Origin of the sequence: Methylobacterium iners (assembly GCF_022179305.1) — a bacterium.
In the GTDB taxonomy this organism is placed as follows: domain Bacteria; phylum Pseudomonadota; class Alphaproteobacteria; order Rhizobiales; family Beijerinckiaceae; genus Methylobacterium; species Methylobacterium iners.
Window position 1 is genome coordinate 1 of the sequence record NZ_BPQP01000006.1, and the last position, 57245, is coordinate 57245.

At 65.3% G+C, this 57245-nt stretch carries 50 protein-coding genes, 1 tRNA gene and 3 pseudogenes; 15 read left to right on the forward strand and 39 right to left on the reverse strand.

What is annotated here, in order from left to right; genetic code table 11:
• Positions 1-620 precede the first annotated feature (620 nt).
• The 3 genes from MFF55_RS01825 to MFF55_RS01835 all read left to right on the forward strand — a co-directional run bounded on the left by MFF55_RS01825 (position 621) and on the right by MFF55_RS01835 (position 3890).
• Complete coding sequence (locus MFF55_RS01825; protein WP_238242375.1) at positions 621-1088, forward strand: hypothetical protein; 468 nt, start codon at positions 621-623, stop codon at positions 1086-1088.
• 3 nt (positions 1089-1091) lie between these two features.
• Positions 1092-2327 carry an HlyD family secretion protein gene (locus tag MFF55_RS01830; protein WP_238242376.1) on the forward strand — a complete coding sequence of 412 codons (1236 nt, stop codon included), beginning with the start codon at positions 1092-1094 and terminating at the stop codon, positions 2325-2327.
• Between the two features lie 234 nt (positions 2328-2561).
• Positions 2562-3890 carry a TAXI family TRAP transporter solute-binding subunit gene (locus MFF55_RS01835; RefSeq protein ID WP_238242377.1) on the forward strand — a complete coding sequence of 443 codons (1329 nt, stop codon included), beginning with the start codon at positions 2562-2564 and terminating at the stop codon, positions 3888-3890.
• A gap of 423 nt (positions 3891-4313) precedes the next feature.
• On the opposite strand, the gene MFF55_RS01840 is transcribed toward MFF55_RS01835, so the two are convergent.
• Together MFF55_RS01840 and MFF55_RS01845 are read right to left on the reverse strand one after the other, a co-directional pair.
• Complete coding sequence (locus MFF55_RS01840; protein WP_238242378.1) at positions 4314-5228, reverse strand: dihydrodipicolinate synthase family protein; 915 nt, start codon at positions 5226-5228, stop codon at positions 4314-4316.
• A gap of 43 nt (positions 5229-5271) precedes the next feature.
• Complete coding sequence (locus MFF55_RS01845) at positions 5272-5718, reverse strand: DMT family transporter (RefSeq protein WP_238242379.1); 447 nt, start codon at positions 5716-5718, stop codon at positions 5272-5274.
• A gap of 114 nt (positions 5719-5832) precedes the next feature.
• Here MFF55_RS01845 and MFF55_RS01850 point away from each other — a divergent pair, with 114 nt between their 5' ends.
• From MFF55_RS01850 to MFF55_RS01870, 5 genes are all read left to right on the forward strand, one after another.
• Positions 5833-6759 (forward strand): LysR family transcriptional regulator, encoded by a 927-nt coding sequence (locus tag MFF55_RS01850; protein WP_238242380.1) that lies wholly within the window; start codon positions 5833-5835, stop codon positions 6757-6759.
• 1374 nt (positions 6760-8133) lie between these two features.
• Positions 8134-8379, forward strand: coding sequence for a DUF6894 family protein (locus MFF55_RS01855; protein WP_238242381.1), 246 nt, complete (start codon positions 8134-8136; stop codon positions 8377-8379).
• A gap of 726 nt (positions 8380-9105) precedes the next feature.
• The gene (locus MFF55_RS01860; protein ID WP_238242382.1) at positions 9106-9330 is read left to right on the forward strand and encodes a hypothetical protein; all 225 of its coding nucleotides are present in this window, start codon (positions 9106-9108) and stop codon (positions 9328-9330) included.
• Between the two features lie 128 nt (positions 9331-9458).
• On the forward strand, positions 9459-9812 hold the full coding sequence (locus MFF55_RS01865) for a hypothetical protein (RefSeq protein ID WP_238242383.1): 354 nt from the start codon (positions 9459-9461) through the stop codon (positions 9810-9812).
• A gap of 246 nt (positions 9813-10058) precedes the next feature.
• The gene (locus MFF55_RS01870) at positions 10059-10907 is read left to right on the forward strand and encodes a transglutaminase-like domain-containing protein (protein ID WP_238242384.1); all 849 of its coding nucleotides are present in this window, start codon (positions 10059-10061) and stop codon (positions 10905-10907) included.
• A 128-nt stretch (positions 10908-11035) separates the two neighbouring features.
• Here MFF55_RS01870 and MFF55_RS01875 read toward each other — a convergent pair whose 3' ends face one another.
• From MFF55_RS01875 to MFF55_RS01930, 11 genes and pseudogenes are all read right to left on the reverse strand, one after another.
• On the reverse strand, positions 11036-11398 hold the full coding sequence (locus MFF55_RS01875; protein ID WP_238242535.1) for a hypothetical protein: 363 nt from the start codon (positions 11396-11398) through the stop codon (positions 11036-11038).
• Positions 11399-11917: 519 nt separating this feature from the next.
• Positions 11918-12076, reverse strand: a pseudogene (locus MFF55_RS01885) (oxidoreductase); the annotation flags it as partial.
• Positions 12077-12096: 20 nt separating this feature from the next.
• Positions 12097-12204: pseudogene (locus MFF55_RS01890) on the reverse strand (SDR family oxidoreductase); the annotation flags it as partial.
• Between the two features lie 262 nt (positions 12205-12466).
• A pseudogene (locus MFF55_RS01895) lies at positions 12467-13014 on the reverse strand (IS5 family transposase); the annotation flags it as partial.
• A complete protein-coding gene (locus MFF55_RS01900) occupies positions 12936-13256 on the reverse strand; it encodes a DUF695 domain-containing protein (RefSeq protein ID WP_238242386.1) in 321 nt (106 codons plus the stop codon). The gene MFF55_RS01900 and the pseudogene MFF55_RS01895, both read right to left, overlap by 79 nt.
• A gap of 786 nt (positions 13257-14042) precedes the next feature.
• Positions 14043-15086, reverse strand: coding sequence for an SLAC1 anion channel family protein (locus MFF55_RS01905; protein WP_238242387.1), 1044 nt, complete (start codon positions 15084-15086; stop codon positions 14043-14045).
• A 42-nt stretch (positions 15087-15128) separates the two neighbouring features.
• Positions 15129-15923, reverse strand: a complete 795-nt coding sequence (locus MFF55_RS01910) for an SDR family NAD(P)-dependent oxidoreductase (protein WP_238242388.1) — start codon at positions 15921-15923, stop codon at positions 15129-15131.
• Positions 15924-15936: 13 nt separating this feature from the next.
• Positions 15937-18159 (reverse strand): xanthine dehydrogenase family protein molybdopterin-binding subunit, encoded by a 2223-nt coding sequence (locus MFF55_RS01915; RefSeq protein ID WP_238242389.1) that lies wholly within the window; start codon positions 18157-18159, stop codon positions 15937-15939.
• A gap of 10 nt (positions 18160-18169) precedes the next feature.
• Positions 18170-18616: a (2Fe-2S)-binding protein gene (locus MFF55_RS01920; RefSeq protein ID WP_238242390.1), complete on the reverse strand. Its 447-nt coding sequence runs from the start codon at positions 18614-18616 to the stop codon at positions 18170-18172.
• Between the two features lie 103 nt (positions 18617-18719).
• The gene (locus MFF55_RS01925; RefSeq protein WP_238242391.1) at positions 18720-19676 is read right to left on the reverse strand and encodes a GlxA family transcriptional regulator; all 957 of its coding nucleotides are present in this window, start codon (positions 19674-19676) and stop codon (positions 18720-18722) included.
• Between the two features lie 377 nt (positions 19677-20053).
• On the reverse strand, positions 20054-20764 hold the full coding sequence (locus MFF55_RS01930) for a MauE/DoxX family redox-associated membrane protein (RefSeq protein WP_238242521.1): 711 nt from the start codon (positions 20762-20764) through the stop codon (positions 20054-20056).
• A gap of 196 nt (positions 20765-20960) precedes the next feature.
• Between MFF55_RS01930 and cueR the strand changes: the two genes are divergently transcribed.
• Positions 20961-21434, forward strand: coding sequence for a Cu(I)-responsive transcriptional regulator (gene cueR, locus MFF55_RS01935; RefSeq protein ID WP_238242392.1), 474 nt, complete (start codon positions 20961-20963; stop codon positions 21432-21434).
• Positions 21435-21506: 72 nt separating this feature from the next.
• On the opposite strand, the gene copM is transcribed toward cueR, so the two are convergent.
• From copM to MFF55_RS01970, 7 genes are all read right to left on the reverse strand, one after another.
• Positions 21507-21938 carry a CopM family metallochaperone gene (copM, locus tag MFF55_RS01940; RefSeq protein ID WP_373874693.1) on the reverse strand — a complete coding sequence of 144 codons (432 nt, stop codon included), beginning with the start codon at positions 21936-21938 and terminating at the stop codon, positions 21507-21509.
• A gap of 32 nt (positions 21939-21970) precedes the next feature.
• The gene (locus tag MFF55_RS01945; protein WP_238242393.1) at positions 21971-22336 is read right to left on the reverse strand and encodes a hypothetical protein; all 366 of its coding nucleotides are present in this window, start codon (positions 22334-22336) and stop codon (positions 21971-21973) included.
• A gap of 29 nt (positions 22337-22365) precedes the next feature.
• The gene (locus tag MFF55_RS01950; RefSeq protein WP_238242394.1) at positions 22366-25503 is read right to left on the reverse strand and encodes an efflux RND transporter permease subunit; all 3138 of its coding nucleotides are present in this window, start codon (positions 25501-25503) and stop codon (positions 22366-22368) included.
• Between the two features lie 12 nt (positions 25504-25515).
• Entirely contained in the window at positions 25516-27267 is a 1752-nt protein-coding gene (locus MFF55_RS01955; protein ID WP_238242395.1) for an efflux RND transporter periplasmic adaptor subunit, read from the reverse strand.
• An 89-nt stretch (positions 27268-27356) separates the two neighbouring features.
• Positions 27357-27857, reverse strand: a complete 501-nt coding sequence (locus tag MFF55_RS01960) for a hypothetical protein (protein ID WP_238242396.1) — start codon at positions 27855-27857, stop codon at positions 27357-27359.
• Between the two features lie 174 nt (positions 27858-28031).
• Positions 28032-28505: a DUF411 domain-containing protein gene (locus MFF55_RS01965; protein ID WP_238242397.1), complete on the reverse strand. Its 474-nt coding sequence runs from the start codon at positions 28503-28505 to the stop codon at positions 28032-28034.
• Positions 28506-29113: 608 nt separating this feature from the next.
• Positions 29114-29190 (reverse strand) — tRNA-Arg (locus MFF55_RS01970).
• 392 nt (positions 29191-29582) lie between these two features.
• Here MFF55_RS01970 and MFF55_RS01975 point away from each other — a divergent pair.
• The 3 genes from MFF55_RS01975 (at position 29583) to MFF55_RS01985 (ending at position 35116) form a co-directional block, all read left to right on the forward strand.
• Positions 29583-32906 (forward strand): DEAD/DEAH box helicase, encoded by a 3324-nt coding sequence (locus MFF55_RS01975; protein ID WP_238242398.1) that lies wholly within the window; start codon positions 29583-29585, stop codon positions 32904-32906.
• A gap of 201 nt (positions 32907-33107) precedes the next feature.
• Complete coding sequence (locus MFF55_RS01980; protein WP_238242399.1) at positions 33108-33533, forward strand: RNA polymerase sigma factor region1.1 domain-containing protein; 426 nt, start codon at positions 33108-33110, stop codon at positions 33531-33533.
• Between the two features lie 134 nt (positions 33534-33667).
• Positions 33668-35116, forward strand: a complete 1449-nt coding sequence (locus MFF55_RS01985) for a phospholipase D-like domain-containing protein (protein ID WP_373874694.1) — start codon at positions 33668-33670, stop codon at positions 35114-35116.
• On the opposite strand, the gene MFF55_RS01990 is transcribed toward MFF55_RS01985, so the two are convergent.
• The 5 genes from MFF55_RS01990 to MFF55_RS02010 form a co-directional block, all read right to left on the reverse strand.
• Positions 35034-35825 carry an endonuclease/exonuclease/phosphatase family protein gene (locus MFF55_RS01990; RefSeq protein WP_238242523.1) on the reverse strand — a complete coding sequence of 264 codons (792 nt, stop codon included), beginning with the start codon at positions 35823-35825 and terminating at the stop codon, positions 35034-35036. The two genes, MFF55_RS01985 and MFF55_RS01990, sit on opposite strands and share 83 nt — an antisense overlap.
• Before the next feature lie 193 nt (positions 35826-36018).
• A complete protein-coding gene (locus tag MFF55_RS01995; protein WP_238242401.1) occupies positions 36019-37650 on the reverse strand; it encodes an alpha-D-glucose phosphate-specific phosphoglucomutase in 1632 nt (543 codons plus the stop codon).
• A 30-nt stretch (positions 37651-37680) separates the two neighbouring features.
• The gene (gene nagA, locus MFF55_RS02000) at positions 37681-38910 is read right to left on the reverse strand and encodes an N-acetylglucosamine-6-phosphate deacetylase (protein ID WP_238242402.1); all 1230 of its coding nucleotides are present in this window, start codon (positions 38908-38910) and stop codon (positions 37681-37683) included.
• A complete protein-coding gene (locus tag MFF55_RS02005) occupies positions 38907-39902 on the reverse strand; it encodes an SIS domain-containing protein (protein WP_238242403.1) in 996 nt (331 codons plus the stop codon). Before MFF55_RS02005 ends, nagA begins: the two co-directional genes overlap by 4 nt.
• Before the next feature lie 38 nt (positions 39903-39940).
• The gene (locus tag MFF55_RS02010; RefSeq protein WP_238242404.1) at positions 39941-40876 is read right to left on the reverse strand and encodes an N-acetylmuramic acid 6-phosphate etherase; all 936 of its coding nucleotides are present in this window, start codon (positions 40874-40876) and stop codon (positions 39941-39943) included.
• A gap of 261 nt (positions 40877-41137) precedes the next feature.
• Between MFF55_RS02010 and MFF55_RS02015 the strand changes: the two genes are divergently transcribed.
• Positions 41138-41338, forward strand: a complete 201-nt coding sequence (locus MFF55_RS02015) for a hypothetical protein (RefSeq protein ID WP_238242405.1) — start codon at positions 41138-41140, stop codon at positions 41336-41338.
• A gap of 17 nt (positions 41339-41355) precedes the next feature.
• Positions 41356-42684, forward strand: a complete 1329-nt coding sequence (locus tag MFF55_RS02020; protein WP_238242406.1) for an alpha-amylase family glycosyl hydrolase — start codon at positions 41356-41358, stop codon at positions 42682-42684.
• Positions 42685-43214: 530 nt separating this feature from the next.
• Here the strand turns inward: MFF55_RS02020 and MFF55_RS02025 are convergent.
• The 6 genes from MFF55_RS02025 to MFF55_RS02050 form a co-directional block, all read right to left on the reverse strand.
• Entirely contained in the window at positions 43215-44060 is an 846-nt protein-coding gene (locus tag MFF55_RS02025; protein ID WP_238242407.1) for a DUF429 domain-containing protein, read from the reverse strand.
• 14 nt (positions 44061-44074) lie between these two features.
• Positions 44075-44620, reverse strand: a complete 546-nt coding sequence (locus MFF55_RS02030) for a thioesterase family protein (RefSeq protein ID WP_238242408.1) — start codon at positions 44618-44620, stop codon at positions 44075-44077.
• 122 nt (positions 44621-44742) lie between these two features.
• Complete coding sequence (locus MFF55_RS02035; RefSeq protein WP_238242409.1) at positions 44743-45603, reverse strand: universal stress protein; 861 nt, start codon at positions 45601-45603, stop codon at positions 44743-44745.
• A 93-nt stretch (positions 45604-45696) separates the two neighbouring features.
• A complete protein-coding gene (locus MFF55_RS02040; RefSeq protein ID WP_238242410.1) occupies positions 45697-46860 on the reverse strand; it encodes an acyltransferase family protein in 1164 nt (387 codons plus the stop codon).
• 60 nt (positions 46861-46920) lie between these two features.
• The gene (locus MFF55_RS02045; protein ID WP_238242411.1) at positions 46921-47586 is read right to left on the reverse strand and encodes a carbonic anhydrase; all 666 of its coding nucleotides are present in this window, start codon (positions 47584-47586) and stop codon (positions 46921-46923) included.
• A gap of 40 nt (positions 47587-47626) precedes the next feature.
• Complete coding sequence (locus MFF55_RS02050) at positions 47627-48139, reverse strand: NUDIX hydrolase (protein ID WP_238242412.1); 513 nt, start codon at positions 48137-48139, stop codon at positions 47627-47629.
• A 114-nt stretch (positions 48140-48253) separates the two neighbouring features.
• Between MFF55_RS02050 and MFF55_RS02055 the strand changes: the two genes are divergently transcribed.
• Complete coding sequence (locus MFF55_RS02055; RefSeq protein ID WP_238242413.1) at positions 48254-48652, forward strand: DUF3775 domain-containing protein; 399 nt, start codon at positions 48254-48256, stop codon at positions 48650-48652.
• Positions 48653-48661: 9 nt separating this feature from the next.
• Here MFF55_RS02055 and MFF55_RS02060 read toward each other — a convergent pair whose 3' ends face one another.
• From MFF55_RS02060 to MFF55_RS02095, 8 genes are all read right to left on the reverse strand, one after another.
• A complete protein-coding gene (locus tag MFF55_RS02060) occupies positions 48662-49030 on the reverse strand; it encodes a phospholipase A2 family protein (protein WP_238242414.1) in 369 nt (122 codons plus the stop codon).
• Between the two features lie 96 nt (positions 49031-49126).
• The gene (truB, locus tag MFF55_RS02065) at positions 49127-50137 is read right to left on the reverse strand and encodes a tRNA pseudouridine(55) synthase TruB (RefSeq protein WP_238242415.1); all 1011 of its coding nucleotides are present in this window, start codon (positions 50135-50137) and stop codon (positions 49127-49129) included.
• Complete coding sequence (gene rbfA / locus MFF55_RS02070; RefSeq protein ID WP_238242416.1) at positions 50134-50568, reverse strand: 30S ribosome-binding factor RbfA; 435 nt, start codon at positions 50566-50568, stop codon at positions 50134-50136. The genes truB and rbfA overlap by 4 nt, the downstream gene beginning before the upstream one ends.
• A gap of 77 nt (positions 50569-50645) precedes the next feature.
• Positions 50646-53486, reverse strand: a complete 2841-nt coding sequence (gene infB, locus MFF55_RS02075) for a translation initiation factor IF-2 (protein ID WP_238242417.1) — start codon at positions 53484-53486, stop codon at positions 50646-50648.
• Entirely contained in the window at positions 53487-54293 is an 807-nt protein-coding gene (locus MFF55_RS02080) for an RNA-binding protein (RefSeq protein WP_238242418.1), read from the reverse strand.
• Between the two features lie 171 nt (positions 54294-54464).
• A complete protein-coding gene (gene nusA / locus MFF55_RS02085) occupies positions 54465-56060 on the reverse strand; it encodes a transcription termination factor NusA (protein ID WP_238242419.1) in 1596 nt (531 codons plus the stop codon).
• A 67-nt stretch (positions 56061-56127) separates the two neighbouring features.
• Positions 56128-56889 (reverse strand): ribosome maturation factor RimP, encoded by a 762-nt coding sequence (rimP, locus tag MFF55_RS02090; RefSeq protein ID WP_238242420.1) that lies wholly within the window; start codon positions 56887-56889, stop codon positions 56128-56130.
• Positions 56890-57092: 203 nt separating this feature from the next.
• Positions 57093-57239: a hypothetical protein gene (locus tag MFF55_RS02095; protein WP_238242421.1), complete on the reverse strand. Its 147-nt coding sequence runs from the start codon at positions 57237-57239 to the stop codon at positions 57093-57095.
• Positions 57240-57245 lie beyond the last annotated feature (6 nt).

Genomic DNA, 57245 nt, shown 5'->3' on the forward strand with positions numbered 1-57245 from the left:
GCGCCGAGTGTGGCCGCCTCATTCACGTCGGGCAATTGCCACGCCCCTACGGAGGTAGATCACGACGCGATCTCGACGTTGCGATTAGTTCGCCTGAGTGTCTGTGGGCCTGAAGGTCTATGACGTCCAGCTTGCGAGTGCCTGCTTCCAGGGATGCCAGAGGTTGGCTTCCAGGACCGCACTGGGTCGGAGGCGGAACGTCCGATTTGGGGCGTAAGGTCGGGGTCCGCTCACGACCCTTCTCGGACTTCAGCGCGTCCGCTTCTGGACAGCCTGATAGAGAGGACGCGTATGACAGGGCTGAGCCGGGAGCGGCCAATTAGCTAGGCGTCTAGAAATGGGCTGCTTGGCAATGGGATGCGGACGTTCGATGGCTCGAAGTTATGGAATGTCCCAATCTAGCCCAGTGTGCTGACCGGACCACTGGTTCGCGGGTGACGCCTAACCCCGAGAGCATGAAATTGGGCTCAAGTCAGCAATAATCCGATGAAAACATCGGTAGGACGAACGCACGAAATTAGTGTAGCCTGAACCTTCCAGGGGGAGGCTACGGCGATTCACTCTGCCAAGCGGTGCGCACCCGCGTCCTAATGGCGTCGCCACTTCTGTCGGGGGCTGACATGACCGACGCGATCAATCCTGCTGCGCCGCATCATTTGCCGATGTTCATTGCCGCCGCGGACGGGTCCGACATGTTCATGTCGATCATGGCCGTAGTCCTCACGGTCGTCGTGCTGGTCGTAGGGCTCCTGTTCCTGCGCCTGCACACCCTGCCGGAACGAATCGCCCACAAGAGCCACAAGCTCCAATTCGAGATCGTCGCTGTGCTGGGGCTCCTGGCCCTCTTCACGCACATCCACCTCTTCTGGGTGCTCGGCCTCCTGCTCGCCCTGATCGACATTCCGAACTTCGGAGGGGTGTTCGGACGAATGGCGAGAGCGCTCGAACGGATCGCGGGTCTCCCTCCGGAACCGCGAGCGGCCGGGGCGTCGGAGGAGACCGAGTCGGTCAGCGTCTCCCACGAAGATGTCCCGCCTCCATCACGGCCCATCCCAAGGATCGTTCCGGCTAGCACGACGAGGACCTGATCCATGCTTGAGATCCTACTGTGCTCGGTGCTGACGATCCTGCCGGATTACCTCTTCCGCCGTTTCGGCCAGGGCAAGCGGTTCGGCAAGGAGATCACGCTCTACTCAGTTTGGTTCGAGCTGAGGTGGGGCATCGTTACCTGCCTAATGCTTTCCGTGGGGCTGATCACGGTCATTTTCTATTATCACCCATCCACGAAGACGGCGACATTGTACTATAGGACCGTCCCTATCGTCTCGGAGGCAAGTGGACGTGTAGCCGAGATCTACGTCAATAACATTAGCGGCGAGGTCGAGCAGGGCGCGCCGATCTTCAGACTAGACAGTTCAACACAGGAGGCCGCAGCGGAGTCGGCGCGGCGCAAGATCGCCGAGGTCGAGGCGGCGATGGTGGCGGCACGGTCCGATATCGCGGCGTCCGAAGGAAAGGTCCAGGAAGCCCGCAGCAGCCTGCAGCAGGCGATGGACGAACTGGAAACGAAGCAGGAGCTGAACAGGCGCGGCGCCGGCATCGTTGCCGTTCGCGAGATCGAACGCCTCCAGAACGTCGTGAACGGCCGGCAGGGCTCCGTCGCGGCGGCGACTGCCGCCAAGCAGACGGCCGAGGCGCAGGTGAGCACGCTCCTTCCGGCCCAGAAAGCCAGCGCCCAGGCGGCGCTCGCCCAGGCCGAGGTGGAGATCGCCAAGACCACCATCCGCGCCGGCGTGAAGGGGCGGGTGGAGCAATTCACCCTGCGGGTCGGTGACATCGTCAATCCGATCATGCGCTCGGCCGGCGTGCTGATCCCCGAGGGCGCCGGACGCAAGGCGATCACGGCGGGCTTCGGACAGATTGAGGCCCAGGTGATGAAGGTGGGCATGCTGGCCGAGGTCACCTGCATCTCGAAGCCCTGGACCGTCATCCCGATGGTGGTGACGAGCGTGCAGGACTTCATCGCCGCCGGGCAATTCCGAGGCGGCGAGCAGCTCATTGATGCGCAGCAGGTTGTTCGACCGGGAACGATCACGGTCTTTCTTGAGCCTCTCTACGCGGGCGGCCTGGAAGGCGTTACGCCCGGCAGCAGCTGCATCGCCAATGCCTATACCAGCAACCACGATCTGATCGCGTCGGGCAAGCTTAGCACCACCAAGAGCGTGGTCCTCCATGCAGTCGATGCCACCGGCATCGTCCACGCCATGATCCTGCGGATTCAGGCCCTGATGTTACCGATCCAAACCCTCGTGCTTAGCGGACATTGAGGTAGCCGTCGCCGTAAGCCTTCTTACCATCAGCGGAATATGCATCGCTCCCGAAACCATCGTCCTCCTGCTGGGGCTCCGGATGACACCCTTGGCAGGCTGTAACGGCGAGGTCTTAGTCGCGCGGCTTGCCAACGTCCTGTTGGCCTCTGCCTATGCCGTCGGTTCGGTCTTTGTCCTTAAGCGCCGGCACATCCGACACCTTATGGACACGTCCACTGGGCCCAGCATGCAATGAGGCCCTTCCCCAAGATCGTTGCGGTTGTCAGCACCCTGTTCGTGGGTGTGGCGGCTGGTGCCTACACCCTGACGCATTATCCCTCGCTGATCTCGGCGAGGTACACTCTGACACTGGCAACTGGCCCAGTCGGAAGCGACGGGCAGAAGGTGCTCGCCGCCTTCATTCGCGATCTCTCCACCGAGCACCCTCTCATTCGACTGGTCCCAGTGCCAGCAGCCAACCTGTCTGAGAGCGGAAAGGCTCTCACGGAAGGCCGGGTCGATCTTGCTGTCGTGAGAAGCGACGACGAGGCGGCTGCGAACGGACGAACGATCTTTGTGCTTCGGCAAGATGGGGTCGCGCTTCTTCTGCCACCGGACTCCAAGATCGAGAAGGTCAGCGAACTCGCGGGCAAGAAACTTGCCGTGGCAACAGGGTTCGACCCCGGACTGTTGAAGGCCTTCACGGAATTCTATGACCTGCGTGACGTCGATCTCAACGTGATGCCCGCGGCGGACTTTGGACCAGCGCTCAAGGCGAGGCGAGTCGTTGCTGCCCTTGCTTCGGGACCACTAGGTCCGGGGCCTATCCCGGACGCCTTCGCGGGCATCCGGAAAAGCTTCAAGGCAAGGCCGTCCTACCTCGACATCGCGGAAGCAGGCGCCATCGTCGCCCGCTCGCCCGCCTACCAGCTGGTCGAGATCAAGCAGGGGACTTACGGGGGAACGCCGACCGAACCCGAGGAAACCATTCAGACCTTCGCGGTTCGTACCCTGCTCGTCTCGCGCGCCTCGCTGCCGGACCGGGTAGCCGGCGAGATCACGCGACTCCTGTTAACGACGAAGGCGAAGCTTGTGGCCATTCTGCCGGCGGCGGGACAGATGCAGGCGCCTGAGACCGAGCGGTCTTCGCTGCTCCCCGTGCATCCTGGAACGCTCGCCTACCTGAACGGCGAACAGGAGAGCCTGCTCGACCAGACAGTCAACCTCTATTGGCTGGCCGTCATGGTCTTCGCCATAATAGCACCCTTCGTCGGCTGGATTGCTGCCAGACGTCGCCTTCGCCGCAGCCGCGCAGAGAGGGTGAAGCTGCATCGCATGGTCGAGCTCGTCAGGCTGGCCAAGGTGGGTTCAGCAGCACAGCTCGCCGCCGCTGACGCGGAACTTGAAGAAATAACGAACTGGCTGTTCGAGCGGCTTGCAGCGGGCGAGATCGAGCGTGACCAGTTCCAGTTCTTCGAGCGAATGATTGCAGGATTGCGCGAGACCATCGAGAACCGGCTGGGCGAGCTTGCTGCCCTAGAAGTTTCTCCGAGGCCTATGCTGAAACAGGGCCTCGCGTGAACCAAGAATGGATCATGGGCGAGATCCTGATTCGAAGGGTAGAGAACCAGTACTGGAAGTCAGAAGCGTCGCACATGGACCACCTCGCGGCCCGTAGTCTCTGAGCCGAACGAAACCCACCGCGGGTGGTCTGTCATATCCGCGCCGGAATGTCCGCTTCTGGGCGCGATGCCCAGTTCCGCTCCCCACCCTTGTCGGACCTTCAGAGCGTCTGCTTCTAGGCAGCCTGATAGAACGGACGCGTATGACCAGGGTGGGTGGAAAGCAGGTGCTACTCGCCTTCCGCCCCTAAGGCCGTTCCAATGAATTATGAGACGTTCAGGGTAGCTCTTTTTTTGCTCCGATGGCGCCCGCGTCGAAGTAGTCCATCGGCGAAGCGTGGAGCGTTCCATAAGGGCAAGCCCTATTGGAGCAGCTGCACTTTCAAACGTGGCGGTGCTCTTTCATGTCTAGCGCCTTGAGCGCTTCGGTCACCCGCTGCTGGGCTGGTTCGGATAGCGGCAGGATCGGGCGCGGTGGCGCGGCATGACAGATGCCGAGGAGGGCAGCGCATGCGTAGATCACCCTTAGGCTGGAAAACTCTCTGAATAGGTCCCAGAGCGGTTGCAGACGGGCGTTCAGCCGCCGTGCCTCTGCGGCATCGCCGGCCTGGACTGCGCGAACGATGTCCATGGTGGTCTGCGGGAATAGGCCCGCGATGACGCTGTACCAAGCGTCGCCGCCCGCGAGCAGTGCCTCGACTGAGTTCCAGTCACCGCTGTAGCCGAGTGAAAACCTGTCCGGCACCACATCGCGCAACTCTCGCAAGTGTCCGGTTACGTCCTGCGGCTCAGGGGCGGGGCTCTTCACGGCGACGATGCCAGAGACCCGGCTGAGGCGGCCGACAAGGGCAGGCGTGAAGCGGAAGTGCGTAGTGCTCGGATTGTCGTAGATGCAGAGCGGCAAACGGCTTTCCCGCGCCACCGTAGCGAAGTGCTCGAACACTTCGTCCTCGTTCAGCGGAGTGTAGGACACGGCTGCGAGAAGACCGGCCGCGGCACCTGCCGCCTGTGCATCCTGTGCGAGCCGTACAGCCTCATCGGTTCGCAGCGCACCTACGCCGATGAGGATCGGCACGCGACCTGCCCCTTCCTCCAAGGCGGCATCCAGGGCCCGGCTCCGCTCGGCGCGGGAGAGATAGGGGTAAGAGCCCGTGCTGCCGAGCAGGCCGATGGAGTTCACGCCTGCCGCACAAAGTGGGGCGATAAGGCTGCGCAGGGCGGCAACATCGACCCGACCGCTCGCATCGGCCGGCGTAATGGGGAAGGCCGACAGCCCTTTCAGGAGCATGGGGATCATCCTTCTGGCAGCCGGCTCGGGCCGGCACGCGCTACGACCGCGTTCAACGCCGGATCAGGACCACGCCACCGATCAAGAGAGCGACGCCGACCGCACGGGGCCAATCGAGTGCGCGTTGGGTAAGCCCCATCCACCCGAAATGATCGAAGGCCACCGAAGCCAGCATCTGACCGGCGACGAGGAGCGCTATGAACGTGGCAGCCCCAAGTTGCGGCACGAGAAAGATGGCGAGGCCGATGAAGATCGCGCCGAAGAGCCCGCCGCTCCAAGCCCACCACGGGATGCGCTCCGCCACGCTCGCCGAGGGGATCGGATCACGCAGAGCAAGGGCGAGCAGCGCCATACAGACGATCCCGACAAAGTAGCTCATGAAGCCCGACCATGCGGCGGAGTTGAGAGCCACGCGCAGGTTCGCGTTCAGCACCTGCTGAACGACGATGCTGGCTCCCGCCACGGCGGCGAGGGTCAGAGGAAGCAGGACGTTGAGCATCGGCTCTGGCTTTGTTGAGGGTCACGGCTGCAACGCCCAAAGTGCCAACATTGACAAGCACCTCTCGTCCATGCCGTCAAATGCCTTACTTTTAGCTTTTCATGCAATCGAGGCATGATGAACCCAGCCCATATCGATCTGTTTCGCGCTGTGCTGCGCCATGGCGGAATGACGAGGGCTGCCGCTGCGCTCGGCATAGGTCAGCCGCATATCAGCCGCGCTATGGCGCAGCTTGAGGCCGATCTCGGCTTCCTGCTGTTCGTCCGCGGCCACGGGAGCGCTTTGCCGACGCGGGAGGGGGAAGCCTTTGCGCGAGAGGTTGAGCAGACCTATGCGGGGCTCGACCACCTGCGCCAAGCCGCTCGTCAGATACGGGAACTCGGCACCGGGCCATTGCGCGTTGCGTGTCAGCCCTCACTGGCTTCTCGCCTGCTGCCACGTGCCATCCGACGGCTACACGCCGAATGCCCTGGCGCCCATGTGGCGGTCCATGTGCCAAGCCCCGACGCGATCTGGTCATGGACCTCTTCAGGGCAATGCGACATTGGCCTTGTGCGGCCCCGCTTTGGCTACGCGGGCGTGATCTGCGAACCCTTCCTGACAGTCGATGCGGTCTGCGCGCTGCCACGAGAGCATGCCCTCACTGCTAAGCGGACCATCACGGTGCAGGACCTCGCAGGCGAGCTCCTGATTGCGGGTGGTTCGGGTGACCTTCAACAGGCGAGCGAGGAGGCATTTGCGCGGGCCGGCATCGTGCCGCGCTTTGCCTTCATGGCCCAGTACACGGCACCGCGCTGTGGTCTCGTGGCGGAAGGGTTGGGGCTTGCCATTGTTGATCCAGTCCCAGCACGCGAACTCGCCGATCTGTCCATCGTGCTACGGCCGTTTGAGCCTAGCTTGCCCATCAAGACGATGTTGATCCGACCGGCGGGGCGGCCGCTGGGCAACCTCGCGGAGCGCCTAATCGCTTCCCTGAATGCTGAGCGCGATGCGCTCTCGTCCGAACGGGTTCAACAAAGGAAAGCCAGTCAGAACTCTTGAGTTATGACGCACCAGTCTAAGCCGCTCGGTTCCATGACTCCCAAACCGCGAACGTCCGCTTAAGGGCTCGACGCCCAGTTCTGCTCCCCACCCCGAGCGGACCTTGGTCGCAGACCGCTCAAGGGTTTGGTTAGAGTCGAGTTGGGCGGTCAAGGCGCTAAGCGCCGTCCCAATTTTTTGGCCTGTCTACGAGAGCGGGGCCACAAGACGCAGGTGGGGGAGGGTGCCCCATTGGTCCGATACCAGGGCGGCACCTATGGCCTAGCCCGAACCAGGCCAGCGCGCGGGGCCCTGATTCGCATCCGGCGGCTGACGGTTCTCACGAACTCCCGCCAGATCTCCGGGGTGTCGTGTGCTGGTTGCTATGTGGTCGCTAGCAACTTAGCAATCGCCAATAATATGGCTCTAAGTCATTAATTTTATTGGCGCACCCGACACGATTCGAACGTGTGACCTTTGCCTTCGGAGAGCGGAACAATCGGTGGCAACGCTCAGCGCGCGTTGTCGAACGCAAAAACCGCGCAAAAGTCGTCCGTCCGCTTCCGACCCATTGCGGAAGTCTGGCTTGTGTCGGCTTCGCGCCACAACCGGACCTCGGCTCTTTGCTCAGAAGCAGTCCTTCAACATAGCGCCCAACACAGCCATACAAGAAGCGTAGATACATCTAGCCCATGCGCTGAATATTGCCGCGCGGGAAGCAGCAGTCGGAGTACGAGAGCAGGTTCGTGCGTCCGCCTGAGCTGCGGACCAGCCCTCCGCAAGCCAAAGCCTCGCCAACGTGACGGACCCCACTGACATGCCATCCAACCCGCTTCTAGTGATCGCAGCCTACGAACGAAGCGGTCAAAAGCGGTAAGCTCGTACCCTGCAACTTGTCAGGTACGGTCCTCACGAGAGACTGTCGATGCTGATGGCATGACTTGTGCGGCTGTTCCTCTGAGCGTGAGGGCCGGCCCTTGTGGAATCTACTCGGCACGACAATCCCCCACGAGGACTATAGCCGGCCAGCAAGCATTGTGGTGTGGCCCACCAATGAGCCCGCTCCCTCCGGCGTAGAACCACTGGAACTCGCAAGCCTTGATGAGGCATTGAGCCTTGCCTTCAGGGTCATACAGGCTGCCTCTGGATCACCATGGATCACGACAAACAGTGGACTGATACTTCCACCTAGAAGCCTTGAGGTAATCATGCTGGCTTCCAGGCGAGAATACCTCCCGCATAATGGGGTTAAGATCTACGGCATCGTCGCTCTGGCAGCATCCTAAGGGCGTCAACAGTGTGCGTGTCGTAGTCGAAGCGGAAGGTGCCGGCGTGGACCTTCAGACACCACAAAGCGTTAGCAGGACAGAGAGCACGCGCAGGGATCGAAACGAGATGCAGCGATACTTCTTCGATGTCGAAGATGGAGGACTAAAGGCAGATAGCGAAGGCAGGATGCTCATGGGAGCTGACGCAGTAGCGGAAGCGGCGATGAACATGCTGCTTGAGACTGCAAGGATTGCAGTGGTCGCCAACAACGAGCGCGAGCTATCGGTAACAGTACGGAACGGCGAGGGTGATCCAGTATATCGCACCTCATTGACAGTGCGGGCAGGTTGGCTCGTTGGTGTTCGACGCTGAGCTGCCTTAGTTCAATCGAGTCCGAGTATAAGTCAAATTAGTGCGTGCTCCTTAGCGAGCTAGTGCCAAACTCTTGCCGTCTGCACCTCGATATGTCGCCGCTTCAGAACGCCCTGCGCAGTACTCGTCTTCTGACCTCGCCTCACGTCTGAGTCCTTCAGCCCTGACTGATCTTCAGAATCAGCTCAGTGCAAAGCCAGCCGGTCAGGTTGGTGATAAAGCCTAGCTGCTACCGAGACGGTGGGCCCATTTCTCTGTGCGACAACCATGTGTTCAGACCACAAGCTCTCTTGAGGCGCGTATCGGCCCTAGTGAGGAACTTGGCCGACCGGTAAACGTCACCGTCAGCTGCTGCACGGTCAGCAGCGGCCACGTCATGCTTGGCAAGGCGGCAGAGGAGGTAGGCACGAAGGCGGGAAAGCAGCTCCAGCATCGGTTGTCTCCCTGCAGAGACAAACGCCGCTTGCAAAATCCATGCACAAGGACGGGGCACTGCGCCTGAAGTGGGCCAAGCGACGTCCGTATCGGGTTGTGCTGCTTCTCGTCGCTATCGAGCGTTGCCTGCCCAACTTTGGGCTACCGCATCGGCGGCGCGCTTTCCGACTGCAGCCCTCAGCATACCGCTTCGGCAGCTCGCGGCCCCTCACTTGCCTGAGCTCGGCTCACGAGCCGCTTGTGTGACCCTGATTGTGGAAATCAGCGGCACTTGGCCGGCAGAGGACGCAGATGAGCAGCTATGACCCCGACGAGCCTGTCACTCTGATCTGGAGCGAGGGATCGCCAAACACGGACGACAAGCGGGAGTGCAGCCTCTCGGAAGCCGTGCGAATCGTCGTGGAGGACTTCGACGGTCTGCCCAAGCAGCTCTCGTGCGTCATCCTTCGCGTCGGGGAGCCGATCCGCCAGCTTGACGAGATGAGGGCGATCTATCGTTCGCTCACAGACCGCTGAACCTCGTGAACGGCCTGTGGCCTGTCGAGGACGTCGGCCCAAAACCTGCAGGCGACGAGCAGGTCAGTTGGTCGGTTGGTTGAGCGCAGTGAGCTGACGCTCCAGCTCTCACAAGGAGTTCTCACCTCATGGTCGAGCCTGCCCCCGGCACGCCCGCCGCCCTGGTCAGGAGCTTCCTGGCTCACCTGATGATGGCGGCTTTGACCGCAGACAATCAGCACAGTCTGGCTTGGCGACAAAAGGCCAAGCACCTTCGCCAGCAGATGCTTGCTATTCCGGGCGCATTGGCAACCCTGAAGATCGACGGCTTGTGGTGGCTGGCGATCGGCGATGCCGAAGCGCCGGAGCTGCGGGCTGAGGAGAAGATGATCGAGTGGGGTCAGCCCAAAGCCTGCCCGTTCACGCTCACAGAGATCTGCGAGCCTGAGTTCGACGTTGATCGCGCGGTGCAACGCCTCAGAGAGACAGCAGCGACAGGGTAGAAGGGCTTAACACTTAAACGAGGTGCCGCCCTGATCCTTGCCGGCCCCTTGCTTCCTATTCACGGCAGCGCGAATCGACTTGAATGATCTCGATCTCGACGATCCCACCATCGACCACAGCCATCGTTTGCACACGTGGTGGCTAATATTTGCGCACTAGCTGCTGTTTCTTTACGACAACACGGCGGAACCTGCTGGATAGCTCTATGTTAAAGTCGCTTACATAGGCTGCTTTCGAGACCTCAGATGCATATCCGTGCGGGCTACACCATCGCCTTCAACACCTTTGGCTCTACCCCGATGAACCTGCTGCTCAGCATTCATCCTGAGCGGAAGGCGGATCTTGTGACGCCAGAGGTCATCGCCTTCGATCCGCCGGTTCCTGCGCAGCAGTTCACGGATGCCTTCGGCAATACCTGCACGCGCATCGTAGCCCCCGGCGGTCCTATGACGATGTCGGCCGACTTCGTAATCCGGGATAACGGTGAGCCCGATCCGGTTGCGTTGGATGCGTGCCAGCATCCGGTCGAGGAGCTGCCTAACGACGTGCTGCAGTTCCTGCTTGGATCGCGCTACTGCGACACCGACAAGCTGTCTAGCATCGCATGGTCGCTGTTTGGGAACACGCCGGAAGGTTGGGCGCGTGTGCAGGCCATCGTTGACTTCGTGCACGCCCGTATCCGCTTCGACTACCAGAAGGCCGATGACACCCGTTCAGCCTTCGATGGCTACACGCAACGCGAGGGTGTGTGCCGTGACTATGCTCATCTCGCCATCGCGTTCTGCCGCTGCATGAACATCCCGGCCCGCTATGCCACCGGCTACCTCGGCGACATTGGGGTGCCGCGCGATTCGGCTCCGATGGACTTCTCCGCTTGGTTCGAGGTGTATCTCGGTGGTCGCTGGTACACGTTTGACGCACGCCACAACCAGCCGCGGATCGGCCGGATCGTCATGGCCCGCGGCCGTGATGCCACGGATTGTGCCCTGACGACGAACTTTGGCCGGGCGCCTTTACTGCAGTTCGATGTGCACACCGAGGAAGTGAGGGAGAATGCAATTGTGCGACCGCACCAAATTGCCCGGGCTGCGTAGTTTACTCGCTGGTAGCGGCAGAACTTAGTGCAAGCGGCAGAACGCTCCCCACTATGTAGGCGCTTCGACTACCAAGTTGTAAAACCAAGTTTTGCCACGCTGGACAGAAATGGCGCCGTCCTATCCGTCTAGGCAGCCGCGTTATGAGAACAATCAACCAGCAAGACACCGGGGCAGAGACTACAATGATTTGCTGTTAACGAATCATCAGCTAACCCTTGCGCCTGCGGCATGCCAGCAAGCTGCCATAAAGGCATCACGCCATCGTACAAGCGCAAGATAGTTGACTTCGCATCTCTTGATCGCATTATGGTGCGTTGCAAAATCTGCATACCGCAGCGCACAAAAGCGTGGTTCAATCGCTCATCGGCCGGCATCACAGCCGGATCAGCTGGAGCAATCCCATGCGTCGCACGTGCGCTCTCATCCTCGCCGTTTTCGTCATAGGCTCCTTTGCACCGAGCCCCGTCAGGGCGGACGAGGCGATCCATCTGACGCCTCCGCTCTACCGTGAGCTGGCCCGCGCAACCCAGCAGACCCGCAGCGCCCGCGACTTGACCACGACGCCTCAGCCGATCGTCTCCACGACGCCGATCTTTGGCCCGCGAACCGTTCAGGTCGTAGCAGGCGCTGAGGGCGTCACCAATCGCTGAAGGCCCAAGTCGGGCTCACGATGATGACACATCCTCTGGCGGCCTCATGGAAGCGCGCTGCCCCAGGATCCTCCCTGTTAGACATAGTGGAGTGGAGGCCATGCCTCACGGTCAGGCGAGAGCGCTGAGCGTACGCGTAGAACAATCGGACGAGGGTTCATGGTCCTGGGCCATCTTCAGCGGTGAAGAGCAGTTCCTACTTGTTCGATCTCGACCAGACTACCCAGACAGGGACGCAGCATCCAGGGCAGGCGACGCAACAGTGATGGATGTGCGTCGCAACCTGGAACGCGCACGTGCTCGTCGGACTCGGACAACTGGTGTCAAGCGCTCGGTCAGGCAAACCTCAGCCTAATGTCCCTCGGCCCGGCGCCTGTAGTAGGCCGCGTTCGCCTCGCGAGGGATGCCTCCCGGGACCATCGCGCGGGTCATCGGCGCCATCACGATGCGATTCTTCAGGTCGAGCGTCTTGAGGCGGAATGGGCGGAACAGCGGAGCGGTATCAGTGGCGGACATCGGGAAATTCCCTGGCGCGCTCAACGGAAGCCGCCGCTAGCCATCAGGCGCTCGCCGGTCATCCAGCGGGCATCGTCGGAGGCCAGGAAGACCGCGACGCAGGCGATGTCGTCCGGCCGGCCGATCTTGACGCACCGCCCACCGCGCCGCCCGCCCGGGGGCTCAGTGCCGCCTTCGCGCTGCCGGACCGCGACGCCCTAACGGCGGCTGTTAGCGCGGCCTACCGCCTTTCCACGAGCTTGCCGACGCTGCCACTGGAACGTTTTGCGCGGGACACCGCCGGGCTCGGGCAGACTGAGGCCGATGCAATCACCCGGCGCCGGATCGGGCAGGGCATCTTCCGCGAGGCGCTGCTGGCATACTGGAACGGCCGGTGTCCGATCACTGGGATCACTCAGTCCCAGCTTCTGCGTTGGCGGCGAGCCTGTCGTAACGGGTTGCGATGCGCCGCCAGTTCTTGATGCGGCAGAACAAGCGCTCGATGACGTTGCGCCGGCGGTAGGCCCGGCGATTGTAGGGATGGGGCACTGTACGGGCCTTGCTCGACGGGATCACCGGTGTGATCCGCCGTTCCTTGAGCCAGTCGCGCAGGCTATCAGCATCGTAGGCTCGATCGGCCAGGAGCCGCTTGGGCAGCGCGACCTGCTCCAGTAGCGGCAGCGCCATCCGAATGTCGCTGAAGCTACCCGGCGTCAGCGCGAGGGCGACCGGTCGGCCGCGATCATCGGCCAGGCAGCGGATCTTGCTTGTTTGCGCGCCGCGCGAGGTGCCGATCGCCTGCGCCCACGTCCACCTTTTCCGCCGGCTGCCGAGCGGTGGGCCTTCACGTGGGTACTGTCGAGGGCGAGTTCGTCGGGTATCACACCGACAGCAGCAACCTGAGCAAACAAGCGCTGCCAGCGCCCGCGTTGCGCCCAGCGGTGGTAGCGATTGTAGACCGCAAATAGGCCGACCATTCTGGATCAGCGTGGCTGTTGATCTGATATTGATAGGCGGGGTGCTGCTCCATAGCCGCTTTCACATCCCGCGCTAGCGAGCCAGGATCAGCCGTGTAGAAGTAGAACACGCGAGATCCACGCGCGGTTAGGCGACCGACGTATATCGCCTCATCAGCATGCGGCCGCACGATCAGATGGTTCTCGAGGGCAATCAGATCCTTGAATTCCTCCTCGCTCGACATCCCGTCCTGAGCCAAACTGCCGGAGGCTTTGCAGCGGCCACTGACCGCCTTCGGCCACGTGCTGCTCGAACACACTCGCGTCGAGCAAACCGGTCAACGGATCACCGAGAGGGAGAGCGCGCATGGGCAGGTTTATGGGCTACACTAGCTGAAGTTATGTATGCCCGCAGGCGTTCAGCTTTAAGTTGATCAGCAGACTTTCCGAGGCGTGACGCGCGAGGTTGGTAGAAAAGTCAGATCCGGCTGCATACAGCGCCAAGCGGAATTCGAGTTTCAGCCCTATCTACGAGAGCGGGACCCCCAAGAAGCGGGTGGGTAGAGGGCACCCTGTTGGTCCGCTACCCGGGGCCTCGTTTCGGCGAGCCCGAAGCAAGCCAGCGCGCAGGCGTATGATTCGCATCGGGCAATTAACGCTTCTCGCGAACTCCCGTCGAATTTACGGTTTGTCGGTTGCTATATGGTCGCTAGCAACTTAGCGGTCGTCGAAACTAAGGCTCTAAGTCATTGAATTTGTTAGCGTACCCGACACGATTCGAACGTGTGACCTTTGCCTTCGGAGTGCGGAACAAACAGTGTCAACGAACGGTGCGCATTGCCGAACACAAAAACTGCGAAAAAGACGCCCGTCCGCTTCCGACCCTTTGCAGCCTCTCGGAAGGTCCGCTTACGGCAGCTTGGTGGAGGATGACCTTTGTCCGGGTCGGGTGGCTTTCTGCCGGTCTGCTTTCAGGTGGCAAATGGAGAGAGCAGCCCTCGAATGAGCAGCTGAAGATGGGAGATTGATCGTCACTGCGCTAGCGTACGTAGCTCCCCACGGGCGAGGCCAATCAGGGTTCGGACGAGCAGCCAAGCGATGACCAGCGTCGCTAGCGCGAGCAAGGCCAGGGCGAGGCCGTCAGTCGCTGGACCTGGCTGAGCCGTCGCGACGCGCAGAGCTGCGACCGCCGCCGCGGTGAGGGGGAAGCTCACGCCCCACCACGAGACGCGGAACGGGCAGGCTCGGCCGAACTTCGCGAGCTTCGGTAGCAGCACCGCTAGCAGGAACAGCGCGACCGCGAAGAGCGACTCGGCGAACAGGTCAATGGTGCGTGTCGACGCGACATAGGCCGAGAACCCGACCGCGAAGGGAGCCACGAGTATTAGGAGCGACGGCTGCAGCGCTGCGGGCAACGGTGCCTCAAACAGGAGGCGGGACAGGATCAACGTGAAGATGGGCAGGGCGAAGAACAGCCCCACCGCCAGCGCAAAGGTCATCACCCCCTGCATCGGCGGCAGGTCGAGCCCCGGAAGGGCCAGCGGGACATCCAGCAGGCCGACCACCGGCACGATCCAGGCCGGCGTCGCATGCGCCGCCTGCTGCCGGTCGCTAAGCCAGCGCGTCACGATCAGCCATGCGAACAACGTCATGCCGACGGCGCCGATGATCCAAAGCGCGCGCGCTAGGGTGAGACTGAAGTCAGCCAGTGGGATTGGCAGCAGGAGGAGGCTGATGATCGGCGTGCCGAACAGGTTGCCCGCGATGGGGTGGTGGTACTCGGCCTGCACGGCATGGGGAGCGATGAACACCTTGGCCGCATAACCCGCCGCGATGGCGACGAAGGCTGCTGAGGCGATCAACCCGATGGCCTCTCCGAGCCAAAGCGGCACCCCGTACCGGGCATGGGCGAGACTCCATGCGACGCTCAGGCCCGTCAAGCCCATCACCGCCGCGAACAGGCCGACCGGCAACGCCTCGACCTGACGCCAGCCTCCCGCCAGCGGTGGTTGGTCCTGAACGAGGTGCGCGGCCAGCACGGATTCGCTTTGCTCGATCTCAATGATCTGCAGCATCGACGACCTCTTACTCCACAAGGTACCGGTTCGCTTGCGGTCTCAACCGAGACCATAGCGGGCGGCCGGCACACGATGGGAGAGGTTGGGACCAAGGCGGAACCGCGCGGCCTCGAAAGCCTGCCAGTCGCCGAGATCTGTGAGAGACGGGATCGTGACGGTCTCACCCGCGTCGAGGCCGGCGAGGGCCGCCGCCACGAGATCGCGGGCCTCCATGATCATCTCCGCGGGGATCTGCCCGATATCCGCGCCCGCCCGTTCGAAAAATTCGGTGCGGGTGACGCCGGGCAGCACCGCCTGGAGGCGCACGCCCTTGCGGCCGATCTCGGCCGCGAGCCCCTGTGTCAGGGCAAGGACGAAGGCCTTCTGTGCGGCATAGCCGGCGTTAAAGCGTTCCGGGATGAGGGCAACGGCCGAGGCGACGTTGATTATGGCTCCGCTGCTCCGGCCTGCGAATGCTCTTGCCGCAGCGAAGGTCAGGGTCTGCAATGCCCTGACATTGAGGTCGAGCATCCCGTCGTAGAGTTCCGCCGGACTGTCGAGGGAGGGTCCCAAGGGGCCGAGCCCAGCGCAGTTCACGAGGAGCGCGAGACTCGCATCAGTGGCGACGCGATCCCGGACCGCCGCGAGCTCCGCCGGCCGCGCTAGATCGGCAGGCATGACTTCGACGCTCACCCTCGTCTCCCGCCCAATACGATCGGCCGCCGCCCGCAGCCGGGCGGCATCGCGGGCGACGAGGATGAGATCGTGGCCCCGGGCGGCCAATTGGTCGGCGTAAGCCGCGCCAATGCCCGAAGATGCGCCCGTAACGAGCGCCGTGCCTGCGTGCTGTATCATGGCGAATCCCTGATCAGGCGGCGGAGAGCTTGGTGTTGGCGACCGGCAGCGAACGGATCCGCTGGCCGGTGAGCGCCGCGATGGCGTTGAGGACGGCGGGCGGCACGCCCGGCAGGCCCGGCTCCCCGACCCCGCCCATCGGCGCGCCGCTCTCGACGATTTGCACATGGACCTTTGGCATGTGCTCGCGGCGCAGGACCGGATAGGTGTCGTAGTTCTGCGATTGCCGCACACCGTCGCGGTAGAGGATCTGCTCGAACAGGACCGAGGAGAGGCCGAGCGCCGCCGCCGATTCCACCTGCGCCTTGACGATGGCCGGGTTGACGATGCTACCGGGGTCGAACGCGATCCAGAGATTGTGGACCCGGGCTTCGCCGCCCTCCACCGAGACCTCCGCGATGGTCGCCGTCTCCGATCCAAAGGGTGAGGCCATCGCGATGCCCCGAGCGCGCATCCCACCCTCCGCGCGGTAGGGCCCGCGCTGCCAGCCGCCGGACATCTCGGCCACCGCCGAGAGAAGGGACCGGTGCCGGGCGCTGCCTTGGAGGAGCGCCATGCGCAGCGTGAACGGATCCTGACCTCCCGCCTGGGCGACCTCGTCCAGGAAGCTCTCGTAGAACGCATCGTTCATCGAGTGCCCGACCGAGCGCCAGAAGGCGATGTTCACGGGATGGGCGACCTTCGTGAAGGTCATGCGCCGGTTAGGGACGGCGTAGGGCTTCTCGACGATGCCCTCGACCGCGGAGGGGTCGACGGGGGTCTGCATCATCATGCTGAAGTAGCGGCCGATTGGTCCTTCCCCAACGGTACGGACCTCGATCGCCGTCGGCTGACCCGCCGCGTCGAGGGCCGCGCGGAAGCGGCTGAAGCTCAAGGGGCGCACCGCATCCCGGGCGAACTCCTCTTCCCGCGACCACAACACCTTCACGGGGCGGCCGGTAGCCTTGGCGAGCAGGATCGCCTGCGGGAACGGGTTGCCGGCCTCGTAGGTGAAGTGGCGGCCGAAGAAGCCGCCGAGCATCGGTGAATGGATGCGGACTTGCGCAGGCTGGAGCCCGGCGACCTTCGCCGACACGGCCTGGAACACCTCCGGCATCTGGTTCGGGAGCCAGACATCGAGTGTCCCATCGCCATCGAAGCGGGCGATGGCCGAGGGTGGCTCTAACTGCGCGTGGGCGAGGTAGGGGGCCTCATAATCGGCCCCCACCACCTTGGCGGCCTTGGCGAAGGCGCCGGCTACGTCGCCTACTTCCTCAGCCACGTGACCCGGATTGGTCGAGGCTTTCAGGGCGGCGAGCATGCCCTCGGACGAGAAATCTGCCGCGACTGTCTCAATGCCGGTGGGTTTGGCCGCCGTCCATTCGACCTTCAGTGCCTCGACAGCCTTGCGCGCCCGCCACCAGCTATCAGCGGTGACAGCAACCGCGCCCGGCAGCCGATGCACTGAATGGACGCCCAGCATGGCCTTGACCTCCGCCTCGTTGGCGAAGACCTGCGGCTCCGTGCCGAGGCGTGGGGCGTGCTGCACGGCGGCGTAGAGCATGCCCTCGACCTTCTGGTCGATGGCGTAGATCGCCCGGCCCGTGGACTTGTCCCGTACGTCGAGCCTGGGAACAGGCTGACGAATGTAGCGGAAGGTCGCCGGGTCGCGGAGCGGGACGGATTCGTTCGGCTTCAGCTTCAGAGCATCGGCCGCGAGGTCGCCATAGGACAGAGCGCGGTTCGTGGCCGCGTGCAGCACGACCCCGTCGCGGGTGGTGAGTTCGCCGTCTTGTACCTTGAGCCTTGCCGCCGCCGCGCGGATCATCAGGTCCCGGGCGGTCGCGCCGAGGCGGCGCATGGTCTCGTAGCTCGACCGGGTGGAGAAGCTGCCGCCGGTCATGCGGATGCCGTTCACGACGGCGTAGTCGGGACCGGGTGGCGCACATTCCACGACGAAGCGGGACGGCGGCACGTCCAGTTCCTCGCCGACGATCTGCGCCATTCCGGTGGCGATGCCCTGGCCGCCCTCCACGAAGGGGCTGAGGAGCTTGATTGTGCCGTCCGGGTGGATCTGCAGGAAGGCGGCCACCCGCGTTCCCGGCTTCGGCGCAAGGGCGCCTGCGCCTTCCGCTGGGCCCTGGGCCGCGGCGCGAGCCACTCGCGCTGGCAGGAGGGCGCTGAGTACCAGGGCGCCGCCGGCAGCCGCGAGGACGCCGCGGCGGGAGGGAACTGCGGGACGGAGGAGCAGGTCCATGGCAAGCTCCTCAGGCGGCGGCTTGCCGCACAGCGGCGGCGATGGCGTTGTAGGTCCCGCACCGGCAAAGGTTCGTCATCGCGTCGGCGATATCGCCGTCGGTCGGGTGCGGCGTCTGCTTCAGCAGGGCGGTGGCAGCCATGACCTGACCGGATTGGCAGTAGCCGCATTGCGGCACCTGCAGCGCGACCCAAGCCTCGACGACCTTCCGGCCGATCTCGTCCTGCTCGACCGCCTCGATGGTGGTGACGACCTGGCTGCCGACGCTGTTCAGCGGCACTTGGCACGACCGCGTCGCCTGTCCGTCGAGATGGACCGTGCAGGCTCCGCATTGGGCGACGCCGCAGCCGTACTTCGTGCCGGTCAGGCCGAGCGTGTCGCGCAGGACGAAGAGCAGCGGAGTATCGGGCTCAGCGTCGACTGCATATTGGTGACCGTTGATCGTCAAGCTCACCATAGCCACGCCTCCACGACAGTCAGCAGCACCCGCGGCCATGCTTACGCAGAGTTCTTGGTACCAACTACGTCATAATTGCCTCGTTTTCGGACATGCGGATCGATCAGACGACCGCGAGGGGTCCAGCCGCCCGACGGATTGCCCGTGGGACTTCCCCCTGGACGCGCAGGAAGGCCCGGCGCATGCGCTCACGGTTGGCGAAGCCGGCAACGTCGGCGATCTCCTCGATGGGCAGGCGGCTTTGCTCGAGCATGTGCTTGGCGGCCTCGACGCGCATCACCTCGACCGCCTTTGCCGGCGAGACGCCCGTCTCTGCTCGGAAAGCTCGTGCGAACTGACGCGGACTAAGGCAGGCGACCTCCGCGAGATCCTCCGTGATCAGCGGACGCCGCAGGTTCTGCCGCGCATAGGCGAGGACGCTTTGGATCCGGTCGCTCGGCGCGTCGAAGTCGAGCAGGGCCGAGTGCTGGGCCTGCCCCCCGGCCCGGCGGCGCTCCATGACGAGGCCTCGTGCCACGGTACGAGCCACTTGCCGGCCGTGGTCGCGCTCAACCATGCCGACGGCGAGATCGATGCCGGCCGACATACCGGCGGACGTCCAGATATTGCCGTCCGCAACGTAGATCTTATCGATGTCGAGGTCGCAGTCGGGATAGCGCGTGCGGAATTGAGGCGCGTAGCGCCAGTGCGTCGTCGCGCGCCGCCCGCTTAACAAGCCGGCGTCGGCTAGGGCAAAGGCACCGAGGCAGAGGCCTGCCAAGCGGCGCGTGGAACGAGCCGCCTCTTGCAAATAGGCGAGAAGATCCGGGCTGGGCTCGGGAAGGCTGATCCCCGCGGCGACGATAATCGTGTCGAAGGCGGAAGGCTTATTCAGCCGCTCGGTCTCCACGGCGGGGCCGCACCCCGAGCGAAGAAGGCCACCGGCCTCCGACAAGACACGGATGTCATAGGTTGTGTCAGTTGCGTATCGGTTGGCGACAGCGAAGGGCGAGGTTACCGCCAAGCCCATGAAATCGAAGCCCGGGCAAAGCACGAGGCCAATGCAGCGGACATCAGCCATCGTGGACTCCTCTTACCCTCTGTCTGAGCCTAAGTTCCACAGCAGCCCGCCGATGAACCGGGACAAGTGGAACGGCCGGAAACGAGGCATATTCGTCCGAGACTAACTTCGCCAGATGCGCGCCAACAGCAGGCTGGACGACCGCTTTTAGGCGCGCCGCGAATTACCTCGAGCGGCTAGGTTGGGTCGACACCTTTCGATGCGCTCTGCGGCATGATTAGGTGGATTTCAGTCGATCCGCATCCGTGAGAAAAGCGGCGAACCGGACGTTGCCACGCTGCCCGCTCCCAACCCTTGTCGGACCTTCAGAGTGTCCGCTTCCGGGCGACCCACTAGAACGAATGCGTATGGCGCAGAGCAGCCAGGTCGCGAAGAGATCAGTGGGACGCCACAAGCATCCAGACCGCCATGGCGATCATCATCACATTCTCGGTCAGCGAGACGAAGCCGAGCGGCACCTTGCTCGGTCCGCCGACGCACGCGCACTTGATCTCCCGCCGGTCGACGTAGACGGCCTTGAACACCGAAACCCCGCCGACCGTGCCGATGAACAGGGCAACGGGGATGGACAGCCAGTTCAGCGCACCCGCCACCATCAGGACGCCCGCGATGCCTTCCAGGAACGGGTAGGCGTAGGCGTACCGGACCCAGCGCTGCGCCAGCAGGTCGTAGCCCAGGAACATCGAGGAGAAGCTCTCTACGTCCTGGAGCTTCAGGAGCGCCAGGACGCACATGCTGAAGGCGATGAACCACTCGGCCGCGCGTACTGTCAGGGGCGTGCCGTACACGGCGTAGCTCGTCGCCAGGGCCATCAAGACGGTCATGGCGAAGAGCGCGATGACGGGCGTGTAGGTTACGGCGGTTGGGTCCGCGACAGGCTTGCCGAAATGGCGGCGCAAATCGTCGTACCCGCCGACGCGCTTGCCCGCGATGAAGGCCTGCGGCGTGGTCCTCACGCCATGCTCGGCTTTTAAGGCATCGATCTCCTCGCGCGTCCGCAACCAGCGGTCCTCGACCGAGAAACCCTGCCGCTCCAGGAGGTCCTTCGCCTTGGTGCCGTAGGGACAAACGTGGTGAGGCATGACCATGCGGTAGAGGACCGCCTTGCGGGCCTCGGCAGCGCTGGCCTGCACCTGCTGGCGACGGCCATCATCGCCCGACAGGGCATGGGTCGGTTCGTGAGTGGAAGTGTGTCCGGACATCGGCGCTCCAATCGTCATCGATCTTGCGAACCGTCCTGGACCTTCCCATCATGGTAAGGTCAACAGGAGAAAGCGCGTCGCGATGAACATCGGTCAGGCGGCCAAGGCCTCGGGGGTCTCGGCCAAGATGATCCGCTACTACGAGAGCATCGGCCTCGTGCCCCGGGCGGACCGGCGGGACAGCGGCTACCGCGATTACGGCACGGCCGACCTGCACCGGCTGGGCTTCATCCGCCACGCCCGCGACCTCGGCTTCTCGCTGGAGCGGATCAAGGTGCTGCTCGGGCTCTGGAGCGACCCTAGCCGGAGCAACGCCAACGTGAAGGCCATCGCGACGGCCCACATCGAGGAGCTCGAAGGGCGGGCACGCCAGCTCCGCGAGATGGCGGACGCCCTTCGATCCCTTGCAGATGCCTGTGACGGAGACGGGCGGCCAGACTGCCCGATCATAGCCAGCCTGGAAACCGGCGCGAACGTACCGGCCTGCTATTCGAGCGGCGCTACGGCGGTGCCGGAACCTCCCGCGCCCCGCAGGAAGGCTCGCACCGGGCGCTAAGACGAGACGAATAAAGCCCCATGCTCGAACGCCCGGCCGATGCAGGCCCATGGTTCAATGGGCCCGCTCACGTCATTTCCGGTTCTTCTTCAGCCAGGCTTCCATCTCGGCGATCTCCTTCTCCTGGTCGGCGATGATCTTCTCCGCCATCGCTTTGGTGGCGGGGTCCTTGGCGTGCTTCAGCGCCACCTTGGACATCTCGACCGCGCCCTTGTGGTGGGGGATCATGTGCGTGCGGAAGTCGACGTCGGCGTTGCCGGTGTAGGGCACGTGCATGTCGTGCATCATCTTCATGTCGGCCTCCTTGAAGGCTTTCGTGGAGACCGCATCGCCCGGCGCAGGCTTCATCTCGTTGATCATCTTCATCATGTCGGCGTCGTGCGTCGCGCCCTTGTCCGCCGGCATCTTGTGGTCGCCGTGGGAGTGCGTGCCCTGAGACAGCGCAGGCCCGGCAAAGGTCATGGCCAGGAGTGAGGCGGCGATGGTCTTGGTCATGATCTGCATTCGGGGATTCCTTCTCTAAGAGCGGTCCAGGGTCAGTTGAACTTGGCGCTGGCGGTGGCCCCGTCCGGCGTGGTGAGCTGAACGGCTCCCTTGGGGCTGTCGCCGAGTGCGACGGCGGCTTTTCCCGACAGGCGGTTGCCGTCCGCGGCTTGGAGCGGGATGCGCGCGGGCTTGCCGTCCACGAGCAGGATGGCGGTGCCCTTGAAGCCCGCGGCAGGGATCGGCTTCTGGTCCCCGTCCGAGACGAAGACGTCCACGCTCTCGCCCTTGGCGACCAGCTCGACATGGTACTTGCCCGCATCCATGACTCGGCCGCCATGCTGGCTCTTGGCCTCGTGGGCAATTGCACCGCCGGCCGTGAGTAGTGCGGCGGCGAGGACGAGCTTTCGTCGGATCATGGGTGTTCTCCTGTGTGGATGGGGATGGCTCAGAACGCCTCGACGGGACGCGGCTTGGCGCCCTCGATGGCGGATGTGATGCCTTGCGTGATGCGCAGGCGCTCCAACGGCTTGGCGCCGTATCTCAGGAACAGGACGGGCGTCAGGAACGTGTCCAGCAGCGTGGCGCTGATGAGTCCGCCGAAGATCGTCACCGCGACAGGGTGCAGGATCTCCTTCCCCGGTGCGGCGGCGTCGACCAGCAGCGGCACCAGGGCGACGCCGGCCGAGAGGGCCGTCATCAGCACGGGCGTCAGCCGCTCCAAGCTGCCGCGCACCACGAGGTCCCGCCCGAACGGCATGCCCTCATGCAGCAACAGGTTCAGGTAGTGGCTGATCTTGAGGATGCCGTTGCGCGCGCTGATGCCCGCCAGCGTGATGAACCCGATCATCGAGGCCACGGAGAGCGGCTGGCCTACGAGCCAGAGCGCGAGCACGCTGCCGATGAGGGCGAGCGGCACGTTGCCCATGATGATGAGCGCCAGCACGGCCGAGCGGTACCGGCTGTAGAGGAGCAGGAAGACCAGGGTCAGCGAGATGCCCGACAGGACCGCGATGGTGCGGCTCGCCTCCTCCTGCGCCTGGAAAGTGCCCTCCAAGCTGGCGAAGTAACCAGGCGGAAGTTTCGCGTCGGCAATTTCCTTGCTGAGGGCCGCCACGATGGTGGCCATGTCGCTGTCGCCGCTGGTGTTAGCCTGCACCACGAGGCGGCGCCGGCTGTTCTCACGCAGGATCTGGTTGGGTCCGTCCGTCTCCCGGATGTCGGCGATCTGGCGGGCCGGCACCCGGCCCGAGGGCGTCTCGACGAGGAGGTCCTTGAGGCCCTGCGTCGTGCGCTGCCGCTCCGGCAGGCGCATGACCACGTCGAAACGCTTGTAGCCGTCAGCCACGGTCGAGACGACGCGGCCGTTGGAGAGACGGCTGAGCTGCTCGATGAGGGCCGCCGGTTGGACCCCGTAGAGAGCGGCCCGGGTGTAGTCGACCCGGATCTCCAGCTGCGGGATGCGGACCTGCTTCTCCACCTGCAGGTCGACGATGCCGGGAATCCTCGACATCCGGTCCCGCAGGTCGTTGGCGACGCCCCGCAAGGCATCGAGGTCTTCCCCGAAGATCTTCAGGGCGATCTCGGCCCGGACGCCGGACAACATGTGGTCCAGCCGGTGCGAGATCGGCTGGCCGACGTTCACAGACAGGGGCAGCACCGCAAGGCGGCGCCGGATGTCGGCAGCGACGGCGTCCTTGGGCCGACCGCCGGCCTTGAGCTCGACCTCAATCTCCGAGGAGTGGACCCCCTCGGCATGCTCGTCGAGCTCGGCACGGCCCGTGCGACGCCCCACCGCCGCGACCTCGGGGACCTGGAGCAGCAGGCGTTCGGCGATGAGGCCGACACGATTGCTCTCGGACAGCGAGATACCCGGGTTGAAGGTGGTGTTGATGGTGAACGAGCCCTCGTTGAAGGGCGGCAGGAAGGCGCGCGGCAGGTTCCAGGCGGCGATGCCCGCCGCGAGGACGGCCATGGTCACCGTGGCCATGAGCAGCCGCTGATGCCGGAAGGCGACGCCGAGGAGCCGTGCGTTGCCGCGCTTGAGCCAACGCAGCAGGGCGCTGTCGTGCTCAGCGAGGCTCCTCAGGCCTGGCAGCAGGTAGTAGGCCAGCACTGGCGTTAGAGTGACCGAGACCAGGAGGCTTGCCAGGATCGAGATGATGTAGGCCTGCCCCAAAGGCGCAAAGAGCCGGCCCTCGATGCCGGACAGCGCGAACAAGGGCACGAACACCAGAACAATGATGGCCGTCGCGTAGACGATGCCCGAGCGCACCTCGGACGAGGCGGAGACGACCACGTCGAAGGTGGAGCTCGGCGAGCCGGCTGCCCGATTCTCGCCGAGACGCCGGAAGATGTTCTCGACGTCGACCACGGCGTCATCGACGAGCTCGCCGATGGCGATGGCCAGCCCCCCGAGCGTCATCGTGTTGATGGACAGGCCGGCGAAGTGGAAGATCACGGCGGTGGTCAGGATCGAGACCGGGATGGCGCTGAGCGAGATCGCGGTGGTGCGCACGTTCAGGAGGAACGCGAACAGCACGATGGCGACGACCACGACGGCCTCGACGAGCACCCGCTCGACGTTGCTGATCGAGGTCTCGATGAAGTTCGCCTGCCGGAACAGGATCTGGTCGGCCTTGATGCCGTGCGGCAGGGTACCGGTGACCTCCTTGAGGGCCGCCTCGATCTCCCGGGTGAGCTTCACCGTGTCGACCGCGGGCTGCTTCTCGACGGAGACGATGACCCCGGGCTTGCCCATGTAGCCGCCGTCGCCGCGCTTCACGCGTGGGGCGAAGGAGACCTCCGCCACCTGCCGCAGGTAGACGGGCGTGTCGCCGGGCGTGGCCACCACGACGCTGCGCAGGTCGTCGAGGCTCATGGTCCGGCCGATGTTCCGGATCAGGTACTCGCGTGAATACTGGTCGGTGAAACCGCCGCCGGCATTGGTGCCGAACTGGGCGAGCGCGCCTTCGACCTGGGCGTTGGTGACGCCGAGCGCGCGCATCGCCGCGACGTTCGGACTGACCCGGAACTGGCGGACCTCGCCGCCGATGGGGATGACCTGGGCGACGCCCGGGATGGTGAGGAGGCGGGGACGCAGGACGAAGTCGGCGGCCTCGCGCACCTCCATGGGGCTGGCGGTGTCGCTGGTGACCGCCACCAGCAGGATCTGCCCCATGATCGAGGAGATCGGCCCCATCTGCGGGACCACGTTGGCCGGCAACTGGTCGCGCACCAGGGACAGGCGCTCGCCGACCTGCTGGCGGTTCCGGTAGACGTCCGTGCCCCAGTCGAACTCGACGTAGACGATGGACAGGCCGACGCCCGAGACCGAGCGCACGCGGGTCACGCCCGGCAGCCCGTTCATGCGGGTCTCGATGGGGTAGGTGACGAGCTGCTCGACCTCGGGCGGCGCGTAGCCTTCCGCCTCGGTCATGATGGTGACGGTCGGCTTGTTCAGGTCGGGGAAGACGTCGACCGGCAGCTTGGTCGCCGTGAAGGCCCCGTACAGGACCAGCACGCCGGCTATGGCGAGCACCAAGAGGCGATTGCGCAGGGATTGCGTGACGAGGAAGTTGAACATGGCGTCGCCTCCTCACCGGACTTGATCGAGGAGCTCGGCGCCCTCGGTCACGATGCGCTTGCCCGCGCCCACGCCCTCGGCGACGAGGACGCGGGTACCGTCGAGCGGCTCGACCCGCACCTGCCTCGCCACGAACCGTTCGGCCGTGACGTGCTCGTAGACGATGGCCTGCCCGTTTCCGGAGCGAACGACCGCGGAGCGCGGGAGGGCGAGACCGATCTGCTCTGCGTCCGTGCCGGCGAGCACGGTGACGAACTGTCCGACCCGCAGGCCCGAGGTGTCGCCCGTGACCGCGAACTGGACCGGGATGGCCTGGTTTCGGTCGGCGAGCCCAGCGCCCTGATAGGTTAGGGACAGGGTGCGCCCGTCGCTCAACCGCGCGGTCGCGTTCTCCGCCGTCGTCAAGGCATCGAAGCTGAGGGCCTCGATCCAGAGGCAGGCGGGGTCGACGATCTGGAAGATCATCGCACCCGACGCCGCCATCTGGCCCGCGACGGCCGAGGCCTGCGCGATCACGCCGTCGACGGGGGCCGTGAGGGCCTCCGGTTGCTGCCGATTGGCGTCGAGCGCCTTGCGACGGTCCTGAAGGCCCTTCAGCTCCGAGAGGGCGTCGTCGAGCTGTGTCTGGGCGACGGCGCCGGTTGTCGAGAGCTTGCGGAAGCGCTCGACCCGGCGTTCGACGATGTCGATCTGCTGGTCGAGCTCGCCCTGGCGCTGGCGCATGTCCGAGACGTCGATGGCCTGGACCGGTGGCGTCACGTAGGCGAGGACGTCCCCCCGCTTCACCACCGTGCCAAGGCGGGGAAACAGGCCCGCGGGGGGCGGCGACAGCCGGCCACCGACGGAGGATTGCACCACGCCGCTCGCGTTCGGATCGGGGATGACGCGGCCCGGCAGCTCGACCGCCCGGTGGAAGGTCGCCGTCTCGGTCATACTGGTGCGCAGGACGAGGAGACGCTGGGTCGGCTTAGGCACGAAGACCGAGCCGTCCGGCAGCCGCTGGGCGAGATCGGCAGCTGGCTCACTCGGAGCCGTCAGGGCCGCGCCCTGGACCGGGGGTTGGGCCGGCGCCGGTTTGCCGTGATCCTCGTCGCCGTGTGCGAAGGCCGCCGTGCCGAGTGTCAGCGTGATGGCGATCGCGATCAGGGCGACCGCCGGAACGCTGCGCCGTCCGCGCACCGCAACGGTCACGAGCATTCCGAGGAGGAAGGCTCCGGCCGCGGTCGCCATCAGGATGGGGTCCTTGGCGATAAAGCGGTTTCTTAGCTCGGTGAGCACGGCCGAGACCGTCGGCATGACCGACGAAGCCGTCGCGGCCGCGGCCGGCTGGTCAGTCGAGGGGGATGCCTTCGGGTCCGGCACGTTCACCGATACGGTGAGGACATCGACCATGTCGCCCGCGGTCACGGTGACGAGCAGGTCGTGGGTGCCGGGCTTCGCCATCCAGGCGGCGGGAAGCACGTAGGTGGCATCCGCCGTCTCGGTGGCGGTCTTCTGACCTTCGGGCGTCTCGACTTCGACCACGGCGCCGCGCACGGGCTCGTTCGTCCGGAACCGGTCCAGGTAGAGCGTGAGCCTGCCTTCCCGCGGGATGGCGGTTAGTTCGAAGGCCTCGGAGACGGCCTCGCCACGAGGCGTGATGGTATTCGAGACTGGCGGGGGCGGCGCGCCGTGGTCGTGCCCCTCATGGGCGCGAGCGGGAGCGGCCAGCAGGCCGGCAGCCAGCAGCATCGCCCCGAGGGCGGCTGCAAATCGAGATGACATGGAAGGGCATCCTCACGGTCGAACACGGGACGCTCGTCCGCTATCGGCGGACGGAATCCAGGCGTCGCGCGCCTCAGGCGCGCCGTTCGCTACGCGAGGGGTCTTGGGGGCTCGGGCAGGGCCTCCGGGCCGAGGCCCGAGACGACCGCGACATCGTTCGGCACCATCCGGACATGTCCGAAGGCACGCGCCGGCAGCGATGCCGATCCGGTTAGGATGCCGGTCACACAGCAGGTCATGGGTCCGCAGCAGGAGCCTTGGCAGGCACCCGGGCCGCAGCCCTTGCCGCCATCATTGGCCTTGACTGACCCGTTGAGCGCCAAGGATGCCGCGCCCTGCCAGGCGGCCGCGAACGGAAAGGCTGCCGCCTCTGTGGCTATCGCCGATCCGGCCGACGAGGGAATGGTCTCGGCCGTCTGGGACCGAGGCGCTGGCGTTGCCGCCACGTCAGGAGCGGCCTGTGTCTCGGCCACGGCCGGATGATGGTAATCATGACCTCCATGAGCCCAGGCGACGGACGGCAGGGCGTAGGCGATGATCATCGCGATCATCACCGCCGCCAAGCGCACGATATGCTGGCCGGGTTTCATGGCGACTGCGGTACACCTTGATCAGGCGCCTGGAAATCCCAGGGTCCTGCGAGGGAATGGAAAAGCGACGGCCTTGGTTTCCGCAACCCTATGGAATCGAGGCGGGGGCATGACCTCGCTGGTATCACTAGGTGTGGAGCTTCCTACCCTGGGAAGGTCAAGGGGAATGCAACTTCAGACGACTTCGCTGCCACGGTAGCGGGCGAAGGTGCTCCGGCTGTCCGGTCCGAACAGCACGACCTCGTAGGTGGCAGGCTCCATGCCTTCCACCTCCATGCCGGGCGAGCCCGCGGGCATGCCGGGCACGGCCAAGCCAATACCGTGCGGCTTCTCCGCCAGCAGGCGCTTGATCGCTCCCGCGGGCACGTGCCCTTCGACGACGTACCCGCCGACCTGGGCCGTGTGGCAGGACGAAAGCTCACGCGGTACGCCGAGGCGGACCTTCAAGGGCGTGACGGGCCCGTCCATGACCACGACCGTAAAGCCTTCCTCGCGCAGGTGCGTGATCCACTTCTCACAGCAGCCACAGGTCGGGTCCTTCATCACCGCGACTGTCGGGAGACCTTCTGCCGCTGCGGCTAGTCCTAGAGCCGTAGCCCCCAGACCAACGATCACGGCACGTCGCGACGATATGCGCACACCACTCATTGGGCTCCCCATCCAAGACCCAGGACAGATCTAATACCAACTGTGTTGCAGGATACACGCGGCAAACCGTCGAAGGTATGTGCTTAGGCTTGCGATGCTGGGGAAGCGGGGCGGCCGCAGCCTTGCCTGGTGTAGCCCTGGTGTTGATGTGGGCACCTAACTCATTTCTGACGAACGTCTTCTCCCGAGAACTCTGCAAAACGGTCACGGCGACGTCTCTGGGTCAGAGACGCAACGTCCGCTTCGGGACTGAAGGCCAACTTCCGCTTTCCACCCCGAGCGGACCTTGGTCGCAGACCGCTCAAGGGTTTGGTTAGAGTCGAGTTGGGCGGTCAAGGCGCTAAGCGCCGTCCCAATTTTTTGGCCTGTCTACGAGAGCGGGGCCCTAAGACGCAGGTGGGGGGAGGGTGCCCCATTGGTCCGATACCCAGGGGGCCGCCTCTGGCCCAGCCAGGATCAGCTCAGCGCGCGGGCCCCTGATTCGCAGCGGCCAGCTGACGGTTCTCACGAACTCCCGCCAGATCTCCGGGGTGTCGTGTGCTGGTTGCTATGTGGTCGCTAGCAACTTAGCAATCGCCAATAATATGGCTCTAAGTCATTAATTTTATTGGCGCACCCGACACGATTCGAACGTGTGACCTTTGCCTTCGGAGGGCAACGCTCTATCCAGCTGAGCTACGGGTGCTGACCGAGGCAAGTCCTACCGCAAGCGGCGGGAGGGTGCAACGGGACGCGGAGCGAGGCGTGCATGCGTGGGGAGGGCAGCGAAGGCTCCGAAGGCAATGGTCACGCGTTCGAATCGTGTCAGGTGCGTGAAGCCGTGTGCGCAGGCGCTCAGAGCGCCGGTAATGAGCCGCGATGCGGATGGCGAGGGACCAGAGGGTCGCCCATGCGCCGGCAGTGTGGCCGCGCAATCAACTCTCTACAGAGTCTGATGTTTGCACACAAGGCTTTCCGGGCGCGCACGTGGAGTCGCGCCGGTCTAGGCAACATGCAGGCGCCACAGGCTTCATCGGACCCGTCCAGCTCTGTCGCGGGTTTGCGGGTGACGGCTATGAGGCCTTCTGCGGAGTCGAGATGCCAGCGAGCACAAAACGGAAGCCTGCGCCAAACACCGCGGGCAACGCATCCCTGCCGCTCGCTCCATTAGGCGCTCTCGCTGCCGGCCTGCTCAGCCTAGCGGGTAGGACAACGCCCCTGGTCCATGTGGCGCGTGACGCACGGCGCCTGGAGCGATTGGCGGAGATCCTGCGGATTATCGCGCCTGGCTGCAGCGTCGCGGTCTATCCGGAATGGGATTGCCTGCCATACGACAGGGCGTCCCCCTCGCGCGGAACCATGGGCGCGCGCGCCGGCGTGCTGCGGTGGCTAACGGACAAAGCGAACCTGCCGGACTTTGTGCTGACCACCGCACCTGCCCTGATCCAGCGCGTGCCGCCACCTGACACCTGGGCCGCAGCACATTTGGAGATCCGAGTGGGCGACCCGCTGCAGCCCGAAAGGGCTATCGAGACCCTTCAGCGTCTCGGCTACGTCTTTGATGATCGCGTCGACGAGCCCGGGGAGGTCGCCGTCCGCGGACGCGTGATCGACTTGTTTCCCGCCGCAGCGCCAAGGCCATGTCGGATTGAGCTTGATGACGCGCGCGTCACAGCCATTCGCTCCTACGACCCTGTCTCGCAGCGCTCCCTCACAGATGCTGAGGTGCTCATCGTTGATCCGGCCACCGAGATCATCCTAGCACCAGACTCTGAGGAGGCGCTCAGACCCTTCAGCGGTCAGGAGCATGAACTTCCTCGCTTCTACCAGGAGCTCACGAGCCTTCTCGACTACGTGCCCGAAGCGCTGCTCGTGGTCGAGGCGGGATCCGAGGCGAGGACCGAAGCCTTTTTCGAGCAGATCCAGGACGGCCAGGAAGGTGCCGTGCGCCTCTCGAGCGGGACAGCGCCGGGCGTGACCAAGGGGCTCTACTTCACGCCGAAAGAATGGTTGGACCTCCTCGCTTGCAAGCAGCTCGCCTTTGCCGAGGAGATTGAAGACAACACTGTGCCAGTCTTTGCACGCGAGCGGCGCCCCACGGCTGCCTTCGCGCGATACCTGCGCGAGCGGCAGAAGGCCGGCGATCGCATCCTGCTGGCCAGCTCAAAAGATAGCTTTCGCCGTCTCGCCCAGGAGGCCGTATCGGTCCTCGGACACAAACTCCAGAGGGCCAACACTTGGGCCGCGGTGCTGAAGGCTGAGCCTGGCCAGGTTCTCGCCATGGAGGCGCCGCTTGAAGCCGGTTTTCGTATGCCGGAGTTGAGCGTCACTGCTCTCACAGCACCCGACCTCTTCGGCCACCAGGCAAGTGCTACCTCGAGTGAAGCGACAGCAGCCCTGCCTCTTGGTGAGGTCGAGCTACGCGTCGGCGACGTTGCTATCCACGAGGATCACGGCCTGTGCGTCTTCGAGGGGCTGGAGCGTGTCACCGGACCGCACGGGCAAGCTGAGGACGCTGTGCGCCTGCGCTTTGCCGATGACGCAGTTCTTATGGTGCCTGCCAGCCAAGCCGGCCGGATCTGGCGCTACGGCTCAGAGGTGGATGCCGTGAGCCTCGATCGACTTGAGAGTGGCACCTGGGAGAAACGACGGACAGGTGTTGAGGATGCTGTCAGGCGAACCGCGCAGACGATGCTGACACTGGCAGAAGCCCGCCGTCAGGCAAAAGCCTCTGTGCTCGTTCCACCAACACGCGAGATGCAGCGCTTTGCTGCAGGCTTCGGCTTCGCACTCACGGCCGATCAGTCAAGTGCGATCGATGCTGTGCTCAGCGACCTTGCCTCAGGTCATCCCATGGACCGGCTGGCCTGCGGCGATGTGGGCTTTGGCAAGACCGAGGTGGCGCTGCGTGCAGCTGCTGCCGCCCTGTTTGCGGGCAAACAGGTCGCGATTGCTGCACCAACTACGGTGCTGGTGCGCCAGCACGTGCAGACCTTCCGGCGCCGGTTCGCCCGCTTTGGCATTGAGGTGGCGCAGCTGTCGCGCCTCGTTCCGCCCGTCGAGGCCAAGCGCGTAAAGGCAGGCATTGCTGACGGCTCGATACGCCTCGTTATCGGAACGCACGCGCTCGCGGCCCGCGGGGTGCGCTTCGCTGACCTCGGCCTTGTGGTAGTCGATGAAGAGCAGCGCTTCGGAGCCAAGCAGAAGGAGCGGCTTCGGCGACTGGGGCAGCGGGCGCACGTCCTAACTCTAACCGCCACGCCGATTCCGCGCACCCTGCAGTCGGCCCTCGTCGGCCTGCAGGATCTCAGCGTGCTCGCGACGCCGCCCATTGTGCGCCAGCCGATCCGCACTCTGATCGCCCCTTTCGCGTCCGACACGGTGCGAGCCGCTCTGATGCGCGAGCGCCGGCGCGGCGGTCAGAGCTTTGTCGTCTGCCCGCGCATCGCAGACGTTGCGCCAATGCAGGAACGCCTGCGCGATATCGCCCCCGAGCTGCAAGTTCTCGTGGCACACGGCGAACTCGATCCGGCCGAGATGGACGATGTCATGGTGCGGTTCGCGGATGGCGAGGGCGACGTGCTGCTCGCCACCAACATCATCGAAAGCGGCCTCGACGTGCCGCGGGCCAACACCATGCTGGTCTGGCAGCCGGACAAGTTCGGCCTCAGCCAGCTGCATCAGCTGCGCGGCCGGGTTGGACGCGGCCAGCGCCGGGCCGTAACTTATCTGCTGAGCGATTCCGAGGCGCCTCTCTCACTAGCCAGCCAGAAGCGGCTGCGCACATTGGAAGCTCTCGACCGACTTGGGGCCGGATTCGCGATCAGCGCGCGTGATTTGGATCTGCGTGGAGCGGGGGACCTTGTTGGCGAGGATCAAGCGGGGCACGTGCGCCTGATCGGGCTCGGACTCTACCAGCATCTGCTTGAGCAGGCGTTGAGGGCCGCTCGTGGTGAGCCGGTCGAAGATTGGCATCCTGACGTCCAGCTTGGGCTCTCAGGGCACGTGCCGGAGAGCTATGTGCCTGAACCGGAGCTGCGCCTGAGCCTCTACACGCGAGTGGCGCGATTGCGGATGCAGGAAGAGGCCGCGGCGCTACGCGAGGAGATTGAAGACCGGTTCGGTCCACTGCCGGAGCCGGTCGAGGAGCTGATCACCCTCGCTCAACTCCGGGTCGCCTGCGTTGGTCTTGGCATTGAGCGTCTGAGCGGCGGTCCGCAGGGGCTAGCAGCCGACTTCCGGCCCGGTAGGCTCGAGGAGTTGATCGTGAAAGACAATGAACTCGAGCGGCGCGGCGACAGGCTAATCTTACCGCTGAGCAGTCACGATCCAGCACAGCGCGCCTGCATTGCCGCGGAATTTTTAGAAGAGCTACAGAATGCGCGTGAGGGTTACCAGCGGAGTGCACTCGGACAGATCTAGAGATTTGCCTGTGTGAAGCTTCCCACACTAGGCCGCGGCCACGCGTGTGAATCGTGCTGAGTGCGCCGGTCTCCGGGGGGCAGTCAGAGCGTTGGCAATGTGCCCCTGGGCTCAGACGGCATGCGGAGCGGCTGAGGCGCGTGCACCGCCTCGATGGCTGACGCAGCGGGGCTATGAGCACGAGAGCGAAGGGATGTCGGGATGGCGAGCACGATTGATCGCGGGACGCTCGACCGGTTGATTGTTCTTGGCGGTGAGCGCGGAGAACTGACTGCCGCAGAGCTTCAGGCGGTTCTGCCCGTCGACAGCATGGATGTGGACGCTCTCGTGTTGGTCATGCTGGAACTGGAGGCGGCAGGCATCAGCGTTGAGCCAGAGGTCTTCGGGCCGCGAGCGCACGAGCCGGTGTCCTTCGCGCCAGAGCTGCCCCCCGTTGCGAGCGATGCCGTAGAGCCGGTCGCAAGAGCCGCGGAGGGTGGACCGATGATGGCTCGGCCTGTGGCCGACATTGCAACAGCGCCTGCCGCGACCGTCACTTCTCGCGAGAGAACCGACGTCAACCGGATAGTGCTCATTTCCGGCCTCGCGACTTTTCTGATCCTAGCAATCTTGCTGGTTCTGATCTGAAGCTGGAGCCAAGCATGGCGGCAGCGGAGCAAATGCTGACAGCCTTGCAGCCAACCAGGCAATGACATAACCCATTATCGGGATCATATCTCCCCAACTTCGAGTGAACGTCTAATATTAGCGTGGAAATAAATTTGCAAGAAGTTTTGCATCAATTGATAGAGTTGATTGCCCCTATCAATATGGGACTGTTTACTATTGTAGGCGTATTTCTGTCTGCGCTAGTTACTGTCCACGTGCTACTCCGCAAACGAGAGGTTGCCGCAGCAATAGGCTGGATAGGTCTAGCTTGGATAGCTCCAATAATAGGGGCCACTTTTTATAGCTTATTTGGAATTAATCGGGTCGCTCGCCGTGCACGAAAGCTGCGAATAAAGCCATCAAATCAGCTGTCGGAGCGAAATGCCGGCAATAAGCGGGTCGCAGCCTCACTCGCTCCGGCATTGCACCCACTCGACTACGCGGTGGGCCAGATCACATCATTGCCACTGCGCATTGGCGCCTCTGTCGATCCTCTCCGCAATGGTGATGAGGCTTATCCGGCAATGCTTAAAGCCATCGGCGAGGCAAAGTGCTCAGTCGCACTGTCAAGCTACATCTTCAGGGATGATGCGACCGGAAGATTTTTCGTTGACGCACTGGCCGCTGCTCAGAACCGGGGCGTGGAGGTGCGTGTTATTATTGACGGTATAGGTAGCGGATATCCATTTCCAAGTATCAAACGTCGGCTACGAAACGCTCAGATACCAGTAGGACGGTTTCTTCATTCAGCCCTACCATGGCGCATGCCATTCCTAAACTTGCGAACGCATAAAAAGTTGCTGATTGTTGATGGAAGGATTGCTTTTACAGGCGGGATCAACATTGCAAGTGACAACTGTATAGATGACGCTCCTAATGATCCCATTCGCGATACACACTTTAAGATCTGTGGGCCGATAGTTGAGCAACTCACACTTGCATTCGCGAGCGACTGGGAATTGGTCGTCGGAGAAGAGCTTGATGGGCGTCGATGGTTTCCAGAGTTGGAGTATGCTGGTCCGGCCATTGCGCGGGTTGTAACGTCGGGTCCTGACGCCGATTTGCGGAAGATTGAGCTTGTCATTCTTCAAGCTATTACATGCTCAAGACGAAGTATTAAAATAATTACACCTTATTTCTTACCAAGCGAGACTCTTAGCTCTGCACTTTCGCTCGCCGCTGGGCGCGGCATCAATGTTGACATTGTTATTCCAGCGCAGAGCGATCACAAGATTGTCGATTGGGCGACACGGGCACATGTTGACCCACTCCTCGAAGGTGATGTGCGCATTTGGCTCGATGAGTTACCTTTTGACCATTCTAAAATATTAGTTGTCGATGACGCATGGTGTTTTATTGGCAGCGCAAATTGGGATATGCGCAGCTTTCGTCTGAATTTTGAATTGAACGTAGAGGTTTATGACGCTCAGCTTGCGGAGCGTCTCTCTACGTTCATACGAACAAAGATGACCGCTCCTCTTACACTCGATCAGCTGCGGATGCGCGCCCTGCCTGTCCGACTGCGCGACGCAAGCGCCCGATTATTGTTGCCATACCTTTAGATTGCTTGGGTCCCGGATGACTATGGCTAAGCGTCGGGGAGAGATGCACGACTATTGGTCTGTGATCCGAGGCACCACGCGGCAAAACAGATACACTTTGGCACGTAAGTCCACGAACAAGGCAGCGGTCCAGACGCAAAGGCACGACCTTGGCCATTGCATGCGTTGGTAACCGTGGGCCAACATCGGCGAAACCGCGCAATAGGGTCGGACCTACGAGATTGTAGTCGCCTATTACCGCGGCTCGTGCCGGCAAACTCTTCTCTATACAACGCAGTTGCCGCCGATTCAGTGCTTGCCCATGAGATAAATGAACATTTGCTACCCCAAAATCGCCTAGATCGACGACTTGGGATATGCGATCATAAAGCGCTCCGGATGGAAGCTCGATAATCTTAGGCTTGCTGACGAACTGCGTTCTACTCCAGATCGCCAAACCATGTATGCGACCCGGCATTTGCGACCACACATAGTAGCCGCCAACTTTTGCTTGTAATCCTTCGATGTCTTCTGTTGCTTCTTGCATCAAGAGGAGATCAGGTTGCTCTCGCTCTATCAACAAGCTGAGGCAGCCGACATTTGCTCCGATTCGTCGGAGCAAATTCCAGCTGACGATTTTTCGACACTCCGGATGGAGCGATGCGGGACGTTTCAGAACATTATGAAGATGGCGGGACGCATGAAGGGAGAGGCGGCTATTGTTCAGCATGTTTTTTCTAACTGCAATAGACGGTGTAATTTTTAAGGGGTGTTGCTTATCGCTCAACTGCGCGCGTTCTTAGACATGCGAGGTGAGGCTATGACGCTCAGCATCTTTTACGCTGCTCTTGTCACGTTGTCAGCGCGCAGCTTGCTGTCTCCGCAAGCCGGGCATGTCAGTGAACTAGCTTCTCTAGTATCTCTCATGTGATCACGCTGGGCTCAGACCGTCCCGTCAGGCGCTCGATGTCCGCGAGCTGCCGGGCTGCTCGCACCACCGAGGCGAGCACGTGCTGGGTTTCAAGCTCATGCCGGTCGCGAGCCGCTTCGTAGCGCTCGATGTAGACCCGCAACGTAGCGCCCGCTGTGCCCGTGCCGGATAGTCGATACACGACACGAGCGTCCTCCTCGAAGGTGATCCGGATGCCCTGCTGTTCCGTCACGGAACCGTCCACCGGATCAACGTAGCGAAACTCATCGGCCGCTTGGACCGTCAAATCCCCCACGCAGCGCCCGGGAAGCTCGGCCAAGCGGTTGCGTAGGCCCTCCATGACGCGCCTCGCGGCCTCAGCGTCGACCTCCTCGTAGTCGTGTCGCGTGTAGTAGTCTCGACCGAACGAGGCCCAATGCTCCCGCACGACATCATCGGCTCGCTTGCCCGCCACAGCGAGGATGTTCAGCCAGAGCAAAACTGCCCAGAGACCGTCCTTCTCACGCACATGACTGGATCCCGTCCCAGCACTCTCCTCACCGCACAGCGTGATCAGCCCCGCGTCGAGGAGAGTGCCGAAGAACTTCCATCCGGTTGGGGTCTCGAACGAACTAACGCCCAGCGAGGCGGCGACACGATCCAAGGCGCGGCTCGTCGGCATCGATCGCGCTACGCCAGCCAGACCGCCGGAATAGCCCGGGGCGAGGTGCGCATGGGCTGCGAGAATCGCAAGACTGTCACTGGGCGTCACGAACAGGCCTGGTACAACGATCATGTTGCGGTCGCCGTCACCGTCCGACGCAGCGCCAAAGTCCGGGGCGCCCGGACCATGCATGAGGTCGAAGAGCTCCTTGGCATGCACTGGATTGGGATCAGGGTGGTGGCCTCCGAAATCTTCCAGTGGTGTAGCATTGACGACGGTGCCGCCTGGTGCGCCCAGCATGCCCTCGAGGATGGCGGTTGCGTAGGGGCCCGTCACCGCGCTCATGGCATCGAAACGCATTCGAAACCCTGATGCGAAGAGCCGACTGATCGCACCAAAGTCGACGAGCTCACTGATGAGCTGAGCGTAATCGGCGACCGGATCGATGACCTCCACGATCATGTCGTCGATGGAAATCACTCCAAGCTGATCGAGATTGAGATCGGGCACCTCCGCGATGCGATACTCCGTCAGGGTCCGGGTGCGCTCGTAGATCGCTGCGGTAAAACTCTCAGGCGCCGGACCGCCGTTGGCTGTGTTGAACTTGATGCCGAAGTCGCCGTTGGGCCCGCCTGGGTTGTGACTTGCCGAGAGCACGATGCCACCAACCGCTTTGTGCTTGCGGATGACGCATGAGGCCGCGGGCGTTGAGAGAAGCCCGCCCCTCCCGACCAGCAAGCGCCGGAAGCCGTTCGCTGCAGCCATCTTGATCGCGATTTGCACCACGTCGCGGTTGAGGAAGCGGCCGTCACCTCCAATCACCAGTGTTGAGCCGTTGCGATCTGGTATGCTGTCAAAGATAGCTTGGATGAAGTTCTCGACGTAGTGCGGTTGCTGGAAGACAGGCACCTTTTTACGTAGCCCAGACGTGCCTGGCTTCTGGTCTGATTGAGCAACTGTCGGCACGATTTTGATTGGCATCGTTTAGGTCCCTTAGATTTTGATACAGACCTACTCAACAGAAGGCGACGAAACAGCCGATGAGAACTGAGTGCCTGGGGAAGGATTGGTGAAATCGATGTTTCCTCGAACAATCGTTCCTAGGACCTCGAGCTTGCTGCCTAGAATCACAAGATCGGCCCAGTAGTTTGGAGCAATACGCCCAATTTCCCTGTCCAACTTTAGGAACCGGGCAGGCGTGAGCGATGCCATCGTCAGCGCCACCTCCAGCGATGCCCCGGCTCGATTGTGCATGTGACGCACTGCACCAGCCATCGTCAGCGCTGCGCCCGCGAGTGTCCCATTGTCACTGGTAAGCCGGTCGCCATGGATGTGAATCTTGCGACCGAAAAGGGTGAATGTTGCCCCTGCGTTGGGGTTGCCAACCGGTGGCATGGCATCCGACACGAGCATCAAGCGCTCGGGCCCTTTCATTCTCAGAGCGACCGCCAGTGGGACGTCCTCAACGTGGTGTCCATCGGCGATGATGCCGGCAAAGGCGCGGTCGTCTGTGAGCGCAATTCCGACGGCACCCGCCTCGCGAGGTCCCATCTGAGACATGGCGTTGAAGAGGTGGGTGAAGCCAGTAAGGCCTGCGTCGAGCGCGGCACGAATGGCTCTACCCTCATCGGCAGAGTGTCCGGCACTCACGAAGGCGCCGCGAGCAACAAGCGCGTAAATGGCTTCTAGCGGGACTTCTTCCGGCGCAAGGGTCACGAGGGTAACACCGCGGTTGCCCAAGCCTGTGAGGAGGTCAACGTCACTTGGCGTGAACTGGGAGAGACGGGCAGGGTCGTGGATGCCGGCTCGTCGCGGACTTAGGAATGGCCCTTCGACATGAACTCCAAGGATGCCTGGCACGCCCGCTGCAATCGCGTCTCCGACAGCGTTGATGGCCGCCTGAATGACGGCGCGCGTGTCGCTGATCAGGGTAGGCAGCAGCGAAGTGGTGCCGCCCACGCGGCGATGTGCTGCTGCAATTCGAGCGAGGCCCGCTGGAGTCAGATCGTTGTTGAATAGAACGCCACCTCCGCCGTTCACCTGCAGGTCGACGAAGCCGGGTGCGAGGATGGCCCCTGGTGGAAGACGCAAGTGGTGGACGCCGGATGGAACCTCACGCAGCACATCTAAGATGCGCCCGTCACAGATCACGATGAAGCGGTCGTTGTGGAGCTGCTCGCCGTCGAAGACGTGCTCGGCGGCGACGATAAGTTCGTCGGAAGCAGACGGAGACGCCTTCACAACGTCTCCGTGACCTTGGTCAGGCCGGAGGGCGAATCGGGATCGAGGCCACGGCGGCGGGCCTCGCGCTCGATGGCGCAGTAGGCCGGCAGCAGCATGGTGATCGGATCGCAGGCCGGGTGGCCGTCCGGGAGCCACGGCAGCGTTCCGCCCGGTCCGCCACAGGTGTGGACGATCAGATTCGCGCGCCGGAAATCTCGCACCAAGTCATCGATACCCTGAGAGACCGCGTCCGCTTGCCGTAACGCAAGAACCGGCGTCATCGTCGACACAGAGGCTCTGGGGCCATGCCGAAACTCGGCAGCACTGTAACCAAAGGCCGGCAAGCGGAGTGTTTCTGAAAGTTTGAGCGCGATTTCGCGGACAGAGCCGAGCCCATGACCACGGCCCGTGACGAAAGCGGCCGGCGCACAGTTAAGGTCATCGCACCAAGCGGACCAGTCGAGGGTGAGGGCGTCTGCCAGTCGCGTCGGCAGCTTGGCAAGGCCACCCTGAAGTGCGTGGTCCGTGGCCCAGTGAGCAACAAGTGCAGCGCCTGCGATGAAGGAGTTCACAACCGTCTTGGTGGCAGCCACGGCGTGCTCGGGTCCAGCGCAGATCGGCAGAACAAGGTCGGCTGCGAGTGCCACTGGCGAAGCCTCGTCGTTGACGATGGCCAAAGTCAGCGCGCCGCCCGCCCGTGCTGCTCGCGTCGCCGCAACGAGGTCGGGTGAGCGTCCAGACTGCGAGATGACGATGAAAAGCGCGCCCGAGATCTGCGGCACACGATCGTAGCTCGTGACAACCGACGGCGCGGACGCAGAGACGCAGAGCCCAAGCCGTGTTTCGATCAGGTAGCGGAGGTATACGCCAGCATGGCCAGAGCTTCCCCGCCCGCAGATAACGACGAACGGGAAGCTCCGACGCGAAAGTTCGGCGGCCCGCGCAACAATATTCCCGTCGACGTAAAGCGCCTCCGCGACCGCCGGAGCCTCGGCGATCTCGCTCGCCATAAGGCTCGTGGGTTGGCCAGACCTAGAGGCGTCCTCGCTCATCTGTGAGCGCCGGAATTGAGGACTGCATGATCCGCGCTCACAGAATTGATCGCTTGCCGGAGATTGCCGTCATGTTGGTCGAGGAGGGCGTTGGCCTCTACCAGGCTGGATCCCATGGCGATCAAGACGGCGCGCTTGATGTCACCGTCAGCCTCGGCGCTGGCACGGGCTGCGGCTTGTTCGTCACAGCCCGCGAGCTCGGCCACCATCGCCACACTACGAGCTCGCAGCTTCCGGTTGGTGGCGCGCATTGCAACCATCCGTCCGCGATAGACACGGCCGAGGCGGATCATGATGAGGGTCGACAAAAGATTGAGGACAATCTTCTGCGCCGTGCCGGCTTTCATGCGGGTCGATCCCGCAATGGCCTCTCGGCCGGTGGCGACCAAGATCGGATGGTCGCAGTGATGGAGGATTGGAGTGTCGGGATTGTTCGCGAGGCCGATGGTGAGCGCGCCCTTCGCGCGAGCGGATCTCAGGGCTGACAGCGTGAACGGCGTTGTGCCACTGGCAGCAAGACCGATCACAACATCGTGAGGTCCGGTCTGGGACTCGGCAATCCAAGCGGAGGCCTGTTCTGTCGAATCCTCAGCGCCCTCTACGGCGCACATAATGGCGGTGTCGCCGCCCGCAATGCCGAACTTCAATCGCTCCGCCGGCCAATCGAAGGTGGGCGGCAGCTCGACGCCGTCCTGAACGCCGATCCGTGCGGATGTGCCGGCACCGACATAGATGAGGCGTCCGTCATGGATGAGGCGTCCGTCATGACGCAGTCGTGCTTCAGCCGCCTCGGCCGCCGATGCGATCGCAGCTAAAGCGGGACCTATTGCGGCGACCGCCGCCAGTTGCCCCTCCCAAAGCGAATGGAGAACGTCGAGGCTTCCCCAGGCATCGAGGTCAATGTAGCGAGCACTGGCATCCTCAGTGTGCATCGGTCGGGTTCCTCTAAGCCCCATTCCCTTAAACGGGCACGGCGAACGCTCGTCTCAACGGCTCGGTCGCACACAGGGTTCGATCAACGGCATCCCCTCGCGGCTAGACCGGTGTGGATGGCAGGCGCCTTGATGCGGCCTACACCGTGCGGTGGGTCTTCTGGTCCGACGTGCTGGCACGCGTGTGGTCGGTCCCTCCGGACCATACGTCGTCGGCGAAGTCATCCACCGCGATTATGCCGCCATCGTCGCGACACCGGCATGGATGCGGTAACCAAGTATGAGCTCCGGGAAGCGACCTGGACCGCGCTCAACGACAGCAACCTGTTCGAGCTCAATGATGAGCGCTGCTCGCCAACGTCACAGGACGCCGGAGCGCGTGAGCGAAGCCTGCAATCAGGAGAACGGAAGTGGTTCGGCGCAGCAACTATCGAGGTTGAAATCGTGTTTTTCTGCTTCTGAACGATCGAGGATCTTTGGTGCCTGCCTGGATTGAACATGCTGTCTGGTGGCACGTCTATCCCCTCGGCTTCGTTGGAGCTGAGCCAGAGCTCGCTGCTGGCGCACCTGTCATCCACCGCTTGCCTCACCTGCACGCTTGGCTCGACTATGCGGTCGAGCTTGGTGTTTCGGGCTTAGCGCTAGGGCCCATCTTCGCAGCGTCGACACACGGCTACGACACGATCGACCACTTTCAGATCGACCCGCGCCTCGGCGATGATACGGACTTTAATGCCCTCGTTGAGGCGGCTCAGGCTCGCGGCCTCAGAATCCTCCTCGATGGCGTATTCAACCACGTGGGGCGCGATCACCCCGCCTTTCAGGACGTTCTGCATCGTGGTCCTCAAGCGGCCCGAGCCAAATGGTTTCGGCTGTCTTGGCCGCGCGGCACCGCCCCTGGAATTGAACCGGACTACGCCTGCTTCGAGGGGCACCGGCAGCTCATAACCCTAAATCATGATGAGCCTGAGGTAGCGGACCACGTTGCCTCTATCATGAAGCATTGGCTCAACCGTGGTATCGACGGCTGGCGCCTCGATGCAGCCTATGCTGTGCCGCGGCGCTTCTGGTCCGGCGTCATAAGGCGCGTTCGTTCGGTCCACCCTGACGCCTACATCGTTGGTGAGGTGATCCACGGCGACTACGCCGCACTCGTGCGCGACACCGGCATGGATTCGGTGACCCAGTATGAGCTCTGGAAAGCCATCTGGAGCGCGCTTAACGACTGCAACCTGTTCGAGGTGGCCCATGCACTCGATCGCCACAACGGCTTCCTCGACGCGTTCGTGCCGCTCACCTTTGTGGGCAACCACGACGTCACGCGGATCGCGAGCCGCATCGTCGATGAACGCCATCTCCCCCATGCCCTTGCCATCCTGCTCGTCTGCGGCGGCACCCCTTCGATCTATGCGGGCGACGAGCAGGCCTTCCGGGGTTTGAAAGAAGACCGCATCGGTGGGGACGACGCGATCCGGCCAGTCTTTCCGGAAACGCCTGCCGGCCTCGCCCCCTACGGCTGGCCGATCTACCGCTTGCACCAAACGCTGATCGCCCTGCGGCGGCGCCATGCTTGGCTGCACCTGGCCCGCACGCGGACGCTGCACCTAACGAACGCGCAACTCGTGCTGTCAGTTGGAGACGAAACGCGACGCCTTCTCCTTTCCCTGAACCTCGCCGAAGAAGGCGTGCTACTCCCGGCGCCGGGTGCACGCTCCGTCGAAGCAGGAGAGGCTGTCGTGAGGCAAGCAGGAACACCGAATGCGCAGGTGAGCCTCGGCTCTCAGGGCTGGGCCATCCTGAAGGCCTGATGCTTGCGGATGCGGATTGCGGAGCGCCCGCACGACGCCTGCCTTCAGGCTAGCAACACAGCCACGCCTGGATTTCTAATTTGATTCTTATGGTCGCGCGCCAAGGGTCTGAGTTGAATAATTGTGAGCACAGAGGCACCCCCAAGTCGGCACGAACTGTTTTCAAGGACTTCGCCATCTTGGTAGGATCGGACTGACTCCAGCAGTTCCGGTGCAGTCCTTAAGGGGTGGCTCGAAGGCACCTTCCGCACCCCGATGTGGCCCATTTGCGCCGCTACGGGCTTTCTAACGCCGAAGGTTTGGACGCTAGAGCGCTAAGCTATTGATGAATCTGGAGGCACTTAGCTCATCAGAGAGCCGGGTCCTCCACCTTCGGAGGGCAACGCTCTATCCAGCTGAGCTACGGGTGCTGACCGAGGCAAGTCCTACCGCAAGCGGCGGGAGGGTGCAACGGGACGCGGAGCGAGGCATCGCTCCCGTGGAGCTTCGGAGACAGTACGGCCCAGTCCGGAGACCGACGTGGGATCGACCTAGTCCGGGGTTGCGACGACCGGACGATCGGCATCTACCGGCACGCCGACGGCGGTTGCGGCCGTTTCGAGCCGAGCGCGGATGTCGGCGCTTGCCGGAGCGACCATGTAGCCGGCCGTGCGGTCGCCGATCATGATCACGGTCTGGCGGGGCTTCGTGCGCCAGTGGAGTCCGATCAGGGCGCAGAGGACGGCGTCGAGGCGATCCTGGTCGGCCTTTCGCGGCCGGGGGGATTCGGCGAGGGGCGCGGCCCAGGCCGCGAGGCCGGCGATGTCCTCCATCTCGGCCTGGCGGCGAAGGGTGGCGACGACGGCCCGCCAGCTTGCGAGCTGGAACGTCTTGCGGCGCGCCGGATTGTAGCGCGGGCCGCTTCGGCGGCCGCAGAACGCGTCGTCGAGGGAGGGAAGAGCCAGCGCGGGGAAGACCTCCATCAGGAACAGCCCCTCGGTCGCGCTGCGCGAAACCTCCGGATTCTCGTTGGCGCCGAGGCTCTCCCTGAAGCGCCAGATCGGCGCCGCGTCGTCGAACATGCCGGTCTTGGAGCGGTTGGCCGGCTGCACGCCGCCGCCGAGCCAGGCGATCACGGATGCCGCGACCCGGTCGACCGGCCGCATGCCGGTCCCGTTCGGCACGATCGTCGGCTGATCGATGGCGAGGATGCGGAGGTCGGTGAGGCGCGCCTCGGCCTGGATGAACGCAAGCGCCTGATCGAAAGTGACGAGCGTCGGCGGCACCAGGGAGCGGTGGCCGCCCGGGTCGGTTCGAATGGCGCAGATCGCTCCCGGCGCTCGGGCGTTGTCGGTCCAGGCCGAGTCGAAGCCGATGATGCTGGTGGTCGTTCCCATGAATCACGCGCCGCTCAGGCGGCGGCGGTGGCCCGGCGCAAGGTATCCTCCGCCGTGAGGAAGGCCTCGATCTCCGGCGCCAGGGGCGGGCTCTCGGCCGAGGCGCCGACGAGCTGGAGGAGCTTGGCGACGGGGATGAAGGTGCGCGTGCGCCGGTCGTAGAGGCCGGCCTGCACCAGGGCCACGGCGGCGACGGTGTCGTCCTCCATGAGCATGCGATGCTCCATCACAAAGCGCCGCTCATCCCAGAAGCGCAGCCGGGTCTCGAGCCGGAAGGTCTGGAACGGCCGCAGCTCGCGGCGGAAGCGGATCTGGCCGGCGCTCACCACCGGCGTCCAGCCCTGCCGCAGCACGGCGCGCCAGAGGCCCGAGCGGACCATGAGATCCGTCCGGCCGAGATCCATGATCGTCCAGTAGCGGCCGTTGTTCATGTGGAGCGAGGTGTCGAGATCGTGCGGCCAGACCCGGAAGCGCAACCGCGACACCACGAAGGGAACGGCGAGGCGCGGCCGCCAGAAGGCGCTCGCGACGAGCCAGAGAAGCCGAAGCCAGAGGTTCATGGGGGTCCTGCGGTGAGGAGCGAGGCGCATGGAGGCCGGCGCCCCGCGACGTTGAGCGTGGGATCGAGGGTCCCGGCAACCCCGCCAGGGTCGGACGGCGCGGGTGCCGCCCTGCGCCGCGCTCAATGCGCCATCAGCATCGGGACCCCGGCGTGACTCAGGAGGTGGCTCGTCGGACCGCCGAAGATCATCTGGCGCAGGCGGCTCTGCGTGTAGGCGCCCTTGATCAGCAGGTCGCAGCCGTACTCCGCGGCCTCCGTGAGGTAGACCTCGCCCGGCGTCCGGCGTCCGGCCGGCAGGGCGCGATGGTCCGCGACGATCCCCTCGCAGGCGAGCGCCCGGGCGAGTTCCTCGGCGCTGGGCCCCGGCACCATGCCGCCCTCGACGCTGAGGACGCGGATGCGCTTGGCCCCGCGCAGGAAGGGCATCGCGAAGGCGACGGCCCGCGCCGTCTCGGTGGAGCCGTTCCAGGCGATTAGGACCGCCTCGCCCAGCGTCGCCGGCGCGACCGGCGGGGCCAGCAGGATGGGGCGGCCGCTCTCGAACAGGGCGGTCTCGAAGGTGGTCATCCGCGGGGCGCGGTCCTCGCTGCCCGGCCGGCCCACCACCGTCGCCGTGAAGAGGCGAGCGTGTTGGCCGAGGAAGGCGTCGCCCGCCGGCACGTCCGGCCGCCAGCGGTAGCGCGGCCCCACGGTTCCCGCGCTCGCCGGGCTGCAGGGGCCGTCGGCGGCTTCGGGGATGCCGGCCTTGGCCATGAAGTCGAGGAAGCGCTGCCCCGCCGCCTCGGCCTCGGCGCGGTCGGCCTCCTCGTCGCGCAGCCAGGTCATGCCGCCGACCATGTCGACGGGCACGTATTCGGCGAGCGCCGGCCGGAGGGAAACGCCCTCAATCAAGCTGCCGAAGCGCCGCGCCGTCAGGGCCGCGGTTTCGAAGACCGACGCGAGGGCGTCGTGGAGCGCGACCGGAACGAGAAGTGTCTTCATGACGGCAGGCCCTCCCTGCGGCAGCGTACGCCGCGGAAGGCTAGATCGGTTTTCTGCCGGTTGGAACTGGCGCCCCTGCGCTCTTCACCGGACTCACGCGGGCCGCGGCTCGGCCGGGCGCCGGTCGAGGAGCCGGCGGGCATGGGCCGTCAGCCTCCGCTCGATGCCGTGATGGACGAGGATGGCGGCCGCCACCGCGAGGCCGATCATCAGGGCGATCCCGGCCCAGGGGCCGATCCAGGCGCCCGCGCCCGTCCGCAGCAGGATCTCGCGGGCGGCGCGCAGGACGAAGGGGTGCGCGAGGTAGAGGGCGTAGGAGGCATCGCCGAGGCCGACGCCCCAGCGGAGGGGGAGCGGCTCCGGGCCACGGCGAGGCGGCCCGAGCCCGGCGGCCGCGACCAGGAGGAGGCCCGGGAGCCCGTAGGCGAGGGGGCGCATCGCGAGATCCGGCTCGCCGGCGACCGACATCAACCAGGCGATCCCCGCGGCCGCGAGGCACAGCCGGGGCAGTGCGGCGAGCCGCAGACCCTCGGCCCGGGCGAGCCCGAGGGCGGCGCCGAGGGCGAATTCGAGCACGATGGGAGCACCCCAGAAGGCGAGCGGCTGCGGCAGGCCCGGCACGCTCAGCCGAAGGGTGACGAGCAGGCTGAGGCTCGCGGCCACCCAGGCGAAGGCGATGCGCCGGCCCCATGGCAGCGCCACCGCGAACAGCGCGTAGAAGAACATCTCGAAATTGAGCGTCCATCCCAGCGAGTAGAGGGGCTGGGGCTGCCCGTCGGGACTCAGGGCGGGCCAGAACAGGAAGGAGGCGAGCACGTAGCCCGGCTCCAGGGCGGCGTTGCTTGCCAGAAGGGCAGGGGCGGCGAGAAGCACCGCGAGGTAGAGCGCCGTGGTCAGCCAGTAGAGCGGCACCAGCCGCGCGACCCTGTGGGCCAGGAAGCGCCGCCGGCCGTCTCGGCGGCCGTAGAGCGGCGCGGCGGCGTGGACGATGATGAAGCCGGAGATCACGAAGAAGATGTCGACGCCCGCGGCCCAGGGCAGCAGGGTGCTCGGCTCGAAGCTCCGGCTGGTCCGGCCGGCGAGCACCACGCCCTCGAACTGCGCGTGATGCACGACGACGAGCAGCGCCGCGAAGCCGCGCAGGACCTGGATGGGCGCGAGCGTCACCGGAGCGATCCTTCGATACGGTGCCCGGTCGATCGCCTTGGCTGTGCGCGCATTACCCTCGCCCCGCAGGCGGGGCGAGGGAATGCGCATGGCCGCCCCGGTCGCCCGGAAGCCGCCTGAGGCGTCCCTGCAGCAGAGCCTCAGACTTCCTCAGAGACAGCGCATGCCGGAGGCCGGAGTCGGCGCCCGCCCGTCCCGGTCGGTAGCCGGGTTGAAGGCGCCCGTGTTCGGATCCCGGAGAAGGAGCTCGCCGCGCGCGATCCCGAAATGCGCCCCGTGCAGCGCGAGCCGCCCGCCTGTCACGCGATCGCGCACGAAGGGGAAGGTCATCAGGTTGTCGAGGCTCTGGGCGACCATCGCGTATTCGAGGCGCGTCAGGTAGTCCGGGCCATCGCGGTCCGCGACGCGCTCCGCCGCGGGAGCGACGAGCGACACCCATTTGCCGATGAAGTTGCTGTTCGAGAGCGGGGCGGCCCCGGTGGCATAGGCCTTGATGCCGCCGCAGCTCGCATGGCCGAGCACGACGATGTGCTTCACTTCGAGCGCCTGCACGGCGAACTCGATGGCGGCCGAGGTGCCGTGGTACTCCCCGCCCTCCTCGTAGGGCGGGACGATGTTGGCGACGTTGCGAACGATGAAGAGCTCGCCAGGACCGGTGTCGAAGATGACCTCGGGCGAGACCCGGCTGTCGCAGCAGCCGATCAGGAGGATCTCGGGATTTTGCCCCTGCGCGAGGGCGGCGTAGCGCTGGACCTCGCTCGGAAGGCGGCCCTCCAGAAAAGAGCGATACCCCTGTGTCAGCTTCTCCGGGAACATGGGCCTTCCTCCGCCTGCATCAGCCGCCTGGGATTCTCTTTCACGCGCCCTGCCAGGAGAGCGCAACGGGGGCGGCCGGCCTGTCCCCAGCCGCGACGCGGCGCGCCAGGGCGGCGAGGCCCCTCGGCTCGATCCGCTCGTTCGAGGCGGCGAGTTCGTCGAGCGTCCACCAGCGCACGCCGAGGACCGGGTTGTCCTCGGTCTCCGCGAGTCGCGCGGTGTCGACGCGGTCGTCCGGAAGGCGGACGACGAAGTAGCGCTCGCGCGCATACCGGCCGCTGCGGAAGAGGTGGAAGGCTCCGTCGCAGGTCGCGACGCAGGGGCCTATCGGCGCGTCGACGACGCCGATCTCCTCCGACAGCTCGCGCCGGCAGGCCTCCTCGTGGGTCTCGCCGGCCTCGAGGCCTCCGCCGGGCATGAACCAGAACGTCCGCTCCTCCGGCCGCGCCGGATCGATCGGCCTCACCGCCTCGTAGGCGATGAGCAGGAGTCGGTCGGCCGGGTCGAAGACCAGGGCCCGGGCGATGTCGCGGTTCGGAAGCTCGTTCGACATGAAGGAAGCTCTACCAGGGAAACCGGGGACCGCCAGGGGTCTGCGCGCGAACTCCCGGACCCGTTCGACGGTTGTCGCTCATCGAACAGCGCCGAAGGGCACCGAGGAGACCACATGGACATCGCCGTCGACAAGATCACCGAAATCATCCTGCGCGTGCGGGCCGTCGACGTGAAGGAAGGGGCGACCGACCCGGATTCCGGATCGAACCCCATCGACGACGGCTCGACGGACGTGCTGGTCATGGGCACGGACGATGCCACCGAGGAGGAACTCCGCGACATGATCGGCGCGCTGAACGACGACGAGCGCGCCGACCTCCTGGCCGTCCTCTATATCGGCCGCGGCGACATGGAGCCGGAGGAATGGAGCGAGGCCGTCCGCTTCGCCCGCGAACGGGAGGCGGCCGGCGAGGGGGCGGTCGAGTCCATCCTCGGCTCTCCCATCGCCGGTGACCTTCTCAGCGAGGGTCTCGCCAATCTCGGCATCACGCCCGACCTGCCGCAGGCCTGAGCGCGAACCTCACCGGCAGGGCAGGAGCAGTGCCGTATCGGCGATGAAACCGGCGGTCTCGCGAACGCTCTCCGGCTCCGCGGGATCGTCGGCGACGAGGTTCGCCTCCGTGTGGAGGCGCCTGTTGCAGGAGCAGGTCGGAATCTGCCCGCGCGGCGGCGAGCAGGAATCGTGGTGCAGGCAGGCGAGGTCCAGGGCGTCGATCGGCGGACGCGGCGCCCGGTTGCCCGGCCCGCAATAGTTTCCGTGGATCAGGATCGTCCCCCTTTCCGGGTCGATCTCGGGAAGGGACTGGGAGGCCGCGGGCGCGATCCCCAGCAGGGCGAACGCCCCTGCAAAGGCAAGGCCCGCCGCGCGGTGGGTTCGGATCTGTCGCAAGGCTCGATACTCTCGCTCTATGCCCCCTGCACCGCGAGACATGGGTCCGGCGCGCGCTCAAGCAAGGCTTGAGCCTTCGGCCAATCCGGACGCGGCTCAGGCGGGACGCGCGGTGCCGCCGAGGTGGAACACCCGGTGCGGGACGAGTTCGCCTCGCTCGACGTCGCCCACCGCGACGAGGATGCCGCCGCAGGTGGCGAAGGCCTTGCCCTCCGAGGGCGCGTCCCGCCCGCGCAGGATCACGGCCTGTCCCCGCATCAGCCGCAGGGCCATGTCCCGCGAGACCGGTACGGCCGGCACCGCGTCCAGCGCGGTCTCGACGGGCCGGAGATGGGCACCGTTTCCGTTCGGCGCACCGGCCTCCAGCGCGTCGGCCTTGCAGGCCTCGCCCTCGGTGAACGGGCCGACCCGCGTGCGCCGCAGGGCGGAGACATGGCCGTAGCAGCCCAGCATCCGCCCGAGGTCGCGGGCGAGCGCGCGCACGTAGGTGCCCTTGCCGCATTCGGCCTCGATCACCGTGCGCCCGTCGGCATGGTCGACGACGGCGAGGCGGTCGATCTGCACGGATCGGGCGAGGAGCTCGACGATCTCGCCGTCGCGGGCGAGGTCGTAGGCCCGCTCCCCCGCCACCTTAATCGCGGAATAGCGCGGCGGCACCTGCTCGATGGCGCCGACGAAGCGCGGCAGCGCCGCCTCGACCTCGGCCCGGCTCGGGCGCGCGTCGCTCGTGGCGACGGGCCTGCCCTCGGCGTCGTCCGTATCGGTCTCGATGCCCCAGGTGACGGTGAAGCGGTAGGATTTCAGACCGTCCATGACGAAGGGCACCGTCTTGGTCGCCTCGCCCAGGGCGATCGGCAGGATGCCCGACGCCAGCGGATCGAGGGTGCCGGCATGGCCGGCCTTCTTGGCGTTGAAGGCGCGCTTTACCACCGCGACCGCGTGGGTCGAGGTCATGCCGACGCCCTTGTCGAGGATGACCCAGCCGTTGACGTCGCGCTTCTTCGGCCGATCCGGGCGCAGGCCGCCGCGGGGCGGACGCGCGCCCTCCGCCGGCCTGCCCTCGACCGAGGCCGGGTCGGGCGGTTCGTTGGTCGGATCGTCGATCATGAATTCCTCGTCGGCACGTCGGGCTCGGCGGCGTCGGGGGTGTCGGATTCGAGGTCGCGACGGACCTTCTCGGAGCGCAGAAGCGCGTCGATGCGGCCGGCCTCGTCGAAGGTCTCGTCGCGGCGGAAGCGGAGATCGGGCGCGTATTTCAGGTTGACGCGCCGGGCCACCTCCTGGCGCAGGACCTTCCGGTTGCGATCGAGCGCGGCGATCACCGGCGCCTCGTCCTTGCCGCCGAGCGGCATGATGTAGGCCGTGGCGATCTTGAGGTCCGGCGACATCCGCACCTCGGGCACGGTGATGACGTGCGAGCTCAGGACCGGGTCCTGGACGTCGCCGCGCTGGAGCACCTCCGCGATGGCATGGCGGATCAGCTCGGCGACGCGCTGCTGGCGCTGCGAAGGACCTGCGCTGGTGGGTTTCTGGGCCATGACGATCTTCGTTCTTCAAATGAAAACGGCGGCTGCAGCGCCCGCTGCAGCCGCCGGATGCTGGGCATCCCTCGGCGTCAGAGGGTGCGCCGGATCTCCTCGACCCGGTAGCACTCGATCACGTCGCCGGCCCGCATGTCCTGGAAGTTCTCGAAGGACATGCCGCACTCGTAGCCGGAGGTGACCTCCTTGGCGTCGTCCTTGAGCCGCTTGAGCTGCGCCAGCTTGCCCTCGTGGATCACGACGTCGTCGCGGATCAGGCGGACATGGGCGCCGCGCTGGACCATGCCGTCCGTGATGCGGCAGCCTGCGATCTTGCCGACCTTCGACACGTCGAAGATCTGCAGGATCTGCGCCTCGCCGAGACGCTCCTCGCGCAGCGTCGGCGGAAGCATGCCCGACAGCGTCGCTTTGATGTCGTCCACGAGGTCGTAGATGATGCTGTAGTAGCGGATCTCGACGCCGTTGCGCTCGGCCGACTCGCGCGCTTCCTTGTGGGCGCGCACGTTGAAGCCGATCACCACGCCCTTCGAGGCCTCGGCCAGCGTGATGTCCGACTCGGTGATGCCGCCGACGCCCGAGAGCAGGATGCGCGCCGAGACCTCGTCGTTGCCGACCTTCTCCAGCGCACCGGTGATCGCCTCGACGGAGCCCTGCACGTCGCCCTTGACGACGAGCGGAAGCTCCTTGCGGCCGGCACCCTCCTTGAGGTCGCGCATCATGTCGACGAGCGAGCGGTTGGCGCCACCCGTCCGGGCGGCGATCCGCTCGCGCTTCTGGCGGGCGCGGTATTCCGTGACCTCGCGGGCGCGGGCCTCGTTGGGCACGACCACGACGCGGTCGCCGGCATCCGGCGTGCCGTTGAAGCCGAGAACCTCCACCGGCACCGAGGGGCCGGCATACGAGATGTTCTCGCCCTTGTCGTCGATGAGGGCGCGCACCCGGCCCCACTCCGCCCCGGCCACCACGATGTCGCCGGTGAAGAGCGTGCCGCGCTGGACGAGGACGGTGGCGACGGGGCCGCGACCGCGATCGAGCTTGGCCTCGATGACCGTGCCCTCGCCGTCGCGGGTCTCGTTCGCCCGCAGGTTCATGATCTCGGCCTGGAGCTGAAGGCCCTCGAGCAGATCCTGGAGGCCGTCGCCGGTCTTGGCCGACACCTCGAACTCGAGGGTCTCGCCGCCCATGGACTCGACCTGGATGTCGTGCTGCAGGAGCTCGGTGCGGACCCGCTGCGGGTTCGCCTCCGGCTTGTCGATCTTGTTGATCGCCAGGAGCAGCGGCACGCCGGCGGCCTTGGCGTGGCTGATCGCCTCCACCGTCTGGGGCATGACGCCGTCATCGGCGGCGACCACGAGCACGACGATGTCCGTCACCTTGGCGCCGCGGGCGCGCATGGAGGTGAAGGCGGCGTGGCCGGGCGTGTCGATGAAGGTGATCATGTCGCCGGAAGGCGAGGCCACCTGGTAGGCGCCGATATGCTGCGTGATGCCGCCGGCCTCGCCCGAGACCACGGTGGTCTTGCGGATCGCATCGAGCAGCGAGGTCTTGCCGTGGTCGACGTGGCCCATGATGGTCACGACCGGCGGACGCGGATCGAGATCCTCCTCGAGGTCCGGCTCGTCGCTCACGAGGCCTTCCTCGACGTCCGATTCCGCGACGCGGCGGACCGTGTGCCCGAGCTCCTCCGCGATGAGCTGGGCGGAATCCGAGTCGATCACGTCCGTGATCTTGTGGATCTGGCCCTGCTTCATCAGCATGCGGATGACGTCGACCGCGCGCTCCGACATGCGGTTGGCGAGTTCCTGGATCGTGATCGTCTCCGGGATCGTCACCTCGCGGGAGAGTTTCTCCTTCTGCTCGACCTGCCGGTGCCCGCTCATGCGCTGCTGGCGTCGGCGGAACGAGGCGACGGAGCGCGTGCGCTCGTCCTCGCCAGAGGTCGCCGTGGCGATCGTGAGGCGGCCGCGGTTGCGGTCGCCGCCCGGCTGCTTCGGCGTCTTGGGCGGCGTGATGATCTTGAGCGGCATGCCCGGGCGACGGATCACCCGCTTCTGCTCGCTCTCCTCCTCGGCCGCGACCGGACGGCCCGGGGCGCGGGCGGTCGTCGCCGCGCCGGCAGGCCGGGCGGCCGTCGCGCCCGTCGGCGCCGTTTCGACCTCGGGGACCGGGGCCGGGCGGGCCATGAAGTTGAGGTCGCGCGGCTTGCGCGTGTCGGCCGTGATCGTCTTGCGGGGCTCCGTCGAGGCCGGCCGGGCCGTCAGGGGCGGGCGCGCGGGAGCCGCGGCCGCCGGACGGGCCGGTGCGGCAGGACGTGCCGCGGGAGCCGGCACCGGCGCCGAAGCCGCGGCAGGGGCCGCCTCGGCAGCGGCGAGCGCGGCAGTCTGCGCGGTCGCGGCCTCGGTGCGCTGGGCCGCCTCTTCGGTCAGGCGGCGGCGCTCCTCCTCCCGACGGCGCTCCTCTTCGCGCTTGCGGGCCTCGGCGGCCTCGCGCTCGCGGGCCTCCGCCGCTTCCTGCGCGCGCTGGGCGGCAGCCTCGGCCTCGGCGCGCTGGCGGGATTCCGCCTCACGGCGCTGGGCGTCGGCGAGGGCGGCGGCGCGGGCGTCGCGCTCCTGCTCGCTCAGCGTGCGCAGGACGACGCCGGAGGCGGGACGCTGGGCCGGGCGGGGCGGCGTCGCGGGCGCGGCCGGAGGCGGCGCGGCACGCGAGGGCGCGACCGGCGTGGTCTCGCGGGCGGGGGCAGCGGCCGGAGCCGCGCCGATGACCCGACGCTTCACCGTCTCGACCATGACCTGCTTCGTGCGGCCATGGGAGAAGCTCTGCCGCACGATGCCCTGCTCGATCGGGCGCTTCAGCGACAGCGGCTTCCTGGGAGCCCTGTCCGATGTCTTGTCGCCCGGGTTGTTCGTATCGCTCATTCAGTCCAAACCCTGAGGGTTTCCATCGTCCCGTGGACCGGCAAACTTCTGTGCGCCGGGTAAAGCCGTCACTGCGTCGTCGTGCAGAGGGGAGGCGGCTTGCCCATCGCGGGCGGAACCGGCCTCCTCGAATGTCGTCGCGCCGCCCTCGAAAGTGCGATGCCGACGCCAACGCGCGAGGCAGCCGGTACCACCGACTCCTGCGACGAGGGCCGCATGTATCACATGATCCCGGCCCAAGGCCATGTCCAATTCGGCTTCGGACAAGTCGTCGATGACCGGGAACCGGGATATGGCATCCCCATGCCGCCGGTGCAATGCTTGGGCGAGCTTGCGCCGGCCGTCGGCGCTGCCGTCCGAGGCGTGGATCAGGGCGGCGATCCCCGCCTTGTCGCCGATCGCCGCCTCGACCTTCGAGAAGCCGGCCACGACGCAGCCCGCCTTGTTGGCGAGCGCCAGGCCCTGGCGCAGATCCGCGCGCAGCCCTGCCGCGACCTGGTCGGCCAGGTCGGCCGGCGCCGCGGCGTCCTTGGTCTTGAAGGCCCGCTGAAACAACCGCCGCTTGATTGCCGTCTCGACCGTGGCGCGGGTCGCTGTGAGCCAGGCCCCGCGCCCGGGCAGCTTGGCGCGCAGGTCCGGCACCACGACCCCCTCGGGCGAGAGCACGAAGCGGATCAGGCCGGCGGGGTTCTGCGCCTTGCGCGTGACGAGGCAGGTCCGCTCGGCATTCGCCCGACCGCGGCCGGGGCCTGGATCGAGGAGGGTGTCCGAATCCGGTTCGGCGGCCTCGTGCGGTTCGCCTGTCATGAAGGCAGTGACGTTCTCTCGTGGAAAGCACAGCGGTGAAGGAGAAGCGCGGCAACCCTCCTCCCCCTTGTGGGGAGGAGTGGGAGGTGGGGGTGGCTGGGTGACCCTGCTGCGGAGGCAAGTGGAACCACCCCCACCCCTACCCCTCCCCGCGAGGGGAGGGGAATGGGCTCACACGACCTCGGCGGCTTCGTCCTCGGCCGCCTCGGGCTCCGGCAGCGCGTCGATCCAGCCGGCCTTCAGGCGGGCGGCCATGATCATGCCCTCGGCTTCCGTCCGCGAGATCTCGAACCCGTCGAGGTAGCCGGCATGCCGGGTCGCCTCGGGGCCGCGGCCCTCCGTGTAGCCGACGAGGTCGTCGGTCGCGCAGCCGGCGAGGTCCTCGATCGTCTTCACGTCGTTCTCGCCCAGTGCCACCAGCATCGGCGTGGTGATGCCGTCGATCTCGCGCAGTTCGTCGGCGACGCCGAGTTCCTGGCGCTTGGCGTCGAACTCGGACTCGACGCGGGCGAGGTGATCCTGGGCGCGGGCCTGGATCTCGGTGCCGCTCTCCTCGTCGAGGCCCTGGATGTTGGCGAGCTCGCCCGGCTCGACGTAGGCGATCTCTTCGACGCTGCGGAATCCTTCCGCGGCGAGGAGCTGACCCACCGTCTCGTCGACGTCCAGCGCCTCCATGAAGATCTGGGTGCGCTCGGCGAACTCCTTCTGGCGCCGCTCGGATTCCTCGGCCTCGGTCAGGATGTCGATGTCCCAGCCGGTGAGCTGCGAGGCGAGCCGCACGTTCTGGCCGCGCCGGCCGATGGCGAGCGAGAGCTGGTCGTCGGGCACCACGACCTCGATGCGGTCGGCCTCCTCGTCGAGCACGACCTTGACGACCTCAGCGGGCTGAAGCGCATTCACGATGAAGGTCGCCTGATCCTCGGACCACGGGATGATGTCGATCTTCTCGCCCTGCAGCTCGCCGACGACAGCCTGCACGCGCGATCCCCTCATGCCGACGCAGGCGCCGACGGGGTCGATCGAGCCGTCCCGCGAGATCACGGCGATCTTGGCGCGCGAGCCCGGGTCGCGGGCCACGGCCTTCACCTCGACGATGCCGTCGTAGATCTCGGGCACTTCCTGGCCGAAGAGCTTGGCCATGAATTGCGGGTGCGAGCGGGAGAGGAAGATCTGCGGTCCCCGCACCTCGCGGCGCACGTCGAACAGGTAGGAGCGGATGCGGTCTCCCGGCCTGAACGTTTCGCGAGGAATCATCTCGTCGCGGCGCACGATGCCCTCGCCGCGGCCGAGATCGACGATGACGTTGCCGTACTCGACGCGCTTGACGAGGCCGTTGACGATGTCGCCGATGCGGTCCTTGTACTCGTCGAACTGGCGGTCGCGCTCGGCGTCGCGGACCTTCTGGACGATGACCTGCTTGGCCGACTGGGCGGCGACGCGCCCGAAATCGAAGGGCGGCAGGGTGTCGGAGATGACGTCGCCGACGAGGGCGCCCGGATTGTAGCGCTGCGCCTGGGCCAGCGTGATCTCGCGGGCGTCGTTCTCGACCTCGTCGACCACCAGCAGGTGGCGCGAGAGGCGAAGCGCCCCGGTCTTGGGGTCGATCTCGGCATGGACGTCCGTCTCGGCGCCGTAGCGGGAGCGGGCGGCCTTGGCGATGGCCTCCTCCATCGCGTCGATGACGATCGAGCGGTCGATCACCTTCTCGCGGGCGACCGCGTCCGCGATCTGCAGGAGTTCGAGCCTGTTGGCACTGACGACGGCCATCGGTTTCGTCCTTCTCTTCGTCGTAGGATGTGGCGCCGCCCCGCATCGATGCGAGGCGGCGGGATGGTCAGTGAAGCTTGCCGTCTTCCTTGACCCGCACCGCCTTGGTGCGGATGGGCTTGGCCTTGTTTCTCGCCTTGGCCGCGAGGCTCGCTTCGGTCTCGATCTTGTCCGGCTTCGGCTTGGCCGACGCCTTGGGCTTTAAGGGCCGCGAGACCTTCTTCGGCGGCTCCGGCGGGGCCTCGACCTCTTCCTCGTCCTCGTCGTCCTCATCGAGGACCGGCGGGCCGCCGCGGCGCAGCGATTCCCGCACGAGCTCGTCGGTCAGGACGAGATAGGCGTCGCCGAGGCTGCGCAGGGGTAGGTCGATCCGGCTCGGCAGGCCGGGCTTCACGTCGGGCAGGTCGATCGGCACGGTCAGCCCGTCCGGGTTCGGCACGCCGATGATCCCGCGGAAGCGCTTGCGGCCGTCGAGCGGCGTGCTCAGCTCGATCTTGGCCTCGTAGCCGGCCCAGCGCGCGAAGTCGGTGGCGCGCACCAGGGGCCGGTCGATGCCCGGCGAGGAGATCTCGAGGTAATAGGCCTTGCCGATCGGGTCCTCGAGGTCGAGGAGCGGGGAGATCGCCCGGCTCACGGTCTCGCAATCGTCGACGGACATGCTGCCGTCCGGCCGCTCGGCCATGATCTGGACGGTGCAGCCGTTCGTGCTCGTCACCTTGACCCGAACCAGGCGGTAGCCGAGCCCCTCGATCGAGGCCTCGATCACCTGCACGACGCGCGCGGCGATCCCGGTCTCGGTGATCAGACGTGTCTCGGTGGTCTCCGCCATGCCGTGCTCGGGTGGCCCGTTTCGGGCGCGATCCGGTCGGGGAGGCTTGCGGCAATAAAAAAGAGCGGACCCGGTGGGGCCCACTCCCGAACCGCAGCCTCGCGACTGCAACCAGAACTGATGGAGGGAACGTAGCCTCGTCCGCCTTGGATTTCAAGCAATTTCGGCGTTCGCGTCGTCGGTCGATACGAGGCCGCGCAACCTCAATCGCTGAACCGCCTGTTCGACGGCGCCGGCTCATCCGAGAAGACAATCGCCAAAAGCCAGACGATGACGACGACCAGGAACGCAATTTCGGTGACCGGCGGCCGTTCGGGGTCACGCTGGCTGAAACGAGGGTCGATCGACACGATTGC

Coding starts and splice junctions, on each gene's coding strand:
- MFF55_RS01870 (WP_238242384.1), top strand. CDS start 10,059: ATGCATATCCGTGCGGGCTACACCATCGCCTTCAACACCTTTGGCTCT.
- MFF55_RS01860 (WP_238242382.1), top strand. CDS start 9,106: ATGAGCAGCTATGACCCCGACGAGCCTGTCACTCTGATCTGGAGCGAG.
- MFF55_RS02045 (WP_238242411.1), bottom strand. CDS start 47,586: ATGTTCCCGGAGAAGCTGACACAGGGGTATCGCTCTTTTCTGGAGGGC.
- MFF55_RS01905 (WP_238242387.1), bottom strand. CDS start 15,086: ATGCTGCAGATCATTGAGATCGAGCAAAGCGAATCCGTGCTGGCCGCG.
- MFF55_RS01850 (WP_238242380.1), top strand. CDS start 5,833: ATGATGAACCCAGCCCATATCGATCTGTTTCGCGCTGTGCTGCGCCAT.
- MFF55_RS02015 (WP_238242405.1), top strand. CDS start 41,138: ATGGATGCGGTAACCAAGTATGAGCTCCGGGAAGCGACCTGGACCGCG.
- MFF55_RS01840 (WP_238242378.1), bottom strand. CDS start 5,228: ATGATCCCCATGCTCCTGAAAGGGCTGTCGGCCTTCCCCATTACGCCG.
- MFF55_RS01990 (WP_238242523.1), bottom strand. CDS start 35,825: ATGCTGAACAATAGCCGCCTCTCCCTTCATGCGTCCCGCCATCTTCAT.
- MFF55_RS02050 (WP_238242412.1), bottom strand. CDS start 48,139: ATGTCGAACGAGCTTCCGAACCGCGACATCGCCCGGGCCCTGGTCTTC.
- copM (WP_373874693.1), bottom strand. CDS start 21,938: ATGCAGATCATGACCAAGACCATCGCCGCCTCACTCCTGGCCATGACC.
- MFF55_RS01865 (WP_238242383.1), top strand. CDS start 9,459: ATGGTCGAGCCTGCCCCCGGCACGCCCGCCGCCCTGGTCAGGAGCTTC.
- MFF55_RS01830 (WP_238242376.1), top strand. CDS start 1,092: ATGCTTGAGATCCTACTGTGCTCGGTGCTGACGATCCTGCCGGATTAC.
- MFF55_RS01925 (WP_238242391.1), bottom strand. CDS start 19,676: ATGGCTGATGTCCGCTGCATTGGCCTCGTGCTTTGCCCGGGCTTCGAT.
- MFF55_RS01915 (WP_238242389.1), bottom strand. CDS start 18,159: ATGGACCTGCTCCTCCGTCCCGCAGTTCCCTCCCGCCGCGGCGTCCTC.
- rbfA (WP_238242416.1), bottom strand. CDS start 50,568: ATGGCCCAGAAACCCACCAGCGCAGGTCCTTCGCAGCGCCAGCAGCGC.
- MFF55_RS01965 (WP_238242397.1), bottom strand. CDS start 28,505: ATGAGTGGTGTGCGCATATCGTCGCGACGTGCCGTGATCGTTGGTCTG.
- MFF55_RS01975 (WP_238242398.1), top strand. CDS start 29,583: ATGCCAGCGAGCACAAAACGGAAGCCTGCGCCAAACACCGCGGGCAAC.
- MFF55_RS02035 (WP_238242409.1), bottom strand. CDS start 45,603: ATGAAGACACTTCTCGTTCCGGTCGCGCTCCACGACGCCCTCGCGTCG.
- cueR (WP_238242392.1), top strand. CDS start 20,961: ATGAACATCGGTCAGGCGGCCAAGGCCTCGGGGGTCTCGGCCAAGATG.
- MFF55_RS01945 (WP_238242393.1), bottom strand. CDS start 22,336: ATGATCCGACGAAAGCTCGTCCTCGCCGCCGCACTACTCACGGCCGGC.
- infB (WP_238242417.1), bottom strand. CDS start 53,486: ATGAGCGATACGAACAACCCGGGCGACAAGACATCGGACAGGGCTCCC.
- MFF55_RS02010 (WP_238242404.1), bottom strand. CDS start 40,876: ATGCACACTGAGGATGCCAGTGCTCGCTACATTGACCTCGATGCCTGG.
- nusA (WP_238242419.1), bottom strand. CDS start 56,060: ATGGCCGTCGTCAGTGCCAACAGGCTCGAACTCCTGCAGATCGCGGAC.
- MFF55_RS01910 (WP_238242388.1), bottom strand. CDS start 15,923: ATGATACAGCACGCAGGCACGGCGCTCGTTACGGGCGCATCTTCGGGC.
- MFF55_RS01900 (WP_238242386.1), bottom strand. CDS start 13,256: ATGTCGAGCGAGGAGGAATTCAAGGATCTGATTGCCCTCGAGAACCAT.
- MFF55_RS01960 (WP_238242396.1), bottom strand. CDS start 27,857: ATGAAACCCGGCCAGCATATCGTGCGCTTGGCGGCGGTGATGATCGCG.
- rimP (WP_238242420.1), bottom strand. CDS start 56,889: ATGGCGGAGACCACCGAGACACGTCTGATCACCGAGACCGGGATCGCC.
- MFF55_RS01950 (WP_238242394.1), bottom strand. CDS start 25,503: ATGTTCAACTTCCTCGTCACGCAATCCCTGCGCAATCGCCTCTTGGTG.
- MFF55_RS01845 (WP_238242379.1), bottom strand. CDS start 5,718: ATGCTCAACGTCCTGCTTCCTCTGACCCTCGCCGCCGTGGCGGGAGCC.
- MFF55_RS02055 (WP_238242413.1), top strand. CDS start 48,254: ATGGACATCGCCGTCGACAAGATCACCGAAATCATCCTGCGCGTGCGG.
- MFF55_RS01855 (WP_238242381.1), top strand. CDS start 8,134: ATGCAGCGATACTTCTTCGATGTCGAAGATGGAGGACTAAAGGCAGAT.
- MFF55_RS01955 (WP_238242395.1), bottom strand. CDS start 27,267: ATGTCATCTCGATTTGCAGCCGCCCTCGGGGCGATGCTGCTGGCTGCC.
- MFF55_RS02025 (WP_238242407.1), bottom strand. CDS start 44,060: ATGGGAACGACCACCAGCATCATCGGCTTCGACTCGGCCTGGACCGAC.
- MFF55_RS02040 (WP_238242410.1), bottom strand. CDS start 46,860: ATGCGCATTCCCTCGCCCCGCCTGCGGGGCGAGGGTAATGCGCGCACA.
- MFF55_RS01995 (WP_238242401.1), bottom strand. CDS start 37,650: ATGCCAATCAAAATCGTGCCGACAGTTGCTCAATCAGACCAGAAGCCA.
- MFF55_RS01875 (WP_238242535.1), bottom strand. CDS start 11,398: ATGGATCGCCTCGTCCGCCCTGACGGGGCTCGGTGCAAAGGAGCCTAT.
- MFF55_RS01930 (WP_238242521.1), bottom strand. CDS start 20,764: ATGGTCATGCCTCACCACGTTTGTCCCTACGGCACCAAGGCGAAGGAC.
- MFF55_RS01835 (WP_238242377.1), top strand. CDS start 2,562: ATGAGGCCCTTCCCCAAGATCGTTGCGGTTGTCAGCACCCTGTTCGTG.
- MFF55_RS01980 (WP_238242399.1), top strand. CDS start 33,108: ATGGCGAGCACGATTGATCGCGGGACGCTCGACCGGTTGATTGTTCTT.
- MFF55_RS01825 (WP_238242375.1), top strand. CDS start 621: ATGACCGACGCGATCAATCCTGCTGCGCCGCATCATTTGCCGATGTTC.
- MFF55_RS01920 (WP_238242390.1), bottom strand. CDS start 18,616: ATGGTGAGCTTGACGATCAACGGTCACCAATATGCAGTCGACGCTGAG.
- MFF55_RS02030 (WP_238242408.1), bottom strand. CDS start 44,620: ATGAACCTCTGGCTTCGGCTTCTCTGGCTCGTCGCGAGCGCCTTCTGG.
- truB (WP_238242415.1), bottom strand. CDS start 50,137: ATGATCGACGATCCGACCAACGAACCGCCCGACCCGGCCTCGGTCGAG.
- MFF55_RS02005 (WP_238242403.1), bottom strand. CDS start 39,902: ATGGCGAGCGAGATCGCCGAGGCTCCGGCGGTCGCGGAGGCGCTTTAC.
- MFF55_RS02080 (WP_238242418.1), bottom strand. CDS start 54,293: ATGACAGGCGAACCGCACGAGGCCGCCGAACCGGATTCGGACACCCTC.